Source organism: Streptomyces sp. SCUT-3 (genome assembly GCF_014083985.1).
Taxonomy (GTDB): domain Bacteria; phylum Actinomycetota; class Actinomycetes; order Streptomycetales; family Streptomycetaceae; genus Streptomyces_H; species Streptomyces_H thermolineatus.
In genome coordinates, this window is record NZ_CP046907.1 from 670,302 (window position 1) to 727,972 (window position 57,671).

Sequence of the window (57,671 nt, forward strand, 5' to 3'; positions counted from 1 at the left end):
GGCGGGGTGCTCGTCCGCTCCCCCCTTGGAGGCGACGATCAGGTAGTCCTCGCCGTCGCGGCCGTAGATCAGCACCGTGCGGCGCCAGACGCCGCTGCGCCGCCCCTTGTAGTCCAGCAGCAGGCAGGGCGAGCCGTTCATGTCGGTGGCCTCGGTGCCCCCGACTCCTCGTAGCGCCGCGCCTGCTCGGCCACCCAGCCCTCCGGGCTGAGCACCACGTCCGCCTCGTCCGGTCCGTTCGTTCGCGTCATCTCGTGCAGCCTCCGCTTCGACGGTTCGTCGGCCGTTCCGACAGGAAACACTCTAAGGCGACGAAGCGTCCGAAAAACGGCATGCCGCGAGAGGTCCGGCTCGGGGGGGGTTTGCCGGACCTCTCGCGGTGGAGCGGGTGTGCGGGGCTGGTGGGGGAAGGGGGAGCCCGCGGGTCACACCCGGGAAATGCGGTTCTCGGGTCGGGTCGTGCCGTGTTACCAGATGAGGTCGTCCGGGGAGGCCGCAGCGGTGACGGCCGTGCCGGCGCCGGAGGACTCGGCGGAGGCCGAGGGCGCTCCGACGAACACTGCGGAGCCTGCGGCGAGCAGTACGACGAGGAGTGCGCGGGTGGCAGCGCGGGTCGTGAAACGCATGGCGGACCTGTCCGGTTGCGATAATTGACGGGGTGGGATGGAGAGTTCGGCGGGAGGCCGTTCGGAACCTCCTGCCACGAACATTCTGGCCGCCCGGACCCCCGGGAACACCGGTCTTCCGCCTTCCGGAAACGGACATGGCCCTTTGCGGACAGCACCGTCCGGATCTTGGGCACCTTGCAGCGGACGATCTGCGGTGACCGTACGCTGATCAGGGGTGGGGTAAACAACCGGTTGTCTGGTGGGGGTGTGCGCATGACCGAGGAACGCGTGCGGGTGAGGGCTCGTGAGCTCTACCGAATGGCTCTGGCCGACGCGGCCTGGACGCCGTCCAGGATCCGCGTCCGCACCGGCTGGAGCGCCGAGGAGCTGGAGCAGGCCCTGCAACGGCTGGCCCGCCTGGGCCTGGTGACGCCGTTCGACGAGGCGCCCAGCGGGTGGTCGGTCCTCTCCCCCGCGACCGCCATGGCACACCTGGTGGAGAGCAGCGAGCGGCGCACCGAGGAGCTGGTGGAGGCGGTCAGCCGCTCGCGGGCCGCCCTCGCCGAGGTCGCCGGCGACTACCAGGCCGTGCACACCGAGCAGTTCGCCGCCCAGCAGGTCGAAGTGGCCGTCCATCCGGCACAGGTGGCCGCGATCCTGGAGGAGGCGGCGCAGCGGGCGGGGTCGGAGATCCTCTCCCTGCACCCCGGACGGCCCTTCTCCCCGGCCCAGTTGCTGGCCGGCGACGAGCGCAACCGCGAGGCGATCAACCGCGGGGTCACCATGCGGTCCATACACCTGGCGGCCTCGGCCGCCGCCCCCCACATGCGCACCCACCTGCGGGAGCTCGTGCAGAGCGGGGCCGAGGTGCGCACCGCGGCCACCCTGCCGATGCGGCTGATCATCGTGGACCGGTCGCTGGCGATCGTCCCGGCGGAGGAGCCGGAGGACGAGAACGCCGCCATGGTGATCCGCAACGCCGCCCTGGTGTCCGTGCTGCGCAGGGTCTTCGACCACTGCTGGGCGTCGGCCGCCGACCTGCTGGTCGGCGACGGCGAGGGCGACGCGGGCTGGGCGGTGGCCGGCACCCGCAACCACGAGGTGGTCCGGATGCTGGCCGCCGGCCTCACCGACGAGGCCATCGGCCGCAAACTGGGCCTGTCCGACCGCACCGTCCGCCGGATCGTGGCCGAGCTGATGAGCCAGGTCGGCGCGGAGAGCCGCTTCCAGGCCGGCGTGAACATGGTGCGGCTCGGCTGGCTCGACGACGCTCCCCCGCCGCCCCTGTCGGGCGCACTGCCCGCCATCGGCTGAGCCCGGGGACCGGGCCCGGCCGGGCGGGCGGGCACGCCGCCCCGGGTCCTGCGGCTCCGGCATCGGAACCGGAAACCGGGGGACGCTCCGGGGCGGAGGTGGTCGCCGTGGAGGGTCCGGAGTACGACGTGGTGGTGGTCGGAGGGGGCCCGGCCGGGCTGAGCGCGGCCCTGGTGCTCTCCCGGGCCCGCCGCCGCGTGGCGGTGGTGGACGCGGGCAGTCCGCGCAACGCCCTGGCCACGCACATGCAGGGCTTCCTGTCGCGGGACGGGACGCCGCCGGGGGAACTGGCCGCGGCGGGCCGGTCCGAGATCACCGGTTACGGCGGCGAGGTGGTCGAGGACCGCGTGGAGGGCGCCGAACGGGCGGGGGGCGACGGGTCCGGTTTCCTCGTGCGCCTGGCCGGCGGCCGGGTACTGCGGGCCCGCCGCCTGCTCGTGGCCACCGGGCTGCGCGACGAGCTCCCGGACCTGCCCGGGCTGTCCGAGCGGTGGGGCGAGGACGTGCTGCACTGCCCGTACTGCCACGGCTACGAGGTGCGCGACACCCCGCTGGGCGTGCTGGGCACCATGGACGGCTCGGTCCACCAGGCGCTGCTGATCCGGAACTGGTCCCAGGACGTGGTGTTCTTCCCCCACACCCTCGGTCTCGCCGGGCACGAGCGGGAGGAACTGGACGCCCGCGGGGTGCGCGTCGTCGAGGGCGAGGTGGAGCGGCTGGTGGTGGACGGCGGCCGGCTGCGGGGGGTGCGGCTGGCCGACGGGACCGTGGTGCCCCGGGACACGCTGTTCGTCTCCCCGCGCTTCGTCGCCAACGACGAACTGCTGGTCGCCCTCGGCTGCGGGAGCGACGAGGACGGCTCGGCGGAGGCCGACTCCTTCGGCTGCACGAGCATGCCGGACGTGTGGGTGGCCGGGAACGTGGTGGATCCGGCGGCCCAGGTGGTCGACGCCGTCTCCCAGGGGTCGCGTGCCGCGGTGGCGATCAACGGCGACCTGGTGGACGAGGAGGTCCGGCGGGCGGTCGGGGAGCGCCGCGCCGCCCAAAGCGGGAACGGGAGCGGAACGGCCCGCGCGGGCCGGCGGGAGGGGTGACCTGCCGGGCAGGTCACCCCTCCCGCCGTGCCGCGCGCGGGCCGGCGCGGTGCTGATTCGCCGCTCCGGTGCCGCTTCGCAGGTGCGGTGCTACTCCGCCGGCGCGGCGGCCGGGCCGAGCAGGACCGGCAGCCGGAGGTGGCCGTTGGAGATGAACGACGCCACGGGCTTCAGCCCGCCCTCCGGCTCCACGAGCGTCAGCTCGGGGAAGCGCTCGAACAGGGCCGGCAGCGCGATCTGCGCCTCCAGCCGGGCGAGCGGGGCGCCCATGCAGTAGTGCACGCCGTGGCCGAAGGCGAGGTGCTCCTTGTCGGCCCGGGTGACGTCGAAGAGGTCCGCGTCCTCGCCGTGGTGCTGCGGATCGCGGTTGGCCGCAGCGTAGGCGGCGACGATGGCCTCGCCCTTGGCGATGCGGACCCCGTCGATCTCGATGTCCTCGACCGCGTAGCGCAGCGGCAGGTTGGCCACCGGCGACTGCTGGCGCAGGGCCTCGTCGATGACGTCGTCCCAGCTCGCCGCGCCGGAGCGGACGAGGGCCAGCTGCTCGGGGTGGGTGAGCAGGGCGTGGACGGCGTTGTCGATGAGGTTGACCGTGGTCTCGTGGCCGGCGCCGAGCACGAGGAGGAGGGTGTCGACCAGCTCGGTCTCGCTCAGGCGCTCGCCGTCCTCCTCCCGGGCGGCGATCAGGCCGCTGGTCAGGTCGTCGGTGGGCTCGGCGCGCTTCTCGGCGACCAGCTGGGTGAGGATGGAGTAGATGCGGTGCTGGTTCGCCACGGCCTCCTCGGGGGTGATGGAGGTGTTGAACAGCGTGTCGACCGCCGTCTTGAGGTCTTCGCGCACCGCGTCGGGGACGCCGAAGAGGGTGCAGATGACCTCGATCGGGATCGGATAGGCGTAGGTCTCGCGCAGGTCCACCGTCCGGCCGGGCTCGCGGGCCGCCAGGTCGTCGAGCAGCCCCTCGACGATCTTCTCTATGCCGGGGCGCAGGGCCGCGGTGCGGCGCGCGGTGAACGCCTTGGAGACCAGCGAGCGCAGCCGCCGGTGCTCGGTGCCGTAGGCGGTGAACATGTTCCGCACCGACACCCAGATGTGCAGCGGCCAGTCCTCGGGGACCTCACCGGCCGCGAAGGCGGGCCAGTGCTGCCGCGGGTCCTTGGAGACCCGCGGGTCGACCAGGAGCTTCTTCAGCAGGTCGAGGCTGGTCACCGACCATGCCACCACCTGGCCAGGGAGTTCGACCAGAGTCGCAGGCCCCTGCTTGCGGAGGTGCGCTCCCTCCCCGTGGATGTCGCTGCCGAGGGGGTCGAGGACGTAGGGGCAGGAGCGGGGTTCCATCGGCTCTCTCCACGTGTCGCGTCGTACTGGGCGTAGGCGGGTGCTGCGGCGGAACGGGCGGCCGCGGGGGCGGCCACCGGCGGGAAGACCACCGGCATGGTGGCGAGCGCCCGGTGGAAGGGGCCGGGCCGCCAGGCCAGCTCCTCGGGCGGGACGGCGAGTTCGAGGTCGGGCAGCCGGTCGAGGACGCGCTCGACGGCGACGGAGGCGATCACCCGGGCCGGCTCCTTGGCCGGGCAGTGGTGCGGCCCGGCGCTCCAGGCCAGGTGGGCGCGGTTGCCCTCGCGCCGGGAGGCGGCCAGGGCGGGGTCGTTGTTGGCCGCGGTGAAGCTGATCACCACGGGTTCGCCCGCGTACAGCGGCACCCCTTCGAGGAAGGTGTCCTCGTAGGGGAAGTGCACCGCGTAGTTGGCCATGGGCGGGTCGGTCCACAAAACCTCGTTGAAGGCGTCCTCGATGAGGAGCCTGCCCTCGCCCACGTCGCCGGCGAAGCGCTCGTCGGTGAGGAGCAGCCGCAGCGTGTTGGCGATCAGGTTCTGCTCCGGCTCGGTGCCGGCGCCCATGAGGAGGATGAGCTGGTGGATCATCTCCTCGTCGGTGAGCCGCACCGGGTGCTCGAGGAGCCAGGAGGTGATGTCCGCGCCGGGCTCCCTGCGCTTCATGGCGACCAGGTCGGCCATGCAGGCGGTCAGTTCGGCGTTGGCCCTCTCGGCGTCCACCCCGTCGAAGATGCCGGCCATGGCCACGACCAGCCGGTCGCCGTACTCGGGCGGGCAGCCGAACAGCTCGTTGAAGACGTACAGCGGCAGGAGCGCGGCGTACTCGGCGAGCAGGTCGGCCTCGCCGCGGGGGGCGAAGCGGTCGATGAGCATGTCGGCCGCGGACTCGACGTACCCGCGCACGAGGTGCATGTCCAGGCGGTCGAAGGCGCCGGTCACCGCGGCGCGGTACCGGGCGTGCACGGCCCCTTCGGTGAGCAGGCAGTTGGGGCGCGGGTGCATCATCGGCAGGACCGGGCTGTCGGCGGGGATGCGGCCCTCGACCAGGGCCCGCCAGCGGCGCGGGTCCTTGCCGTACTTGTCGGTGGTGCGCAGGACCTCCAGCGCGGCCCGGTAGCCGGTGACGAGCATGGCGTCGACGCCGGGCGCGAGCTCCACGGGTGCGGCCGCGCCCTGGCGGCGCAGGCGCTCGTAGAACATCGTCGGGCCGGCCGCGAACTCCGGTCCGTACAGCGGCATCCCGCCCCTGTTGTGCGCCGGACAGCCGGGGGGCGGCGCGGCGGCCGGTTCCGGTCGGTGGTTCACACGGCCTCCTGGACGGTGGTGCGGGTCAGCAGGTACTGGACGAGGGCGATCAGCGCCCGGAAGGCCGACGCCCGGTCCCGCGCGTCGCAGACCACCAGGGGGGTCTCGGGCAGGAGGTCGAGGGCCTCGCGGATCTCCTCCTCCGGGACGTCCGGGGAGTCGGCGAAGTGGTTGACGGCGACCGCGTAGGCCAGGCCGCGCTCCTCGAGCAGGTCCATGACGGGGAAGGAGCGGTCGAGCCACCGGGTGTCGGCGAGCACGAGGGCGCCCAGGGCGCCCTGGGTCATGTCCTTCCACAGCGGCATGAACCGCTCCTGGCCGGGCGCGCCGAACAGGTAGAGGACGAGGCTGTCGCTGACGGTCAGGCGGCCGAAGTCCATGGCCACGGTGGTGGTGGTCTTGCCCTGCGTGCCCGTGAGGTCGTCGATGCCCTCCCCCGCCTGGGTCATGACCTCCTCGGTGTGCAGCGGCCGGATCTCCGAGAGCGTGTTGACGAGGGTGGTCTTGCCCACCCCGAAGTGGCCGGTGATGACGATCTTCACGGCCCTGGTGACGGTGTCGCTGAGGTAGACGGGGTCAGGAGAGGGAACGGAGTCCATCGAGCAGCTCTTCCAGGATCCGGGCGTCGTGGCGCTGTGCCGGGGGGATGGGGGCGCGGGTGGTGACGTGGCCGCTGTCGACCAGGTCGGCGAGGAGGACCTTGGTGACGCTGACCGGCAGGGCGAGGTGCCCCGCGATCTCGGCGACCGAGAGCGCGCCGCCCCGGCACAGCTCCATCAGGCGCCGCTTCTCGGGGTTGAGGCCGGTCAGCGGCAGGTCCGTCGAGGCGATCACGAGGGTGACCAGGTCGAAGGTGTTGCGGGTGGGGTGGGCGCGGCCCTCGGTGACCACGTAGGGCCGCACCAGCCCCTTCCCCCGCTTGCGCGGGCTCATGCGACGCTGCCCGTGCCGTACCGCGGCGGACTGGTGAGTTCCTTGCCGAGGCGGTCCACCAGCTTCTGCATCCGGTAGGTCACCGCCTCCATGTCCACCGTGGTGTCGGCGGAGACCGCCAGGTAGGCGCCGGGGCCCGCCGCGACGACGAAGACGTACCCGGAGTCGAACTCGATGAGCGTCTGGCGCCACGGGTCGCCGGCGTGGCTGCAGAACTCGGCGGTGCTGCGGCTGATGGACTGCAGGCCCGACAGGCCGGCCGCCTGCCGCTCGGCCTCGTCCCGGTCGATGTTGGCCGAGTGGGCGCGCAGCATCCCGTCGGCGGAGAGCAGGATCGCGTGGAGGGCGCCCGGCACCTCCAGCGCGTCTTCGAGCATCCAGTTCAGGTTGCTGTTCATGCCTGGTTCCTTCGTCGGCCGACGCGGTCCCGGAGCGGCCCGAGCGGGTACCGCGCTGCCAGGCGCCCATGACGGAGGCGGTGTTCTCGGCAGGTCGGCGGGCCGGAACGGCGTCCGGTGCGGGTTGTGCGGGTTGTGCGGGGGACGCCGCCGCGGGTGCGGCGGCCCGGCGGCGGCGCTTGGGCAGGCCGCCGGCGGTGGTGGAGGGTCGTTCGGGGTGGCCGGCCGGCGGTGCGGTGCCGGCGGCCGGGGCGGGCGCCGGGCCTGGGCCGGGGCGGGCGCCGGGGCCTGGGCCGGGGCGGGCGCCGGGGCGGGGGCGGCCCGGTGCCGTCCCGCGGCGGGCCCGGGGCCGGCGCCGGTGCCGCGGGGGGCATCGCGGCGGCGGGACGGGTCCGCTCCGGGACGGCGGCGTCGTCGCCGATGCGGGTGAGCAGGTTGGTGGGCAGGAAGACCACGGCGCGAACACCTCCGTAGGGGGACTGGGTGTCCACCGAGACGCGGAAGCCGTACCGGGCGGCGAGCACGCCGGCCACGGGGAGGCCGAACTGCGGCGGGTCGCCGAGCCGGGTGACGTCCACGGCCCGTGCGCCGGACAGGACGGCGGTGGCCTGCCGGATCTCCTCGTCGTTCATGCCGACGCCGGCGTCGTCGATCACGATGGCGGTGCCGTTGTGCGTCGGCTGGACCTGCACCTCGACGGTGGTGTTGGGCTCGGAGTGGCGGGCCGCGTTGTCCAGCAGCTCGGCGACGGCCAGGACGACGGGTTCGACGGCCTGGCTGACCACGGCGGCGTCGGTGTGCCCGTGGACCACGACGCGGCGGTAGTCGCGGATGCGGGAGGTGGCGCCGCGCACGACGTCGCTGAGCGAGGAGGCGGCGCGCTGGCGGCCGGGCCACGAACCGCACAGCACGGCGATGGCCTGGGCGCGCCTGCCGAACTGGGAGTTGGTGTGGTCGATCTGCAGCAGGTCGCGCAGCACCTCGGGGTCGTCGTGCCGCTCCTGCATCTCGGAGATGGTCACCTGCTGCTCGTTGGCCAGGCTCTGGAGCGCGCGCATGGCGCCCTTGAGCGCTCCCTGCGCGGACTGGTCGGCGCGGGCCTGCGCCGTGCGCATCGCCTCGGAGAACTGCTGGACGACGCCCTCCAGCGAGTGCCCGAAGCCGGTGTCCGCGAGGCGCCCGTCGAGGGGGCCAGGCACGGTGGCCGGCTTGTGCCGCAGCACGTCCGCCAGCGCGGGCAGCCGCACGGCGTTCAGGTGGTGGGCCTCGGCGTCACGGGCGCGGACCGCGCCCTCCAGGGACAGGACCTGCCTGCGCAGGTTTCCCGTGACGTTCCGCTGACGGGCGAGCAGGACCAGGACGGCGAGGAGGCCTGCGGACAGGCACCAGAACACCGCCTCCGGTATGTGTTCAGTCATCAGTTCCGGACAGGGGTGGGAGAGGGCCGGCTGCGGCTCGCCAGCCGTGGTCGCGGCGCCCGGCCGGAACCGGCGGCGCCCGGCCGGTGCCTACGGCACCCGGGGGCGGGAGGCGCGGGCCCCGCGGAAGAGGGGGGCGGCGGCCGGTCCGGGCCGTCGGCAGCCCCCTCCGGCCGGGCCTTCCGCCCGCACTCGGGGACGGCCAGGGGGCGCGGGGTGCTGCGTGCCATGGGTCGTCCTCGCTCGGGTGGGGTGCGGGCGCCTCGCGGCGCGCCCCACACTGTACGCGTACGCCCGTTCACGCAAAAGCCGCCGGAGCGCGGCGTTCCGCGCCCCCCGCCCGCCGAATCCGGTACTTCGCACGATTCCCGACACCCCTTGCCGGCAACGGTCGTGACGCCGCGTCCGGCCCTTTCCGGCCGTCCCCGCGGCGGGCCGCGCGGGCGGCCGGCCCACCGCCCGGACGGGCGAATCCGCAGGTCACCGGGGCGGCCTCGGCGCCCTCCTGGCCCGCTCGCCCGACCTGTGGTGGGGTGGGGACGACGGCCGCCCGCACCGCCGCCGCCCGGCTGCGGGACGGCGGCCGGCGAGGAGGTGGAGTTCCTTGGGCAGGACGCACCCGGGAAGGGCGTCCTCGGGCAGGACGTCCTCGGGCAGGGCGCACCGGCCGGCCGGGCCCGGCCCGGCGGACCCCGCCGTGCTCGCGGCCGGGCTGAGGCGCGCCGGCGCGGCCGAGGTCGACGTCTCCACGAGGCGGCGGGCCGAGTACTCCACCGACGCCTCCCTCTACCGGGTCGTGCCCGCCGCCGTGGTGTTCCCCGGCACCCCGAGGAGGTCGCGGCGGTGCTGTCGTTCTGCCGGGAGGCCGGGGTGCCGCTCACCGCACGCGGCGCGGGGACCTCCGTCGCGGGCAACGCGGTCGGCACCGGGGTGGTCCTGGACTTCTCCCGCCACATGGGCCGGGTCCGGTCGGTCGACCCGGACGCCCGGACCGCGGTCGTCGAACCGGGCGCGCTGCTGTCCGCCCTGCAGCGCGCGGCGGCGCCGCACGGCCTGCGCTTCGGCCCCGACCCGTCGACCCGCAACCGCTGCACCCTCGGCGGCATGATCGGCAACAACGCCTGCGGTCCGCGCGCCCTCGCCCACGGCCGCACCGCCGACAACGTCGAGCGGCTGACGGTGCTGGCCGGCACCGGAGAGCTGCTGACCGCACGGCGCGGCGCCGGACACGGCACCGGCTCCCCCGCCCTGACCGCGCTGCGTCAGGTTGTGCGGGACAACCTGGAGGTCGTCCGCACCGAGCTGGGCACGTTCGCCAGGCAGGCCTCCGGATACTCGCTGGAGCACCTGCTGCCCGAACGCGGCTTCGACACGGCGCGGATGCTGGTGGGCACCGAGGGGACCTGCGCGGTCACCCTCGACGCCACCGTGCGTCTGACCGGTCCCCGCCGCCACGGCCCTGGCCGTGCTCGGCTACCCGGACATGGCGACCGCCGCCGACGACGTGCCCGCCCTCCTGCCGCACCGCCCGGTCGCGCTCGAGGGCATCGACGCCCGGATCGTGCGGGTCGTCCGCGACCGCCGGGGGCCGGACGCGGTGCCGCCGATGCCGGCCGGCGGCGGCTGGCTGTTCGCCGAACTCGCCGGCGACACCACCGCGCAGGCACGGGCCGCGGCCGCGGGGCTGCTGTCCGACGCGTCCGCCGTCGACTCCACCGTCGTCACCGACCCGGCCCGGGCCGCGGCCCTGTGGCGCATCCGCGAGGACGGGGCAGGCCTGGCCGGACGCGCCCCGTCCGGGGCCCCGGCGCACTCCGGCTGGGAGGACGCCGCGGTGCCGCCCGGACACCTGGGCGCCTACCTGCGCGACTTCGACGCCCTGATGGCCGAGCGCGGGCTGACCGGCGTGCCGTACGGGCACTTCGGCGACGGGTGCCTGCACGTGCGCATCGACTTCCCCCTGGACCACCCGGCGGCACCGGGGTGCTCCGCTCCTTCCTCACCGACGCCGCCCGCCTGGTCGCCTCCTACGGCGGCTCGCTCTCCGGCGAGCACGGCGACGGCCGGGCCCGCGGCGAACTGCTCCCGCTGATGTACTCGGAGCGGGCCCTGGCCGCCTTCGCCGCCGTCAAGGACGTCTTCGACCCCGACGACCTGCTCAACCCCGGCGTGCTCGTGCGCCCCCGCCCGCTCGACGCCGACCTGCGGGTGCCCGCCGCCCCGCCGCTCCGCCACGGCCTGGCCTTCTCCTACTCCGGGGACGGCGGCGACTTCTCCACCGCCGTGCACCGGTGCACCGGCGTGGGCAAGTGCCGGGCCGACACCACCGCCGCCGGCGGGGTGATGTGCCCGTCCTACCTGGCCACCGGGGACGAGAAGGACTCCACCCGCGGCCGGGCCCGGGTCCTGCAGGAGATGGTCAACGGCTCACTTGTCACGGACGGCTGGCGCTCCCGCGAGGTCCTCGACGTGCTCGACCTGTGCCTGGCCTGCAAGGGCTGCTCCTCCGACTGCCCGGCCGGGGTGGACATGGCCCTGTACAAGGCCGAGGTGCTCCACCACGCCTACCGCCGCAGACCGCGCCCGCTGTCCCACTACTCGCTCGGCGCGCTGCCGCGCTGGGCCCGGGCGGCGGCCTTGGCGCCCGGCGCGGTCAACCGGCTGCTGGCCCTGCGGCCCGCGGCCTCCCTCGTGCGGCTGCTCGGCGGCATCGACCGGCGGCGGGAGCTGCCGCGCTTCGCACCGCGCACCTTCCGCCGGTGGTTCGCGGACCACGACCCGGCCCCCGGCACCCCGGTGCTGCTGTGGGTCGACACCTTCACCGACCACTTCGCGCCCGAGGTGGGCGTCGCCGCCGTGCGCGTCCTGGAGGAGGCCGGGTTCGAGGTCCGCGTCACGGACCGGCCGGTGTGCTGCGGCCTGACCCGGATCAGCACCGGTCAGCTGGACGCCGCCCGCCGCGTCCTGCGCCGCGGGCTGGACGCGCTGGCCCCCCACGTCGGGGCCGGCGTCCCGGTCGTCGCCCTTGAACCGTCGTGCGCCGCCGTGCTGCGCTCCGACGCGCTCGAACTGCTCGGACCGGACGACCCGGCCGCCTCCCGGGTCGCGGAAGCCACCCACACCCTGGCCGAACTCCTCGCCCGCCACCGGCCGCAGTGGTCCCCTCCCCCGCTCGACGGTGTCGAGGCCGTCGCCCAGCCGCACTGCCACCACCGCGCCGTCATGGGCTGGCAGGCCGACGAGCGGCTGCTGCGGGAAGCGGGCGCCACCGTCCGCGCCGTCGGCGGCTGCTGCGGCCTGGCCGGCAACTTCGGTGCCGAACGCGGCCACCACGACGTCTCCGTGGCGGTGGCCGAGACCGCCCTGCTGCCCGCCGTGCGCGGCCTGGCCGGGGGCGGGACGGTGCTGGCCGACGGCTTCTCCTGCCGCACCCAGCTGGACCAGCTCGCCGGGCGCCGGGCCCTGCACCTCGCCCAGCTCCTGGCGTCACGGCTGCCCCGCAGGGAACCGTGACCGCCCGGCCGGCGTGCGAACGGCCTACGGACTGCCCACGGCCGGCGCCCGGCCGATGTACGGCCGATGTACGGCCGGTCAGTGCTCCGCGTCGTCGGGGCCGGTGGTGAACCAGACCTCCTTGCCGCCGGGCAGGCGGACCGTACCCCAGTCGTGGACGGAGTGCACAAGCAGGAACAGGCCGCGCCCGTCCTCGCTGTCCCACTCCGGCTGCCGCACCACGGGCATCCTCGGGTCGCCGTCCCGCACGGCCACCCGCACCCCGCCCGGGGTGCGCCGGACGTCGAGGACGCACCGGCCGCCGGGCACGTGCTTGTGCACGTTGGCGAGCAACTCGCCGACCCCGAAGACCGCTTCGCGGACGTGGTCGGCACGTTCCCACTCCACGAGGCGGTCGCGGACCAGTCGCCTCACCGGTGGATCGTGGCCGGGTCGACCCGGAGCGACATCTCGAAACGGGCCGCCCGCTGTGCGGCGGCGCTGTGGGAGGGGGAGAGGGAGGGCATCGGCGGTCCTGACATCGTCCCCAGCAGTCCGCCCGCCCTCGGGGTTCCGCCGCGGGGGCGGGTGCTGGGGTGGGATCGGATGGCCGTCGAGGGAGGCACGCGCGGCAGCCGCCCGCCGTCGGGAACGCGTCCTGTCGGGCAGCGGTGCACACGTCCGGATTATGGCGCACACTCCGGCAAGTAAGGTTAACCTTACTTGCCGGGTTCCTGGGAAGGCGGAACCCCGGGGGCGGCACCCGACCACCAGTCAAGTCCCTTTCAGGACAAGCAGGTTGAGGCGGACGGCTCCGTCCCCCGTGTCACGGCCCACCACAGCCCCTTCGCCCCCGCGGCACCCGCGGGCCCCGGCGGCCCCTTCAGCCCCTTCGGCCCCCTCGGCCTCGCAGCCCCTTCGGCCCCGCAGCCTCCTCGGCCCGGCCCGGGGGGCGTTCAGGACGCCGGCGTTCGGCCGCCGCCCTCCGCCCGCAGGGCGGGCGGCGCCGTCAGGTCTGCGTCGACGGCCCCGCCCCGGGGGCCTGCGCTCCCCAACTCCTCCAGCAGCCGCTGCGACCACCGGGTCAGGCCGGCCACGTCGATCCCGTGCGGCGGACGCTCCTGATAGGGCGCCACGTTCTCGACAGCGCGCCTCAGCAGCGCCCCCGCCCCCGCGCGGTTGCCCCGCAGCGCGTGGGTCAGGCCGACGGCGAACTGGGCCAGCCCCCGCCACAACGCCCGCTCCGGCTCCGGGGAGGACTTCCAGGCGTCCTCGAGCACCTCGTGCGCGTGGAACGGCATCCCGTCGTCGAGGAGCCGCTGCGCCTCGGCCAGCGCCTCCTGCGGCGACCTCACCACACCCTCCGGCAGGCGCGGCACCCCGGGGACCCGTACGGGAGCGGGCGGCCCAGGCCGTCGCGGGGCCGTGCGTTGCGGGCCCGCCCGGACGGGTCCCGGTCCCGCTCCCGGCCCCGGTCCGCAGCGGGCGGCCGCTCCGCAGCGCCCCGCCCCGGGCCCCCGGCCCCGGCAGCGCCGCCGTCGGCCGTGCCGCCGTGGGCAGCGCCGTCGCCGTCGGCGCCGACCGTCCCCGGCCCGCCGTCCTCCGGCAGCGCCCCGCAGTTCCCGCAGGCGCGCCCCGGTGGCTCCTCGCGCACCCGGCCGCACTCGGGGCAGACCCGGTCCAGCCAGCAGGCCGGGTCGCCGCCCCTCCTGCCCTCGCTCGTCGCTCATCCCCCGATTGTCCCCCGCACACCCCTCCCCCGGCAGGCCCTCCCGCGGACCGCCCGGACGTACAGTGGGCGGGCGGGGAGAACGGGGCGGAGAACCACCGGAGGGCTGCGCGATGAACGGTCCTGCACCCGGCGCCGACCGCCCGGTGCCGCTCGCCCGGGCCCTGGCCGCCGGCCCCCTGGTGCTCGACGGCGGGCTGTCCAACCAGTTGGAGGCGGCCGGCCACGACCTGTCGGGCGCCCTGTGGTCCGCCCGCCTGCTGCGCGACCGGCCGCAGGCCCTGGTCGACGCGCACCTGGCATACCTGCGGGCGGGCGCGGACGTCGTGACCACCGCCGGGTACCAGGCCACCTTCGAGGGCTTCGCCGCGCAGGGCGTCGGGCGGGCCGAGGCCGAGGAACTGCTGCGCCGCAGCGTGGAACTGGTGCGTCGGGCCGTCGCGCTGGCCCGGGCCGAGGGGATGCGGCGCCCGGTGTGGACCGCGGCATCGGCGGGCCCTACGGGGCGATGCTCGCCGACGGCTCGGAGTACCGCGGCCGGTACGGGACGGGCGTCCGCGCGCTGGAGCGCTTCCACCGTCCCCGGCTGGAGGCACTGGCCGCCGCCGGCCCGGACGTGCTGGCCCTGGAGACCGTCCCGGACGCCGACGAGGGCCGGGCTCTGGTGCGAGCGGTGCGCGGACTGGGCGTTCCGGCCTGGCTGTCCTACAGCGTCCGCGGCGACCGCACCTGCGCCGGGCAGTCGCTGGAGGAGGCGTTCGCGGTCGCGGCGGACGCCGAGGAGATCGTCGCGGTGGGCGTCAACTGCTGCGCCCCCGAGGACGTCGGCCAGGCGGCGCGGACCGCTCTCCGGGTGACAGGCAAACCGGTGGTGGTCTACCCGAACAGCGGAGAGCGGTGGGACGAACGGGCCCGCACCTGGCGCGGCGGGGCCACGTTCACCACCGACCGGGTGTCCGGCTGGACACGGGCGGGCGCGCGCCTGGTCGGCGGCTGCTGCCGGGTCGGACCGCGCACCGTCGCCGAACTGGCCCTACTCCTCGGCCGGACCCCGGAACCGGGCCCGCTCGGGCGCACCTGACCGCGGGGAACCGGACCGGGACAGGGCCCGCCGCACGCCCCCGAACCGGATCACGCGGGGACACGCGGCAACCGGCCGACGGAACGCACCGGCACGGCACGCCGGACCGTCAGCACCAGTGGGGGCCTTGCCGATGTTCTTGATGTACCGGGCGGAGGCGAAGGCCCACTTGCCGTCGGCCAACTTGTACCAGCGGGGGTTGCCCTTGACGTTCTGGCTGTTGACCTTGCACTTGATGGAGACCACGGTGCCGTGCTTCAGGTGGCCGACCACCTTGCCCCCGGTGTCGGGACGGTTGCGGACCAGCAGCCCGGTGCGGGCGATCACCTTGCCCTTGTAGAGCTTCTTCCCGGAGTGCTCCCCCTCACCACGGTCCTTGTCCTTGTCCTTGCCGTGGTCCTTGTCCTTGCCGTGGTCCTTGTCCTTCCCGTGGTCCTTCCCGTGGTCCTTGTCCTTCCCGTGGTCCTTGTCCTTCCCGTGGTCCTTGTCCTTCCCGTGGTCCTTCCCGTGGTCCTTGTCCTTCCCGTGGTCCCAGTCGTCGCCCTCGTCGTGGCAACCGCCGTCGCCCCAGTCGCGATCGTCCTCGTCGTGCCTGTCCTGGTCGTTCCGGTCGCCCCGGCCCTCGTCGTCCCGGTCGTACCGGTCGTGCCTGCCTTCGTCGTCCCGGTCGTCCCGGTCGTGCCTGCCCTCGTCGTCCCGGTCGTCCCGGTCGCCCCGGCCCTCGTCGTCCCGGTCGTACCGGTCGCCCCGGCCCTCGTCGTCCCGGTCGTACCGGCCCTCGTCGTCCCGGTCGTACCGGCCCTCGTCGTCCCGGTCGCCCCGGCCCGGGTCGCCGTCGTCGTTCCCGGCCCGGGACCTGCGGTCCTCCTCGTAGTCCCTGTCGTGTTCCTCGCTCCGGCATCCGCCGTGGGAGTCGTCGGCGCGGGCCGACGATCCCGAGCCGACAGCATCCGTCGCCTGGCCGGTGGCCTGGGCCGGTCCGATCGTGCCCGCGGCCGCGAACGCGGCGGCCGCGGCTGCGATTCCGAGCTTGGCGGTTGCCGACTGGAACTTCACTGTGTCCTCCGGAAAGGTGAAGACCTCGGGGAGAGGCATGCGGACTGCCGCAGGCGCGGTGCGGGCCGGCTGTTGAGCCATCGACAGTCCGGCGTGCGGTTCCGAACCCGCAATCAGAAGCCCTGTATGGGCCATATGTCCCGTTTGAGACTCCTGCGGGTCTGACAGTAGGTCGATTACCGAGCGGGTGCAATCCATGACTTTCCGAACTCACCCGACTGCCCGTCACACCGCGGCCCGATTCGCCCCGGACGGGAATCCTCTGCCCGGGAGGAAGTTCCCCGGCAGTTGGACGGGGTTCTCCGGCATTTGAGAACGTTGACCGGTCCGTGCCGCCATGGATACGTTGTGGTTCGCACGCCGCGGGCGTCCGCGTCCGCGACAGCGAGGAACCATGGATTCGCGGCGCCGGCCCGGGCGCCCCGCGAAGGGAGCGCCGCCCGTGGAGCGAGAATTCGACGCCGCCCCTCCGACCGCCTCGTCGGCCGCGCCGCCGTCCTCGACCGGGCGCGCGCTCAGTTGTCCTCGGGCGGCAGCGTGCTGCTGTCGGGGCCGGCGGGCATCGGGAAGTCGGCGGTCCTGCGCGCCCTCACCGAGGAGTTCGGCGGCGGCGCGGTGGCCGTCCTGCGCTGCTCGCCCACCGAGTCGGAGTCCCACCTCCCCTTCCTCTCCCTCATAGACCTGCTGGAGTTCGCCGCGGGAGAGGTGTCGGACTCCCTCCCCGCCCCGCAGCGGGCGGCTCTCGAGGCCGCGCTGACCGGACGGGCCGACTCGAGCGACCAGCCCGAGGGCCTGGCGCTGCGCCTGGCCGTGCTCTCCGTACTGAGGACCCTCGCCGGGCGGGCGCCCGTGCTGGTCGTGGCCGACGACCTGCAGTGGATGGATCCGGTCAGCACGGAGCTGCTGGCCTTCGCAGCCCGCCGCCTGGGCGGGCTGCCGGTGCGGTTCCTGGCCGCCGTGCGCACGGGCACTGACCGGAGGGCTGCGAGGAGGTGCAGTTGGGCTGCCTGGCCTCGCTTCCCCGGCAGCCCCTGGTCCTGCGGGTCCCGCCGCTGTCCACGCACCAGTTGTCGGAGCTGCTGGCCGACCGCGAGGAGCACCCGGCCCTGCACTCCTCGGTCCTCCAGGACATCCACCGCACGAGCGGCGGGAACCCCTTCTACGCGCTGGAGCTCGCCCGCGCGCTGGCGGAGCGTCCCGTACCGCCGCGCCCGGGGAGCCCTGCCGGTGCCGACCGGGCTGCGCACCCTGGTGCTCAACCGGCTCGGCGCGCTCTCCCCCGAGGCGCGCACCACCCTGCTCATCGCCGGCGCCGGGGCGCGTCCCACCCTCGCCCTGCTGCGCGAGTGCGGCCGTCCCGCCGCGGAGGCCGAGATCGCCGAGGCGGCGGAGCTGGGCATCGCCCGCCTGGACCCGGACGGCGTGGTCCGGTTCACCCATCCCCTCATCTCCGCGGCCCTCTACTCCGAGGCCCCGTCGGGGGCGCGGCGCGAAGCGCACACCGCGCTGGCCGGGGCGACCTCCGACCCGATCGAACGGGCCCGGCACCTGGCGCTGGCCACCTCCGGCGAGGACGAGCACGTCGCCCGCACCCTGGAGGGGGCGGCGTCGGTGGCCCGGGAGCGGGGGGCTCCGGCGGCCGCCGCCCGGCTGGGGCTGCTGGCGGCCGACCGCACTCCTCCCGAGAACCTGCCGGAGGTGCTGCGGCGCAGGCTGTGCGCCGCCGAGGACGCCCTGGTGGCGGGTGACACGGCGCTGGCGCGCGGTACCGCGCGCGAGGTGCTGGCGCAGGCCGTGCTCCCGGCGGACCGGGTGCGGGCCTGGATCGTGGTGATCGACTCCGCCGGGCAGGCCATGGCCGACGTGGACGACGCCTTCCCGCAGGCCCTGGCCGACGCGGGCGAGGACCCCCGCCTGCTCGCACCCCTGCTGTACCAGGTCTCCTGGCGGGCGGCGCTGGTGGAGGGGTCGCTGACCCGGGCCCGCGAGGTGGCCGCCCGGTCCGCCTCCCTCGCTGCCCGGGTGGGCGACCGCAGGACCGAGCTGCTGGCGCTGGCCTTCCAGGCCCTGACCGAGACCCTCTCCGGGCATCCGGACGCCGAGCAGACCCTGGAGCGGGCGCTGCAGGAGCCCCAGGACCCCCGGGTGGCCTGCGACCACAACGGTCCCGGATACCTGCGGTTCAGCTGCCTGCTGATGGGGGACCGCCTCGACGAGGCCCGGGCCGCCCTGGCCCCTGGTCCCGATCGCCCGGCGGCGCGGTGCGGTGGAGAGCGAGATCCTGTTCCTGCGCGGACTCGCCGACACCGAGCTGCGGGCCGGCCGGTGCGAGACGGCACTGGAGCTGGCGCACGAGAGCCTGCGGCTGGCGGAGGACGTGGGGGTCGGCGTGGGGCCGGCACTGCACCTGGCGGCCCTGGCCGAGGCCGCGGGCGGTTCCGTGCAGCGGGCGCTGTCCCTGGCGCACAGCGGCATCCGCAGGTCCGAGGAGGACGGCGACCGGGTGTTCCTGACCCGCTCCCTGACCGCGCTGGGCCACGCCAGGCTCATGGGATCGGACGCGCACGGGGCGGTCGTCGCGCTGCGCCGGGTCCGCGAACTGGAGGAGGACCAGGGCGTCGCGGAGCCCGCCCGGGGCCGTTGGCAGGGCGACCTGGCCGAGGCCCTGGTGCGGGTCGGCGCGCTGGCGGAGGCGCAGGAGGTCATCGACATCACGCGCGACGCCGCCGTGCGGCTGGGGCGCGGGAGCGTGCTGGGCGTGCTGGAGCGCGCCCAGGCGCTGCTGACCGCCGAACGCGGCGACCTGGACGGGGCGGCGGCCGGGCTGCGGGCGGCCGGCGAGAGGCTGGGCCGGCTCGGCTACCGGCTGGAGGAGGGGCGCACCCGCCTGGCGCTGTACGGGGTGGAGGCGCAGCGGTGCGGGCCGGGTGCGGCGCGGGCCGTGCTGGAGGAGAGCGCGCGGATCTTCCGGCGGGCCAAGGCGCTTCCCTGGCTGGAACTGGTGGCCGCAGCGCGCGAGCGCGCCGGCCACCGCTCCCCCCACCTGTCGCGGGGGTCCGCCGCGATCTCCCTGGTGACGCCCCCGGCCGCCGACGGGGCGGCCTCCTCGGAGCCGTCCGCGTCCTCCTCTTCCTCCCTGTCCTCCCAGGACTCCGCGGTCGCGGTCCTCGCGGGCGGCAGGCTCGACTCCCTGGCCGAGATGGAGCGCAGGGTGGCCGCGCTCGTCCTGGAGGGCTCCACCAACCGCGAGATCGCGGCGCAGCTGTTCGTGAGCGTGAAGACCGTCGAGGCCACCCTGACCCGGGTGTACCGGAAGCTGGGAATCCGATCCCGCGTGGACATCGTCCGGCTCGCCGCCCTCAGGACCGGCTGACCGGCCGGCGGGCTCCTGAAGGGCGCCGCCCGCAGGTCCGGCCTGCGGGCCCGGCCTGCGGACCGCGTCCCTCGCCCGACCCGGAGCACTAAGGGGAAGGGCGGGGGACGGTCAGGCGGTGCGCCGGCCGACACCGGGGAGAAAACGTCCGGTGCGGGCGGCGTAGGCCTCGTACGCGGCGCCGTGCACGGCCTTGAGGTACGGCTCCTCGACGACGCGGACCTGGAGCCGGACGGCGACGACCAGGCAGGCCAGGGCGAGGAGGGAGACCGGGTTCGGGACCATCAGGGCCAGGCCGACCGCCGTGAGGACCATGGCGGTGAAGACGGGGTTGCGGACGTGCGCGAACAGCCCGCCGGTGACCAGCGTGGTGCGTTCGCCCGCGTCCACGCCCACGCGCCACGAGGCCCCCATGTTCGTCTGCGCGGCCGAGGTGGCCGCCACCCCGCCAGCGTGACCACCAGTCCGGCCCACCGGACGGCGGGGGCGGCGGCGGTGGGCAGTCCGGCGAGTTCGGCCACCGGGGCGGCGGCCCCGCCGAGCAGAGCGGCCGCGAACAGCACCCCGGCCCACCAGGAGGCTTCGCCGGGACGGCCGGAGATGCCGCGGAAGCCGGCGTCCCCGGCGCGCCGCCGCTGCAGGACGGCGCGGACGCCGAAGGCGAACCCCGCCCATCCCAGGTAGAGGGCGAGTGCCGCCCAGGCCCAGCCGTTCATCAGCAGCACCCCTCGGCGTCGGCGTCGACGCACGTCCTGTCGGTCTCCACCGCCACCACCGCGGTGCGCAGGTCGTCCAGCGCGTGGCCGAGCCGCTCGTCGGCGAGCTCGTAGCGGGTGCGGCGGCCGTCGGGCACGGCCACGACCAGGCCGCAGTCGCGCAGGCATGCCAGATGGTTCGACAGCCGGGTGCGGGAGACCCCGAGCGCGTCGGCGAGGTCGGACGGGTGGGCGGGGGCGTCGCGCAGGGCGAGCAGGATGCGACAGCGGATCGGGTCGGCGAGCGCGCGGCCGAACCGGGCCAGCACCTCGATGTCGGGGGCAGCAATCAGCACGCCACGACAGTACAAGGAATCCTGAATTCAGGAAATCCTGTATCCAGGCTGCCGGGGCGCGGCCCACCCCCGGCGCGGACTGCCGGCACGGACGGCCGGGGCGGCGGCGCGGAAGGAGAAGCCGCTCGCGGTGGGGCACCGGCACGCTCGCCCGCCCCGCGGGGCGGGCACCGAGGGTTTTCCCCGCGTCGCCCGCGCAGGGAGTTCCCTCATTGGGCCGAGGCATCCCGGACCGTAGCGTAAAGCGGTGACGGAGGTCGGAACACCAGGTCAACGCAGCACCACGACCCGGGGGTTCCCCGCCCCCTCCGTCCTCGGCCGGCCGGCATCGTCCCCTGGGGCGAGGGCTGCGCCCGGGCGGGCCGCCCCGGCGTCCGCACCGGGCCGACCACGCTCTCCTCGCAGGTGACGGACCAGGGCGACTCCTGACCGGACGGCCGTCCACGGACGGCGGAGCCCGGGTGCGGTGACAGTGCTCCCGCACCCGGGCACCGCGCATTCTCCGGGGCCGCGCCCCGGAACGGCCCGTTCGAACCGTCCGAATCGTCCGAACCCCGACGCGCCGTCAGAGCCCTGAGCACCCCGCCGGGCCCTGCCCGCCGTGCGTCCTCCGCCCGGCGGGCAGGACCCGGCCGGCTTTCAGGCCCCCGGGCGGCGCGGGCCCCGGGCGAGGGTGTGGCCGGCCACGCCGGCGAGCGCGGCGAGCACTCCGCCGGCCGCGGTCCAGGCCCAGCGGTCCGACCACCAGCCGCCGTACCAGCCGCCGTCCGGTTCCGCCAGTGCGGCCGGCTGCGACGGGGCACGCCCGTCCCCGGCCGCGTCCTCCGCCTCGTCCCCGTCGGCCGCCTCGTCCGCGTCCTCCGCCTCGTCGGCGTCCGGTGCGGAGGCCCCCGTGCCCGAGGGGTCTACGATGCCGCCGGCCCGGGTGACGGGCAGCAGCGGGGCGGTGAGCTCCCCGCCGTGCGCCTGGGCCCCGCCCGCGTCCCGCGCGGTGGCCTCCACCTCGGCGCCCACGGGCAGCCCGAGGTCGCGCTCGGGCAGGTCCACCGCGGTCAGCCGCAGGTAGTAGGCGCCCGGCAGGGGGTCGTTGGACCACGCCTCGGACCACGGCCGCACGGTGCGCAGCGTGCAGCTGAGCGTCACCGACTCCGCGTCGGCGGACGCCCGCTTCGTGGAATCCCCGGAAGCGCAGGCCTGACGGCGGCGCAGGCCGTCGAAGAGGTCGAGCTGCCAGGTGGAGGAGCCGTGCCGGGAGGCCGCCGGGGGCAGGGTGACCGTCGCCCGCACGGTGGGCCTCTGCCCCGCCCCGGCGGGGAAGGTCCAGTAGAGGTAGTCGCCGAGGGAGGCCGCTGCCGTGGCCCTCTGCTCCTGCCGGATCGCGGTGGCGGTGCGGAAGGTGGTGCCCGCCTCGGTGGGCGCGGCCTCCTCCTCCGCGCCCGCCGAGGGGCCGGGGCTTCCGTCCGCCGCGGCGGGGGACGCGCCCAGCAGGACCGTCCCGGCCAGTGCGGCGGCGGCCAGCCCGGCGGCCGCCGCAGCGCGTGCGGCGCGTGCGGCGCTCGCGGTGTGTGCGGTACGCATCAGTTGGTCCTCCGGACGGTGATCCGCCAGCGGGACACCCAGCCCCACAGCAGGCCGGCGAGCAGGCCGACGAGGGTGAGCACGCCGAGCAGCACCCAGCCGCGGCCGAGGCCGAAGGCCGCGGTGTCGTACGCCCGGTCGGGCGACTTCACGACGTCGACGGACAGTTCGACGGGCATGCCGGGGGTGCGCTTGACGGAGGCGGGCGCGGAGAAGGAGTTGGAGACCTCCAGGCAGACGGCCGTCGTGGCGGGCTTGAGCTCCTCGTCGTCGAGGTCGACGTCGTCGCGTGCGGCCAGGGGGTACCGCAGGCCGGCCGAGACCGCGTCGGTGCGTCCGCCGCCGGCGTCGGTGCCGCGCACCAGTTCCCGGCCCCGGGCGTCCACGGCCCGCAGCAGCACGCCGTAGTCGCGGTTCACCGCGCGGTCCGCGGCCACGCTCACCGAGGCCCGCACCTCCTGGCCGGGCAGGAGCTCCAGCCGGTACCAGCGGTGCTGCCCGAACTCCTGGCGGTCGGTGTAGACGCCGGGGGTCAGCACGGGGGCGGCCGCGCACCTGTCCGCGCCCTCGACCGCCGCCGGCTCCTCCGGCGGGGCGTCGGCGGCGCGCCGCACCAGCTGCTTGATGCGGGAGGCGAGCTGGTCGGTGTTCTGCACGGCCGTGTAGGTGCCGCCGGTGGCCTCGGCGATGCAGCTGAGCTGCTCGCGCACCTTGGCGTCCAGGGTCAGGCCGAGGGTGTCGACGACCAGGTGGGTCCCCTTGGCGGCGAGCTCGCGGGCGACGTCGCACGGGTCGGGCAGCCCGCAGGAGTCCTCGCCGTCGGTGATGAGCACGATCCTGCGCGTGCCCTCGCCCGTGCCGAGGTCGGCGTCCGCGCCACGCAGTGCGTAGCCGATGGGGGTCCAGCCGGTGGGGGCCAGGGTGGCGACGGCGGTCTTGGCCTCGGTGCGGTCCACCGGGCCGACGGGGTAGAGCTGCTCGCTGTCGCGGCAGCCGGTCCTCTTGTCCTCGCCGGGGTAGGTGGCCCCCAGGGTGCGTATGCCGAGGTGGACCTCCTCCGGCACCGCGTCGATGACCTCGTTGAAGGCCTTCTTGGCCGCGGCCATGCGGGATCCGCCGTCGATGTCGCGGGCCCGCATCGAGCCGCTGACGTCCAGGACGAGCTCGACCCTGGGCGGGGCCTGCTCCGGTCCGTCGGCCGCGCTCGCCGGGGGCGCTGATGTGGAGAGACAGGCGAGCAGGACGCACAGGCCCGCCGCCAACCGTCTGGTGGTAGTCACGCGCGGATCCTACGGAGGGTCACACGGCATCCCCAAAAGGCAGTTCGACTCCGGACGCGGCCGCCCGGCCGGTCGCGGCGGGGCGGCCGGCGGGGGCCGGCGCGGGGCGGGCGCGGGGCGGGTCAGAGCGGTGACGGCCACCGGGAGGGCGGCAGCAGCGTCCGGGCCCGCAGCACCAGGCCGAGTTCGAAGCGGGCGTCGGGGTCGCGCAGGTCCGCGCCGAAGAGCTCCTCGATCTGCCGCAGCCGGTAGCGCACGGTCTGCGGGTGCACGTTGATCGCCCGGGCCACTTCGGGAGCGCTCCCGCCGCACTGCAGCCAGGCCAGCAGGGTTTCGGCCAGTCGCTCCCGCTGCTTGGGCCGCACCTGCTCCAGCGGTGCCAGGCGCCGCCCGGCGAGCAGGTCCAGCAGCCGTTCGTCCTCCAGCAGGACCAGGGAGGCGAGGTGGTCGGTGCACCGTGCGACGCGGCGGTGCTCATCCAGTCCCCGGCCGATCAGTTCCATCAGGCGGCGGGCGGTGTGCAGGGAGGCCGCGGCGTCGGCGGGTTCCACGCGGGGGCCGAGTGCGGCCCGGGCTCCGCGCAGGTCCCGCTCCAGCAGGTCCACGTGCTCGGGGGCGGGGTCGGGCAGCAGGACGACGGGGTCGGCCCGGTCGAAGTCGGCGAGCACCACGGTTCCGGGCAGCCGGGGGAAGTGCGGCCTCTCCCCCGGTGGCTGCTCGCGGCGCAGGACGAGGGCCGCGACGGTGCGCGGCAGGGGCCAGCGGGCGGCCCGGGCGGCCTCGCTCAGCTCCTCGGGCTCCGGGGGCCGCTCGGACAGCAGCGCCTCCAGCAGGCGCTGGCGGCGGCGGTGCAGTTCGCCGGCGGTGTCGGCCTGCGCCTGCGCGTAGCCCTCGACCGCGTGCGAGGCGAGTTCGTCGATGTAGGCGAAGACCGCCTCGGCCAGGCCGTACATCCGCGCCGGGGCGATCTCGGCCTCCTGGCCGACCTTGACCCAGCGGCGCCAGGCGAGCCTGGCTCCGATCCGGTAGGCGGCCTGGAGCGCGTCCAGGCTGCGCCCCTCGCGCATCTCGATGCGGCCCAGCGAGCGGCTGAGTTCGGCGATCTCCTCGCGTTCCCCGGCCGGCGGCGGGTCGGAGACGCGGGTGACGAACCCGGCGAGGGAGCGCTCCACGCCCACCCGGATGGTCCGGGCGAACGGCCCCTCCAGGGGCTGGGCGAACTCCGGGACCTGACGGCGGATCTCCCGGATGGTCTCCTGCGCCAGGTCGCCCAGTTCCGAGCGCATCCGCTCGACGATCTCGTGCGGTAACAGCCGCCGGCCGTGCTCGGACACCCCCGACACCGGTTCCACTCCTCTCGGTAGCGGTACCGCGCACCGCGCGGCCCGTGCGGACGGGGAGGCCCGTTCCGCGCGGCGCCCCCGTCCGCGCGCCGTCGTCCACTGGAGCAATGCACGGTAGGGCACGCCACCGCGGCGCCGTAAGCCTCGTGCGGCGCCGTGGCCGAAACCCTGCTGCCGCGAACGCCAGGGACGCCGGGGGACGGCGGGGGACGGCGGAACGCCCGGGGCGGCGGCCCCGGGCGCCCGGTCGGGCACGGCGGCGGGCTCCCGCGGGGGCCCGCCGCCGCACGGTCACGCGCCGACGGTGATGCCGGGCACGTCGTAGGTGGCGTTGAACGTGGAGGTGGTGGCGCTGGTCGGGCAGCCGAAGCCGCCGACCACGGTCACCGGCACGCTCTCATTGACGAACGCCAGCTTCGAGGGCGAGCCGTTGGTCCAGTCGCCCTCCACCGAGACCGGGCCGGACGGCGCGGAGGTGACCGTGCAGGTCGCCAGGCCGCTGGTCTGGACGACGACGCCGCCGGCCGGCATGCCCAGGGTGCCGGTGCTGGGCGCGCCGTTCTGCATGGACACCGTCCAGCTGCCGTAGGTGGTCACGGTCGCGCTGACGCCGGGCATGCTGGTGGTGCAGTTGCTGTAGGTCGGGCGCGCGGACAGCGGGTTGGTGACCGGCCCGGTGGCGTTGTGGTTGCCGGGGGCCGCGGGAACGGTGCCGCCCGCGGTGGAGGCGCTGCAGGTGACCGTCACGGTGCCGGCCTTGAACGTCGCCTTCCCGTTCAGCGTCGCGGTGTAGGACGCGCCGGCCGGGCTGACGGTGGTCGAGCCGGCGGTCACGGCCTCGGGGGCTGCGCCCGCCGCACCCGCGGTACCCATGACGAGGCAGGCGGCGCCCGCCGCGGCGGCCGCGCCGCGCAGGACGCGGCGCCCGGTTCCGGTGGTCGGGGAGGTTTCCACGCGCTTCGAGGATCGGTTCACGAACTGACTCCTTCGGTGGGGAACTCGACCTCGGCCGGGCGGCGGCCCGGCCGGCTTGGGGGGTGGGCGCGGCGGCGCACTTCTCCTTGCGCCGCCGCGCCGGACGGCCCTCTCACGCCGCGGCCCGGGGCTGGGGGGCTCCCGGGCCCGGGGGTTCAGGCGGTGAGCGGTTCGCCGTCGTGGTGCGTCCCGGCGGGAGGTGCGCCGTCCGGCGCCTCCTCGTCCGCGGGGCGGGTGCGGGGCTGCCAGGCGAAGCAGATGCTGCCGCCGACGACGCCCATGATCGTGCCGATGAAGAAACCGCCGAGGTTGGACAGCACCAGGGCCGCCATGGCCAGCAGGACGGTCACCACGCCGGCGAGGGAGCGGTGCTCCGGCGAGAACCACACGGACAGCCCCATCACCACCATGAACACGCCCATGAGCACCGACGGGATGCCCGCCACGCCCTGGTGCAGCATCACCTCGAGCGGGGCGAGGGGGATCGCGCAGATCTCCGCGCCCGCCACGACGGTCAGGAGCCCGCCCCAGAAGGGCCGTGCCCTGCGCCACGTCCGCCAGCGGGCCCGCAGCCCGGGCGCGCGCTCCCCGTCACCGTCCGCCCGGGTGCGTCCTCCGGCCCTGGTCGTCCTGGTCACTGCGGCCTCCTCAGAAGCACTCGTGCTTGCCCTTGAGGACCTTCATGTTCAGCCCGGACAGCTTGAAGGTCCCGGCGTTGGTGGCCCAGGCGACCTGCTTGAGGTTCTTGATCGACATGCGGTCGGCCTGCTGGGAGAACATGTCCTGCATGCCCTGCGCGTCCTTCGGCCCCTTGTCCAGGGTCGAGGCGTCCCGGCCGATCTCGATGTTCTCGAACGAGGCGTCGCCGGAGAGCTGGGTCGCGTCGACGAACAGCTCGTTGGCCTGGACCGGGGTTCCCTTGTTGCCGGCGGACAGCTTCAGCGAGATGTCCCCGACGACCGGCAGTGTGGTGAGCACCGACTGGCAGAGGTTGTTCATCTCCGCCTTCTTGATGCCGGTGACGGCGACGGGCAGCAGGTCGCCGCGCGCGTTGGTGTCGATGCTGCCGTACTGCGCGAACCCCTCACCCGTGAGGCTGTCCGCGGAGACCTTGAACTGCTGGCCGGACACGGCGAAGGAGGCGGCGAGCGCCCCGTTGGCCATGGCGACGGCGAGCACCGCGGTCCCGGCCACGGCCGGCACGGACAGTGCGGCGAACCGCTTCCATCTGATCGCCCCGGTGACCGGTCTGCCCTGTGCGTCCTTCATGCGGAATCCCCTTGTTCTCAGTGGAACGGCGGTCCGCGGAAAGCCCTCCCGCGCCCCGCCGTGACGTGCCCTCGTCACGTATGGGCGATGGTGGGGCGTGTTACATCAGCTTTGCAAGAGATTCACACGGAGAATTGCCGCAGGTCCCGCAGTAACCGCCGAATACGCACCCGGGAAAGGAACCCGCCGGCGCTCTTGTCATCCGGATGACAAAAAATCCTTGTCATGCGGAACACATCCCTTTCCCTTTCTCCGCTCACTCCGGTGACAACCCGGCGGGAAAAGGGCCGGAATTCGCCGGGCGCGGAACGCACGCCCGTCCGCCGGCTGCCGTAGGTTGGCCGCCGTGGACCTCTCCGACCGGCCGGACTCCCCCGGCGCCGCACCCCGGCTGCGCCGGGCCCGCCTCGCCGTGGTGCTGCTCTTCCTGGCCAACGCCCTCGTCTACGCCAACCTCGTCCCCCGGTTCCCGGAGATCCGCGACTCCATGGGCCTGTCCAACACGGCCATGGGCGCGGCGATCGCCGCCGCACCGGCCGGGGCCCTGCTGGTCGGGCTGTCCGCCGGCGCCCTGGGGGCGCTGGTCGGCAGCGGGCGGCTCGCCGTCCTGTGCGGGTTCGGGTTCGCCGTCGTCGTCCCCCTGCTGGGGCTGGCCGACCGGTGGTGGACGCTGGCGGGCCTGCTCTTCCTGACGGGGGCCCTCGACGCGGTCATGGACTCGGCCATGAACACCCACGGGCTGCGGGTGCAGCGGGGCTACGGACGGTCGATCCTCAGCGGCTTCCACGGCGTGTGGTCCGTGGGCGCGGTGGCCGGCGGGCTGGCCGGCACCGCGGCGGCCGGCCTCGGCGTCCCGCTGCCGGCGCAGACGGCCGCGGCCGGCGTCGTGCTGGCGCTGCTGGCCGCGGCGGCGCGGCCCCTGCTTCTGCCCGGGTCCGACGACGCCGACCACGGGCCCGCGCCCGCGGCGGCCGGCGCGGACACCGGCGACGGCGCGGACACCGGCACCGGCGGGCGCGCGGGCTCGGGGCTGCGGACGGCACTGCCCGTGCTGCTCCTGCTCGGGCTGGTCCTGGTGATGGCCTCCGTCGTCGAGGACACCCCCGCCTCATGGGGCGCGGCGCTCCTGCGGGACGACTACGCGGCCCCTGCCGCCGCGGCCGGCCTGGCCTACGTCGCCTTCCAGTGCGCCATGACGGTGGGGCGGTTCACCGGGGACCGGGTCACCGACCGGTACGGCCCGGTGGCCGTGGCGCGGGTCGGCGGACTGCTCGTCGCCGTGCCCGTCGGGCTGGCCCTGCTCTCCGGCTCCGGCGCCGCGGTCGTCGCCGCCTTCGCCCTGGCGGGGCTGGGCGCGGCCACCCTCTTCCCCGCCGCCCTGCACGCGGCGGGCAGCATCCCCGGGGTGGGCAGCGGGCACGGCGTCGCGGTGGTGAGCTGGCTGGCCCGGGTCGGCTTCCTGGCCGCCCCGCCGCTGGTGGGCCTGGTCGGCGACCGGGTCGGGCTGCGGGCCGGCGTCTCGGTCGTGGTCGTCGCGGGCGTCCTCGTGGTGCTCCTCGCCCGCGTCCTGTCCCCCGCCCCCGTACGGCCGGGTGCCGGCGCCCCGTCCGCCTGAGGTACGCCGCCTCCTGCCACCGGACGGCCGGGCGGGCCGCGGGACCGGGCGGGCCGGGGACCGTGCGGGGTTCCGGACGACGCGGCGGCCGGGGAACCGGCGGTCGTGCCGGTTCCCCGGCCGGGGAGGAGGAGCGGGGCCGCGGAGGGGTTGCGGAGGGGGTCAGGGGAGCGCGGAGCGGATCCACACCTCCACCAGGACGCACAGCACGAGCATGCCCAGGACCGTCGCCGCGGTGGCGCACAGCAGGCGCCGCCGCAGTTCCTCGTAGCGCTCGGTGTACTCCTGGCGCAGTTCGCGGCACCGGTCCGCCACGGCGCGGATGGCGGTCCGGGAGACGGCCATACGCCGTTCCGCGTACAGGGCGACGACCTCCTCGCGCCGGGCGCCGGTCAGCCACGGCATGAGACGGGCGAACTCCTCGGCCTCCCTGACCGCGTTGGTGTTCTCGGCCTGCAGCAGGAGGTACCCCTCCAGCTGGTTGATGCCCCGGGCGGCCGTCTCGTGCTCGCTCACGGCAGCCGCCTCAACCGCGGTCGTCTTCGTGGAGCGGGGACGCCACGCCCCTGCCCGGTTCGACGACGTCGCGGCGCCCGGCGTTCTCCAGCTCGTCCCGCAGGGAGATGTCGGGGTGGTGCAGGTCGAACGCCGGGGACTCGGAGCGGATCCGCGGCAGGGTGACGAAGTTGTGCCGCGGCGGCGGGCAGGAGGTGGCCCACTCCAGCGAGCGCCCGTAGCCCCAGGGGTCGTCGACCTCGATCTTCGGCGCGTACTTGGCGGTCTTCCACACGTTGTAGAAGAACGGCAGCATCGACAGGCCCAGCAGGAAGGCGCCGATGCTGGAGATGGTGTTGAGCAGGGTGAAGCCGTCCGCGGCCAGGTAGTCGGCGTAGCGGCGCGGCATGCCCTCGACGCCCAGCCAGTGCTGGACGAGGAAGGTGGTGTGGAAGCCGACGAACAGCGTCCAGAAGGTGATCTTGCCCAGGCGCTCGTCGAGCATCTTGCCGGTGAACTTCGGCCACCAGAAGTGGAAGCCGGAGAACATCGCGAAGACGACAGTGCCGAAGATCACGTAGTGGAAGTGGGCGACCACGAAATACGTGTCGTGGACGTGGAAGTCCAGGGGCGGGGAGGCGAGCAGCACGCCGGTCAGGCCGCCGAAGAGGAACGTGGCCATGAAGCCGACCGCCCACAGCATCGGGGTCTCGAAGCTGAGCGACCCCTTCCACATCGTGCCGATCCAGTTGAAGAACTTCACTCCCGTCGGCACCGCGATCAGGAACGACAGGAAGGAGAAGAACGGCAGCAGCACCGCACCGGTGGCGAACATGTGGTGCGCCCACACCGACATCGACAGGCCCGTGATGGCCAGGGTGGCGCCGACCAGCCCGAGGTAGCCGAAGATCGGCTTGCGGGAGAAGACGGGCACGACCTCGGTGATGATGCCGAAGAACGGCAGCGCGATGATGTAGACCTCCGGATGGCCGAAGAACCAGAACAGGTGCTGCCACAGGATGGGCCCGCCGTTGGCCGCGTCGTAGATGTGGCCGCCGAACTTGCGGTCGTACTCGAGGGCGAACAGGGCGGCTGCGAAGACGGGGAAGACCAGCAGGACGAGCACGCTGGTCAGCAGGGTGTTCCAGGTGAAGATCGGCATCCGGAACATGGTCATTCCCGGGGCCCGCATGCAGATGATCGTCGCGATGAAGTTGACCGAGCCGAGGATGGTGCCGAAGCCGGACATGCCGAGGCCCATGATCCACAGGTCGGCGCCCAGGGTCGGGGTGTGGACCTGGCCGGACAGCGGGGTGTAGCTGGTCCAGCCGAAGTCCGGCGGGCCCTGCGGGGTGAGGAAGCTGCCCGCCACGATGAGCGAGCCGAACAGGAACAGCCAGTAGGAGAACATGTTCAGCCGCGGGAACGCCACGTCCGGGGCGCCGATCTGCAGCGGCACGATGCTGTTGGCGAAGCCGACGAACAGGGGGTGGCGAACATCAGCAGCATGATGCCGCCGTGCGTGGTGAACGCCTGGTTGTACTGCTCGTTCGACAGGATCTGCGTGCCCGGGCGGGCCAGCTCCGCCCGCACCAGCAGCGCCAGCACACCCCCGACGCAGAAGAACACGAACGAGGTGACCAGGTACATCGCCCCGATCTTCTTGTGGTCGGTGGTGGTGATCCAGTTCACCACCGCCTTCCCCCGGGCCGGGGCTCTGCGCCGGCGTTCGCGCTCGGACGCCTCCGCCCGGCCGAGTTGAACCGCCATGATCCTCGTCCTCCTGTAGCACCGAATTGTCACGGACAGTGATGACCCGTCGGGTTTCCACCCGCGGCTCCTGCCACCCGCTCGGGGGAACGGAGCCGTCGGAGGGTGAAATGCGGCTTCTGCGAAGTCAAGCACCGGTCGCGGGGAGCCGCACCCCGGACCGGCGGCCGCACGGCCCGCGCCGGGCGGTGCGCGCCGGGTGACCCGGGGTCACGGGCGGCGCGGGGTCACGGCCTGCCCGGGGTCACGGGCGGCGCCAGGAGTCGTCGGCCAGGTGGGGCCCCGCCTGCGGCCCCATGCGCAGCATTCCGCCGTCGACCGCCCAGGAGGCCCCGGTGACGTAGGAGCTCTCCGGGCCGGCGAGGAACGCCACGACGGAGGCGACCTCGCGGGCGTCCCCGGGACGGCCGACCGGGATCCCGGGACGGCGCTCGGTGCGCACGTCGACGTCCTCCTGCCCGGTCATCGGCGTGGCGATCTCCCCGGGGGCCACCGCGTTGACGGTGATGCCGTGCTCGGCCAGTTCCAGGGCCATCACCTGGGTGAGCAGGCCGAGGCCGCCCTTGGCCGCGCAGTAGGGGGCGGCCCCCACCCGGGGCTGGTGCTCGTGGACGCTGGTGATGTTGACGATCCGCCCGCCGTTCCCGCGGGCGATCATCACCCGGGCCGCGCGCTGGCTGCACAGGAAGGGGCCGACCAGGTCCGTGTCCACCACCTCGCGCACGGTGGCGTGGTCGATGTCGAGGAAGGGCGTGGCGGTGCCGGTGCCCGCGCAGTTGACCAGCACGTCCAGGCCGCCGAGGTCGTCGGCCAGGGCGTCGATCACGTCGGCCGCGCCCGGGAGTTCAGTGAGGTCGAGGCGCCGCACGGCGGCCTTGCGCCCGTGGCCGCGGACCTCCTCGGCCGTCGCCTCGGCACCTTCCCGATCGCGGAGGTAGGTGATGCCGACGTCCATGCCGTCGGCGGCCGGCCGTACCGCGGTGGCCCGTCCGATGCCGGAGTCGGCCCCGGTCACGACGGCGCGGCGCGGCCGGAAGTCCTGCACGGGTGCTGCCTGCTGTGCGGTCTGCTCGTGTGCCACCGGCTCTGTCTCCTCGGTGTCGGTGCGGTTCGTGCGGCTCGTGGGGTTTCTGCGGTTCCTGTGGTCCCTACGGTTCATGGGGGTAATGGGGTCCGTGCGGGCACCGCGGGGGCCGGTCCCGGTCCCGCTCCGGGGCGGGGCGCTGGCGGGCCCGGGTCAGGGGCCGCTCCGCAGGACCGCCCGGGTCTCGGCGTCCACCTGCCCGGTCTCCCCGGTGGGGACCACCACCACCGGTACCGGGGAGCCGGGGGCTCCGACGTGCGTCGCGGGGCCCGCCAGGTCGGCCGCCCCGGGAACGGTGAGCCCCTCGCGCAGCCCGAGCAGGCCGAGCCCGGCGCACACCTCCTCCCGCACCTCCGGCTGGTCCTCGCCGATCTCGCCGGTGAAGACCAGGGCGTCCAGCCGTTCCAGGGACGCGGCCACGCCGGCCACGGCCCGCCGGCAGCTGTGGGTGAAGACGTCCAGCGCCGCCGCGGCACGCCCGTCGCCGCGTGCACGGGCGTACACCAGGTCGCGGGTGTCGTCGGAGGTGCCGGACAGGCCGAGGAGCCCGGAGCGGTGGTTGAGCGCGTCCTCGACCTCCTGCGGGGACAGGCCGTACCGGGTCTGCAGCCAGGTGATCGCGCCGGGGTCGACGCTGCCGCTGCGGCGGCTCATCGCCATGCCCTCCAGCGGGGTGAAACCCATGGTGGTGTCGACGCTTCGCCCCTCCCGGACCGCGGTGGCCGAGCAGCCCCCGCCCAGGTGCACCAGGACCACCTGCAGCTCCCGCGCGGAGCGGCCCAGCAGTTCGGCGGTGCGGTCCAGCGCCCAGGCGCAGGACAGCCCGTGGAACCCGTAGCGGCGGATGCCGTACTCCTCGCGCCAGTGCGCCGGGACCGCGTACTCGCGCGCGGCCAGGGGCAGGCCGTTGTGGAAGACCGTGTCGAAGCAGGCCACGTGCGGCACGTCGGGCAGTTCCCCGCGGGCGGCGTCCAGCGCGGCCAGGGCCGGAGGCACGTGCAGCGGGGCGAGGGCGGCCGCCTCCTCGAGTTCGCGGCGGACCGCGTCGTCGACCCGGGTGTGGGCCCTCAGGCGCGGGCCGGAGTGGACGACGCGGTGCCCCGCAGCGCCGGGCCGCGGGGCGTCTGCCAGGAGGGCGCGCAGCTCGTCCGCGGTGCCCGGGCCGGGCGCCCGGTCGCTGTCGCGCCGGGCGGCGACCGTCCCGTCGGGGGCCAGGACGGCCAGGTGCAGGCTGGACGATCCCGCGTCCACCACCAGGACGTGTCCCTCGGCGGGGGCGGGACGGCTCACGGGAGGGTCCTCTCGGCCGGCGGGCGGACGGCACGGGGCGCGGGTGCGCGCCACGGAGAGCGCGTAGCCGCCGTGCGCGATCTCAAACCGGACGGTGCTCCGGCAGGGGTACGGGGATGTTCCCGGCCGGACCGGGAAGGCGCCGCTGCGACGTGACCGCCGACAACGCGAGGAAGTGGTCCGGATGACCGAGTACGAGCGCTCCCGCACCCTGCCGGCCCTGCCGGAACTGGTCTTCGACCAGGTCGCCGACCCCGGGCTGGCCGACCGGTGGCTGCCGCACGAGCTGCACCTGCGGCCGGAGAGCCCGCCCGCCGTCACCGTCCACGAGGACGACGACCGCGGCGGGCACGACGTGGCGGCCCTGTTCCGGGCCGAGCCGGACCAGATGCGGGTGGAGTGGGGGACCCGTGCGGACGGCCACTACGCGGGCTGGCTCCAGGTGGCCGGCCTCGGCAGCGGCGCGAGCGAGGTGACCGTGCACCTGTCCTTCTTCGACGAGGAGCACGCGCCCGACCGCGAGGCCGTCTCCAGGGCCCTGGACGAGAGCCTGGACCGGCTGGGCGAGCAGGTCGGCATGCGCACCCAGGACACCGGCTGAGCCGGGACGGGGCGGAGGCCCGGGCCGGATCCGGAACCCCGGGGCGGGGCCGCCCCTTCCTCCCCCTCTCCCCCTCTCTCCGCCCCTTCCCTCTGACCCGGGCCCGGGCCCGGGCCCCGGAGGCCACCGCCCGTGTTCTTCTTCCTCTCCAACCGCACGGGCTGCCTCGGTTCGCTGCTGATCGGCCCGGTCGGCACCGCGGTGCTGTTCCTCCTGCTGGTACGGCTGCCGAGGCCGCCGAGCGACCGCCGCCGAGTGACCGCGGCCGGTGATCCCGGTCACTCCTCCCGCCGCTGAACAGGGCCGCAGGGCCGCCCGCCGTCCTGCGGGTTTTGGCGCCGCGTGTCCGCATACGTAGAGTTCCGCCGACACCTCCACGGGCACCACACGGTAGAGAGCGGCAGCGAGCATGGCGGCGAGCACGAACGAGCAGGACGCGGCGGCGCTGCCGCAGGAGCACCCGGGCATCGATCCCGCACGTCTGGAGATGTTCCTGAGCGTGCTCGCCGAGCTCGACGACCTCCCCCTGGACCACCCCGACGCCGTGGAGGTGCGCAGGGCCACCTCCGGCCTGTACCGGACGGTCAAGCAGCGCCGCCGCCAGGAGCGGCGGGCGGCCAAGACCGCCCACGACCGGGCCGTCACCGAGGCCACCGCGACCGGCGCCCCGGACCGGATCGACGACGAGACCCGGGGCGTGCCCCTGGCCGCGACCGCGTCCACGCAGATCGTCGGCGTCCTCAGGCGGCCCAGGTCCTGCTACATCTGCAAGGGCCGGTACACCGAGGTGGACGCCTTCTACCACCAGCTGTGCCCGCCCTGCGCCGCGGAGAACCGCAGCCGCCGCGACGCCCGCACCGACCTGACGGGCCGGCGCGCGCTGCTCACCGGCGGCCGGGCGAAGATCGGCATGTACATCGCGCTGCGCCTGCTGCGCGACGGCGCGCACACCACGATCACCACCCGCTTCCCCAACGACGCGATCCGCCGCTTCACCGCGATGCCCGACAGCTCCGAGTGGCTGCACCGGCTGAAGATCGTCGGCATCGACCTGCGCGACCCGGCCCAGGTGATCGCCCTGGCCGACTCGGTCGCCGCCGCGGGCCCGCTGGACATCCTGATCAACAACGCCGCGCAGACCGTCCGCCGCTCCGCCGGTTCCTACCAGGAGCTGATCGCGGCCGAGTCCGCGCCGCTGCCGGCCGGCGAGCTCCCCGAGTCCCTCGTCCTGGGCAGCTTCGGCAGCGGCTCGCAGCCCGCGCTGCCCGGCCCGGCGCGCCCGGAGGGCACCACGCTCACTCCGCAGGACCTCACCTCCCTCGCACTGGCCACCGGCTCCGCCTCGCCCGCCCGGATCGAGGCGGGCACGGCCGTGGACGCGGGCGGGCTGGTGCCCGACCTCGCCCCGGAGAACAGCTGGAGCCAGAAGGTGGACGAGGTCGACCCGGTCGAGCTGCTCGAGGTGCAGCTGTGCAACGTGACCGCGCCGTTCATCCTGGTCAGCCGGCTGCGCCCGGCGATGGCCGCCTCGCCCGCCCGCCGCACCTACGTGGTCAACGTCTCCGCCATGGAGGGGAAGTTCAACCGCGGCTACAAGGGTGCCGGCCACCCGCACACCAACATGGCCAAGGCCGCGCTGAACATGCTGACCCGCACCAGCGCCGAGGACATGTTCACCGACGGCATCCTCATGACCAGCGTCGACACCGGCTGGATCACCGACGAGCGGCCGCACCCGGACAAGATGCGGCTGGCCGAGTCCGGCTTCCACGCCCCGCTGGACCTGGTCGACGGCGCCGCCCGCGTCTACGACCCCGTCGTCCGCGGCGAGCGCGGCGAGGACCTCTACGGCTGCTTCCTCAAGGACTACGCCCCCTGCTCCTGGTGAGGCGCGGGACGGCGGGCGGCCGCCGCCGGTGACGGCCGCCGCCCGCCGTCCGGCGCCCGCTACCGCGGGGGCGCGGCGGGGGTGCGGTCGGCGCCGGGGCCACGGGTCCCGGGCAGGCCGGCCTTCGCCGCGGCGGCGTGCAGGTGACGGAGCGCCAGCAGCAGGACGCCGACGTCGTCGAGGTAGACCGGGTCGGGGACCAGGTCCAGCGGGGAGAGGGTGTAGAGGAGCGCGCCCCAGAACACGAGCCGGTCGGAGGTCGTCATCCCCTTGGCCCGCAGGTCGCGGTAGACCCCGACCAGCTTCACCGCGAAGCGGATCCCCACGGCCAGCACGGCGATCCCCGCCAGTGCCAGCACCACGACCAGTACCGTCTCACCGGTGCTCATGCGCCCTCCCTCTCGCGCCCCGCCCGGAGGATCCGGCGGGGGGCTCGCCACAAGTGTGACGCCCGCCGGGCCCGGCGGGGACGAAGCGCCGCGGAAAGCGGGTAGCCGCCCGCCATGGCACGCATCCTCACCGGCACCTGTTCGTGGACCGATCCCGCTCTCGTGGCCTCCGGCTGGTACCCGCCGGGCACCGCCTCGGACGCGGAGGCGCGGCTGCGGTACTACGCCTCCCGCTTCTCCGTCGTCGAGGTCGACTCCACGTACTACGCGCTCCCCGGCGAGCGCAGCGGCCGGCTGTGGGCCGAGCGCACCCCGGACGGGTTCGTCTTCGACGTCAAGGCGTTCTCCCTGCTCACCGGCCACCCCACCAGGGCGTCGGCCCTCCCTCGCGACCTGCGCCCCGAACCTGCGGGGAACCGTTTCCTGCGCCCGGGGTCGGCGCCGGCGGAGGTGGTGGACGAGCTGTGGAGGCGGTTCGCCGGGGCCCTGGCACCCCTGCGGGAGGCGGGACGGCTGGGGGCGGTGCTGCTGCAGTTCCCGCCCTCGCTCGCGCCGGGGCCGGCGGGCGAGGCGGCCGTGGCCGCGGCCCGGGGGCGGTGCGCCGGGATGCGCGCCGCCGTCGAGTTCCGTCACCCGGGGTGGTTCGCCCCGGACCTGTTCGGGCGCACGCTGGACCTGCTGCGGGGGATCGACGCGGCGTTCGTGGCGGTGGACGTGGCGCAGGGGCTGCCGAGTTCCCTGCCGCCGGTGGCCGCGGCGACCTCGCCGGAGCTGTCGGTGGTGCGCCTGCACGGCCGCAGCCCCCACTGGGGCACCGGCAGCAAGGAGGACCGCTTCCGGCACCGCTACACCGACGGCGAGTTGGCCGAGTGGCTGCCGCGCGTCCGGGCCCTGGCGGACGGCAGCGCCGAGGTGCACGTGCTGTTCAACAACTGCTGCGGGGACGCGGCCGTCGCCGCGGCCGGGGCCGCGCAGCGCCTGCTGTCCGGGGAGGTCCCGAACTCCCCTTGAGGGAAGGGGAGTCGGGGGGAGCCGCGCGGCTTGCGGAATCCCTTCCTTCACTTCACCGTTCCACGTCCTTCACCCGGTGATGATCCGGTCATGACAAAATGTTCGACCGGACAACACCCCGCTCCGCCCGCCGCCCCACCTCCTGCGGCGGGCGACCGCTCCCCGGGAGAGGACACCGCCCGTGCACGTCACCCGCCCGAACCGCACCGCCCTGCGGAAACCGCTGACCCTGCTGATAGGCGTCGCGGCGCTGGCCACCTCCCTGACCGGGACGGCCGGCGCCGCGCAGGCCCCGGCCCCGGCCCCGGCCCCGGCGCAGTCCGTCACGACCGCCGCGGCCGTCACCGCCTACGACGACACCTACTACAGCCCCGCGATCGGCAAGACCGGCACCGCGCTGAAGGCCTCGCTGAACGACATCATCAGCAAGCAGACCAAGATCTCCTACAGCGCGGTCTGGGACGCCCTGAAGAAGACCGACGAGGACCCCAACAACTCCTCCAACGTGATCCTGATCTACACCGGCCGCTCCCAGAGCAAGGCGGACAACGGCGGAAACGTCGGCGACTGGAACCGCGAGCACGTCTGGGCCAAGTCCCACGGCGACTTCGGCACCACCACCGGACCGGGCACCGACATCCACCACCTGCGCCCGGCCGACGTGCAGGTCAACAGCATCCGCGGCAACAAGGACTTCGACAACGGCGGCTCCGCGGTCAGCGGCGCCCCCGGCAACTACACCGACAGCGACTCCTTCGAGCCGCGCGACGCCGTCAAGGGCGACGTGGCCCGGATGATCCTGTACATGGCCGTCCGCTACGAGGGCGAGGACGGCTGGCCCGACCTGGAGCCGAACAACAACGTCAACAACGGCACCAACCCCTACATGGGCCGCCTGTCGGTGCTCAAGCAGTGGCACCAGCAGGACCCGCCGGACGCCTTCGAGAAGCGCCGCAACCAGGTCATCTACGACACCTACCAGCACAACCGCAACCCGTTCATCGACCACCCCGAGTGGGTCGCCTCCATCTGGGGCTGACCCCCGCCCGGCTGCCGGCCCCGGTACCCGCTTCGCGGGGCCGGCAGCCAGGTCGAGCAGGGCGGCGGCGCATCCGGGGCTCGAGGAGGAGCCGGGGGCGACACTCTCGGCCCGGTGCCGCGAAGAGGAACCCCGCCCTGCGGTGTGCGGCGTCCCTTCCCGTACGGCGCGCCTGTCGTCAGACCGATTCCAGCAGCGCCGTGCAGGCGCCCTCGGCACTCCGCCCCTCAACGGTCCCCGGAGGCGTGTGGGCAAGGAAGTCCGCAGTCGACCCGTTCAGCACGAGACGCCCCTCGGCCAGGACGGACACAAGACCTTCACCGGTCCCGACGAGGGGCAGGTGACCTTCCGGAACTCCTGTGCGCGCCGGGCACTGTTCCCGTTGATCGCGTCCGCCGTCCTCGCCTTCACCGCCGCCGCGACGGCCGCGGCCGGCCCTGCGGGCCCGGCCCGCCCCATCCCGTCGGCCTGCCCCGAACCCGTCCGACTCCTCCGGGCCTTCGCCCTCACCCCACCGGTCCGGGACACGGCACACGTCCTGCACCGGACGGCCCGGCGCCGCCGCCATCGGGCCGCCGCCATCGGGCCGCCGCCATCGGGCCGCCGCCATCGGGCCGCCGCCCGAGCCTGCCACCAACACCGACACGCGTTCCACGACCAGCCGTGACCGGAACTACGGCTGCCGTGTCATTGCAACCTCAAACACGCTTTGACGCATAGCGCGCGTCACCGGAGTGAATCATTCGCCGTCGCCCGAGTGACGCAAGTTCACATGGAACGGCGACACGGACGCGAAAGGCCCGACGCCTCCCCCGGGGAAGGCGTCGGGCCCAGCGCGAACACGCCGACGGAAATCACCGGCGCGGGCTGGCCGTCATGCCGGACGGACACCCGCTTCGCCCCCGGCGGGGGCGGGGATCACGGGCTGAGCTTGATCGAGTTGTAGGGGGTCAGGTCCACGTCCACATAGGTCCAGGGCTTGATCTTCGAGCCGCAGTCAACGCCGTTGTACCCCCGGCAGAGCTGCACGGTCGCATCACCGGTCTGGTTGTTGAAGACGCGGTGCGTCCCGTACTCGTTCACCAGGTTGTGAGCGCCGTAGGTGTAGTACTTGTGCTCGGTTACGCCGTTGTTCCAGGAAGCGCCCTGGTAGATGCACACGTAGCCCGAGGGGCACCCTGCGTAGGTGCCCTGCGCTCCGAGGGTGCCGGCCTGGGCGGTGGCCCCCGTTGCCGTCACGACCCCGGCGACGAACGTGAGCGTCGCTGCGATACGTCCCAGCTTGTTCATGTATTCCCCCTTTTGTTGCAGCGATGGTTGTTCGAGCCCGGCCCGCTGCGCGCGCCGGGTCTGTCGGGGCGTCGGTCCAGTCGGCCCGCCGAACAGCGTGCCGGAGGGCCGCAGTCGACATCGGGGCCGTCGTCCTGCCCCGACAGGCTGCGGCGACCGGACCGGCGAGGTGGATTCTTTTCGGCTCGGACCCGCACCTCGAGCGAGGCAGGTGCCGGAAACGGCCGTACCGAACCCACTGCCCGCTTGCCGGACAAGCCGCGTCGCGGGTGAACGTGCGCCCCGCTCCCGCGCCCGGCCGTCGGGCATGCCTCACACGAGGCGCGTCAGAACTTTCGTTCTCATTCCCCCTTTCGCTCTGCCTCGGGGCAGAGACGGGTCCGATTCCGCGGCGGTCGGTTCGACCGGCCGGGCACTTCTAGAGATTCGCACTGCGAGGCGGCCGATGTCATGCGATGGCCGATGAGAACTGCAGCGTTTTCGATAAGCTTCTGTCCATGGTTGCAGGTGAGGCGGCGGAAGAGTCCGGTGGCGCGGTCGCAATGTCGTCGGCGGAACCCAGCATTCACCAGTTGCGATTGTTTCTGGTGTTGAGCGAGGAGTTGCATTTCGGCCGGGCTGCGACCCGGTTGTTTATTACGCAGTCCGCTCTCAGCCAGCAGATTCGCAATCTTGAGAAGCGTCTTGGGGTGGCGCTTTTCGAGCGTTCCAGCCGGGCGGTCGCCCTCACTGAGGCCGGCCGGGCGCTGCTGCCCGAGGTCCGGGCGGCTGTCGAGGCGATGGTGCGGCTGCGGCGGTCCGCGGATGTGCAGGGGCGCCATCTGTCCGGTCGGGTGAGGGTGGGCACCGTCGGTGCGGAGGCGGCCATGCCGCACACCCGTGCCGTGCTCCGGGCACTGCTTCACCGTCATCCCCGCCTGGAGGTGGAGGTCTTCGGCCTGAACTTCGCCGACCAGTGGGGTGCCCTGTACCGGCGGGAAGTCGATGTGGTCTTCCTGCGACCGCCGGTGCCGGGTGACATTGAGGTGCACCACCTGGCGAACGAGTCCCGCGTGGCCTGCCTGCCCGGCGACGACCCCTTGGCGGCCCGGCCCCGGATCCGTCTCGAGCAGCTCGCCGGGTACCCGGTGGTGAACGTCCCCCCGCAGGTGCCGCGTGTGTGGTGGGACTTCTGGGCCGTGGATCCGCGCCCCGACAGCAGCCCGGTGCGGTACGGTCCCGTCGCCGCGGATCTGGAAGCGCTGCTGCACACTGTGGCACAGGGCGAGGCCATGGCCTTCCTCCCCGCCGCTGCCCGCGACCTCTTCCACCGCCCCGGCGTCGGCTACGTCGACGTCGACGGCCTGCCGCCGTGCACTTCGGCTCTGGCCTGGACGTCCGAACACCGTGACAGCCCCGCCGTCGCGGCCGTACGCCAGGCCGCGCGATCGGTTTCGCACGGACGCGCCCGCCCATGACCGTCCGCCATCCGCGTCGGCTGCCACGGTCGCTCGTCATTAACCCCAACCGCCCTCGTTGCACCGCTCGATCGGCTCTGCCTCACATGCGGTGGCGACGGAGCGTGGCCGAAGTCGTTGGACTGGCTGAACCGCCCCGGGTTGTGGAGTGGTCCGCGTGCCCGTCCGGGGTGTCGTCCGCGCGGACGTCCGCCCGGGCCCAGTCGTGTTCCCGGGTGCCCTTGGCGCCGTGCCCGGACACCCCGCTCGAGCGCGTTCTTCACCATGGTGACGGCCTGCTCGGACTTGGTCGCGAACACGACCTCCTCCGGGACACCGGCCACCGTGCGGCGTTCCTCGTCCGCGACCCGGCCCTTCGGCAGGTACAGGGTCCGGTCGATCACCCCCCATGCCGGCTCGGCCACCGCGGCCAGGTGTACCGCGACCTGGCACAGCCCGACGCCTTTGATCGCTCCGAAGTACCGGCGTCCGGCGCCCACGCAGCCGGTCGAGGACTTCGCGTCCCCGGTCTCGTCCGCGACCAGCGCCACGTCCCGACCGGCGAGTTCCCGCACCACCGGGCGACCTCCTCCCCGGCCCGCTCGTGGTCGAACCTCGCCCGGGAGAGCAGGTGCTGCAGCCGGTGCGGGCCCCGACGGCCCAGCGCCTGAGCCGTGGCCTCCACGGCCACCTGGTCTTGATACGTCGTCGCAAATGTTCATGACCACGGTGGCCGTGTCCATGCCCGCACCCACCCCCGCAAGCCGCTGACCGGCACGGACACCGGAACTACAGCTGCCGTGTCCGAGCAGGGCGCCCGTCCTTCCGGGTTGCACCCTGTTACCGGCCGACGCGGGCGATCCCCGAGGGCACGGCACAACGCCCGGGCCCGGGCCGGAGGAATCCGGCCCGGGCCCGGGCGTTGTGCCGCGGTCGCGGTTCCCTACTTGACGGAGGGGCCGACCTTGACCTTGATGACGCTCCCGTCACGCGCTTCGTCGACGATGCGGATGCGGGTGTTGGTGTCGGTCAGCTTCACGCCGCCGGTCGGGTTCGACTCGTACCAGTAGGTGCCCCGGTGGTCGTCGAAGACCGGGACGCCGCGCTTGCCCTCGACCTTGGCGGCGACACCGTTCTTGTGCAGGACGAAGCCGTCGGTCGGGTACGTGGAGAACGGCGAGTCGTAGGCCTGGATGCGGTTGCGCATCAGCGTGCCGTCCGACCACTTCTCCGGAGCGGCGTGCGCGTCGACCGGGAGGAGCCGGCCGGTGCCCGGGTGGGAGCCGACGTTGTTGTCCGTCTGCGAGGTGTCCCACAGCCAGACCAGCAGGCCGTTCTGGTACGGGAAGTGCTCGACCCGGTTCTCCTCGGTGTCGAGGAAGCCGAAGTTGTACGGGCCGGTGCGCAGCACGGCGTCGTAGGAGACGTACTGGCGGTTCTCCGCGATGTAGTACTGGGCGTAGTCGTCGCTGAAGGACGCGCCGATCCGGGAGAAGCCGCCGGCCGTCCAGCCGTTGTCGCCGTTCTCGGCGCCGTCGGCGAGCAGCTCCCGGCCGTCGGCGGTCAGGGTGATCGCGTCGGCCGCGAAGCCCTTCTGCGCCACGCCGCCGTCGGTGGAGTAGCGGAAGCGCAGCTGGAACTTGCTGCCCGCGTAGGCGTCCAGCGGGTAGACCAGGTCCTGGTAGCTGTCGACGGTGCCGGTCAGGGCGGGCTTGTCGCCGCCGTCGCGCGGGATGGCGTTGCCGCCGGTGGTGCCGTCCAGCGGCGTCCAGTTCGCCCCGCCGTCGGTGGACACCTCGGTGTAGAGGTAGTCGTAGCCCTCCTCGATGTCGTACCAGCCCTTCAGGGACAGGCTCGCCGATCCCTTTCCGGTCAGGTCGACCTCGCGGGTGAGGGTGTTGCGCAGGTCGTCGCCGCTGCCGCTCCACCACTGGTACGAGCCCTCGGCGGGCGCGGTGATCTCGGTGCGGACCGTCTTCTTCGGCAGTTCGACGACGAGCGCCTGCTTGTTCGCCGTGTTGTACTCGGCGACGCCCAGGGTGTGGGAGGAGGCCGTGGCGGCCTTGGCGGTGTCGTGGTCGAGCCAGCCCAGCTGCAGCTTGTCCCAGGCGGTCATGTCGCCGGGCATGTCGCCGATGGAGTCCTCGCCGGTACCCAGCCAGGAACCGGACGACATCAGGGTCCAGAAGCCGGTGGAGTTCTCGCCGGCGTAGCTGGTGTCGTAGTGGTCCGGCAGGCCCAGGTCGTGGCCGTACTCGTGGGCGAAGACGCCCAGCCCGCCGTTCTCCGGCTGGATGGTGTAGTCGCCGACCCAGATGCCGGTGTCGCCGATCTGGGTGCCGCCGAGCCGGTTGTTGTCCGGGCCGGTGGAGCCGGCGTCGGTGCCGTAGGCGTACCAGCGGTGCGCCCAGATGGCGTCCTCGCCCTGCGCGCCGCCGCCGGCCGACTCGTCCTCGCCGGCGTGCACGATCTGGAAGTGGTCGATGTAGCCGTCGGGCTCGTTGAACTCGCCGTCGCCGTCGTGGTCGTAGCGGTCCCACTGGTCGTGCGCGGCCAGGTCCGCCTTGATCTCGGCCGCGGTGCGGCCGGCGGCCTTCTGGTCGGCGACCCACTGGTTGACCGCGTCGCGGACCAGGTCCCAGACGGTGGAGCAGGTGCTCTGACCGCAGAAGTTGCTGCCGTAGCGGGCCTCGTTGTGGTCGACCTTGACCCAGTCGGTGACCGTGCCCTCGATCGAGTACCGCCCGGAGGACTGCTTCTCGTAGTACTTCGCCATCGACTCCTTGTCGGGGTCGTGCGAGAAGTACAGGTCCTCGAAGTGCTCCCGGCTGAAGTCCTTCTGCCAGATGGTGCTGTTGTCGGTGGAGCGGTCGGGCTCGGCTATCTCGTTGTGGGCCGGGCCGGGCGTGCCGCCGTACTTGGGGTCGACCGTGTCGCCGAACTCGGCGAGGATCGTGAAGATCCTGTCGGTCTTCTCCCGGGCCAGCTCGACGTACTTGCCGTCGTCGAGCTTGACCACGCGCGAGTCACCGCGGTCCTTCGGCTTGGACTTCCCCGACAGCACCTGCTCGATCGCCTGCCGGCGCTGCGCCTCCTGGCGCTCGCTCAGCGGGCCCTTCAGGTCGTGCTCGACGTGGGCGGCCCCCGGGTCGTGGCCGACGACCGGCTCGGGCCTGGGGACGGCGGACGCGGCCGACGCGACCGTCAGGGGCAGCGCCGTGGCGCCCAGCGCGACGACGGCCGCGGCCACAGCGGCGGACCTGACGGCCTTCCGTTGAATCTTCACAGTGTTCGGGCCTCCTTGGGGAGAGGCCATTGCACCGGAGCGTCGAACAAAAATATAGACCTTGAATTGAACATGATCAGAACGTACGATGACCGGTCAACCTGCTTCGGTTAACGGACACTTGACCCGCCGCCATCGCCGGCCGTCCACGTCCGCCGGGCCCGTACTCGCCGGTCCCCGTACTCTCCGGACCGATCACCCCACCACGCCCCGCCCATGCGTCAGTCATACGATACGTCGATCCGCTTGGCACATTATTTTTGACGGGGTTCCCGTGGCCCGCCCCTCGGGGAGCACCGGAACGGAGACCACCCGCAAGTGGTGGCAGGATCGGGAGCATGGCAACCGTTTCCGGCGATTTCGAGCTGACCATGGACGAACTGCGGGTCGTCGCACGCTATGCGGCGGAAAGCGCCCAGGACGTCCTGCCCGCGTTCGAGGAGGCCGTTCCCGGTGATCCCCGCCCGCGCGCAGCACTTGACGCCGCGTGGGAGTTCGTCAACGGCGCGAGAAGGACCAATCTGCAGCGCGCCGCCTCGCTGGACGCGCACCGGGCCGCGAAGGAGGCGGGCACCGAAGTGGCCCGCCTTGCCGCGCGGTCCGCCGGTGATGCCGCTTCCGCCGCCTATCTGCACCCGATATCGCGAGCCAACCAGGTCGGGCACATCCTGCGTGCCGCAGCGAGCGCCGCCCGCATCGGCGAGCTGAACGCAAACGGCGACCCCGCCGTCGGAAGCATGCTCGTCGAACAGGCTCGGCGGCGCGCCACGCCGGAATTGATCTCCGTTCTCTCCCGGTACCCCCTCGCACCGACCGCGAGGAACCGCGTCGCGCAGCTCATGAGCACCCTGGACGCCGCCCTGCGCGCGAGCGCCTGAACATCGCGGACCGCGTCGGCCGGCGATCCGCACGCGTCCGCATCGGCCCTCTCCGACGGGTCCGCCGGAGGACGGTCCCCGCGGGCCACCGCCTGGGCCGGCCACTGTTGCGGCCCGGCTCCGGGGGCGTCCGTCCCGGGGACGGCAAGGGCCCGCCCGGACGTCGAGTCCGGACGGGCCCTGCACGCTCCCCGGCCGCGCCGGGGACGGTCGGTCAGACCCTGGCGCGGAAGACGGGCAGGTAGCCGCCGGCCTGGCCCGACTTGTTGGGGTGGTAGGAGTTCTCGACCGGGACGGTCAGGCTGTGCAGCCAGGAGCTGCCGGAGCAGATCTCGTGGCCGCTGAAGGTGCCGCGCACGTCGCCGAAGCTGTAGCCGTAGGCCGCGGCGCGGGCGGAGACGACCCTGTTGAGGTGGTCGGAGGCGTCGTTGAGCGCGGCGCGCTCGCTCTCGCGCAGGCCGGCGATGCAGGTGCCGTTGAGCATGTACAGGCGCGGGTAGCCCATCACCACGACCTTGGCGTTGGGGGCCTTGCTGCGGATCGCCGAGTACATGGTGTTCAGCCGGCCCGGCAGGATGCTGTCCATCTGCGAGCGGGCGGTGGCCACGGCCGACAGGCAGGCGCTCTCGTTCTGCAGGACGCAGGTGGTCATGACGTCGGCGAAGCCGACGTCATTGCCGCCGGCGCTGACGCTGACCAGGCCGGTGGAGGAGTTCAGCGGCGCCAGCTGCCCGCTGGTGACGGTGCTGGTCGTCGCACCCGAGCAGGCGGTGAAGGAGAACGAGGAGGGCGCGTTGGCGGCGGCCCACAGCGCCGGGTAGGAGTTGGCGCTGCGCTTGCAGCTGCCGCTGTCGCCGTAGTCCCCGGCACCGGTGCCGGAGGAGTAGCTGTCGCCGAGGGCGACGTAGGCGGGGCCCGCGGCGGACGCCGACGAGGCGCCGGCCAGGACGCCGACGGAGGCGAGGATCACGGCGGCGAGCGCCGAGGCGGTACGGCGGAACAGTTTCATGGACCCTCCTGGGCCGACGGGGACTCGAGATGTCCGGTACGGCTCTCAAGTCCCGTGCGGGCGCGAGGTTCCGTCCCGTCCGATGCCCGATCGCCGTCTCATGCCGCACACGCTGACAGGTACCCGTCATTCAATGACGAGTACCTGTCAACGTGTGATCGTCGTACCGGACGGTAGCGGAGCCCCCAGGTGCTGTCCATGCTCCGCGCACACTGTTCTTCCGCCGTTTCCCCGTCGCTCCCGCACGTCGTCCACCTGCGAACACGTACGCACCGGACACTGTCCGGTCATCCGCCGAGTTACCCGGAACACCCCGTTCCGGCACGACTCGCGCACCATCGCCCCTACGGAACAAGGGGCCCGGTGGACGCAAGCGCACCGCGCACCTCCGGGGGCCGGACGACGGCGGCCCCGCCCGATCCGGGCGGACTCACGGTGGAGGTGCGGCCGGAGCGCGGCGTCAGGACGGGGGCTCGGTGGGGAACGCGCCGGTCCGAACGGGGACGGCCTGCTGCGGTCCGCGCTGCTGAAGGAGCGTCACGGCGTCCTCGACGCGGCCGAGGTCGATCAGGTGGCCGGCCAAAAGGCCTCGGACGGCAGAGGCGTGCGGCCGGAGGACGGTGACGGCCTCCTCCGTCCGGCCGGCCTCGGCGAGCAGGTCGGAGATCGCCCAGGCCGCGTACCAGGTGTCGCTCTCGGGATGCGCCCGCGCCAGCTCGACCGCTTCGTCGAGCAGGCCGCAGCCGGCCATGAGCCGGAGCCGCATCCTGAAGAAGTCCCACTCCCCCTCTCCGTCGCGGCGCGCCCTGAGGGCGTCGAGGTGGGCCAGGCCGTCGCGGGCGCGGCCGTGGTCGGCATACAGGGTGCACAGCGTGTCGACGAGCCAGTCCTCCGCACCGCCGGGCGAGTCCACGAGTGCGCGCATCACCTCGATCGCCTCGTCGCCCCGGCCGTGCCGGGCCAGGAGCTGCGCCAGCTGCACCGCACCGTGGCTCTGGGGGGCCGGCGAGTCGCCCGGCTGCCGGTACACGGTGATCGCGCCTTCCACGTCACCCCGCTCCTCCAGCACCTCGGCGAGGCGTTGCGAGGCGTGCCCGTGGTACTCGGACGCCGCGTACGCGCGCAGCTCCTCGATCCGGTCGTGCCTCGCCAGCAGATCGGCCAGCTGGTCGCGGCCGTTGAGGGAGGTGACGCGCCGGGTGTGCAGCAGGGCGACCGCATCGTCGATGCGGTCCTGGCGTTCGCGGACCGCGGCGAGCAGGCCGATTGCCGTGTCGGGGTCGAGGCCCCGGCAGCGCCAGGGGGCGTCGCACCGGTGCCGGGCCGGGATCCGGGCGGCCAGCAGCGCGGCGACGTCCTCGTCCCGGCCCGCCTCTTCGGCGATGTCGACCAGAGCGACGGCAAGGATCCGGTCGTCGATTCCGGCGCTCAACAACACGACCGCCTCGTCGTCGTGTCCGTGCCGGGCCAGCAGGCGGGCGAAGAACTCCAGCGCGAGCCCCCCGGCCTCTGCGTACGACCGGGTCGACGCGATCGCCTCCTCCGCCCGCCCCCAGCCCTCCAGGAGTTCGGCCCGGGCCCGGGCAGCCGGCCACCAACCCGTGGCGAAGTACGGAGCAAGCACCTCCAACGCCTGCTCCTGCAGCCCCTGATCACCGAGCAGCCGCGCCCACTCCCGCGCACAGAACCATTCCCCGCGACCGGCCTGGAACTCGACCTCCTCGCCGTGGCCGAGCTCGAGGAGCCGGGAGACCAGGAGCGGGGGGATGCAGCCGGACAACGTCCGAACCTGGCGGTCGAGATCAGCAGCGTCCATGGCAGCGCACCCTAGCCGCCGCTTCCGACGGAGCCCGTCCGTGCGCGGCCCGGGGCGGGCTTCGGGGTCAGCTCTCGCCGGTGTCCCCGGCGAGGCCCTCGGCGAACTCCCACCAGGACAGCGGCACCCAGTCGCCGCCGATGAAGCCGTCGACCGACGAGCCGCGGCCGCGGACGGCCACCGGGGTGCCCGGGGGGTAGACCGTGCCGGACAGGCCGGGGACGGCGACGAGGAGGGTTCCGAGACGCTGTGGCACCGGTTCGTGCCCCTTTTCGAGGTTGGTTGCCGGACGGGAAACGGGTCAAATCGCACGTTAGTCGATTTGTCGACTCATCCCTAGAGGGGGAGCATGAGATACGGGTCACGCGGGACGGACGGCTGTCTCCGCCCCGTGCTCCCCGGCCGCACGAGGCCGTTTCGGCCGGTGGCGGCACGCCGCCTCCGGCACCATGCACGCATCGTCCATCAGGAGGTGGTCGAGGTGAAGGCCGTCGTCTACAAGAGGCCGTTCGAGGTAGCGGTCGAGGACGTGGAAAAGCCCGGGATCAAGCACCCGAACGACGTGATCGTGCGCGTGACGTCCACTGCGATCTGCGGCTCGGACCTGCACATGTACGAGGGCCGCACCGCTGCCGAGCCGGGAATCGTGTTCGGCCACGAGAACATGGGGATCATCGAGGAGACCGGCGACGGGGTCACCTCGCTCAAGCAGGGCGACCGCGTGGTCATGCCCTTCAACGTCGCCTGCGGCTTCTGCAAGAACTGCACCGCGGGGTTCACGGGTTATTGCCTCACCGTGAACCCCGGCTTCGCCGGCGGCGCCTACGGCTACGTGGCCATGGGGCCGTGGGCGGGCGGCCAGGCCGAGTACGTGCGGGTCCCCTACGCCGACTTCAACTGCCTGAAGCTGCCCGAGGGCAACGAGCACGAGACCGACTTCATCCTGCTCGCCGACATCTTCCCCACCGGCTACCACGGCTGCGAGCTCGCGGGCGTCTCCCCCGGTGAGAGCGTCGTGGTGTACGGCGCGGGCCCGGTCGGCCTGATGGCCGCCTACTCCGCCATGCTGCGCGGCGCCTCGAAGGTCTTCGTCGTCGACCGGGTCCCCGAGCGGCTCGACAAGGCCCGCGAGATCGGCGCGATCCCGGTGAACTTCGCCGAGGGCGACCCGGTGGAGCAGGTCAAGGAGCACACGAACGGCGAGGGCGCCGACAAGGGCGTGGACGCGGTCGGCTACCAGGCGCAGGCACGCTCCGAGAAGCAGGGCGAGGAGCCCGCGGCCGTCCTGAACTCGATCATCGAGAGCGTGCGCCCGACCGGTGCGCTCGGCATCCCGGGCCTGTACGTCCCCTCCGACCCCGGCGCCCCGAACGAGCACGCCAAGCACGGCATGCTGCTGGTCTCGATCGGCAGGCTCTTCGAGAAGGGCCTGCGGCTGGGCACCGGCCAGTGCAACGTCAAGCGCTACAACCGGCAGCTGCGCGACATGATCATCGAGGGCCGCGCGAAGCCGAGCTTCGTGGTCTCCCACGAGCTGCCCCTGTCGGAGGCGGCCAGCGCCTACGACAAGTTCGACAAGCGCATCGAGGGCTACACCAAGGTGGTCCTGCACCCGCACCAGTGACCCTTCCCCTGGACCCCGGGCCACCGGGGCGCCGGAGGGGGCGCGGCCCGTGCACCGCCCGGCGGTGCGCGGGCCGCGCCGTGCCGCACCGCGCCGTGCCGCACCGCGCGATCGTGACCGAACAGCAGCGAAAAACGGTGCCGCCCCGTTCCACGCCTGCGGCATGATGATCGTTTCTTGGGGGGGCAGTGAGAGCACGGCCCTGTCCGGACACACCGACGAGGGGCCGTCGCATGGCATTGAGAACCGACCGTTCCGAGAACCGCGGAGGCGGGGCGCGCACGCGCGCGGGCGCGGGGAGCGCCCTGCGGGGGCGGCTGGGGTCGCTGTGGCCCCGGGTCGACCCCGATCAGGGCGACCCGGACCTGGCCCGGCTCCGCGTGGCGGCCGGGGCCGCCGACTGGCCCGCCCTGCTCGACGGCCTGTCCGCCGTCGAGGACGGCCCGGACCGGACCTGGCTGATCGCCGTGGTGACCGACCGGCGGGGCATGCAGGAGTGGCTGCCCGCAGCCGTCGTGGCCAGGCCCGAGTCGGCCCTGCCCCTGCTGGTCTCCGGCGCCCGGCTCGTCTCCTGGGCGTGGGAGGCGCGCACCGGCGCCCGCGCCCGCGACGTCTCCGCCGAGCAGTTCAAGGTCTTCCACCAGCGGCTGCGCGACGCCGAGGAGCAGCTGTACGAGGTCGCCGAGCGCGAGCCGGGCTGGCTCGCCCCCTGGTACTTCCTCCAGATCAGCGGACGCGGCCTCCAGATGGGTCCCGAGGCGGCCCTCGCCCGCTTCGAGGCCGCCGTGCGGCGCTGCCCCGACCACCTCGGCTCGCACCAGCAGCGCCTCCAGCAGCTGTGCCGCAAGTGGGGCGGGTCCCACGAGGAGATGCACGCCTTCGCCCGCTCCTCGATGCTGTCCTCCGCCCCGGGCAGCCCGCTGGGCACGCTCGTGGCCACCGCCCAACTCGAGGAGTGGCTCGACCGGTGCGACGGCGAGGGGGACGCCGCCGCCGGGCGGTACATGCACCGGCCCGACGTCGTCGCGCAGCTGCGCGAGGCGGCGGAGCACTCGGTCCTGCACCCCGACTACCCCTGGCCCCGCTCCTGGGCGGGCAACTTCAACACCTTCGCCATGGCGTTCGCCCTGGCCGGGGAGAAGGCCGCGGCCTCCCGCATGTTCAAGATCCTCGGCGGTACCGTCACCGAGTTCCCTTGGCAGTACGCGGGCGGCGTGCCGTCGATGGTCTTCCGCGCCTGGCGGGCGCGCTCGCGCACCTGGTCCCGGTCCTAGCCGCCGGCCCCGCACCGCACCGCCCCGCCGCACCGCCCCGCCCCGCCGCGGGGACCCGCCGCGGGGCCCGGGCCCGTCCCGTCCCGGCCGTGCGCCGCGGCCCCGCCGCGCGCCCCCGGGCACGCCAGTCCCAGCCGCACGCACCGATCGAAAGAGTCACTCCTGGTGTCACCCTCACCGTCGCCGTCGCCGTCGCCGTCCTCCGGCGCCCACACCTTCCAGGTCGACCTGCGCGGCCTGGTCGACCTGCTCTCCCACCACCTGTACTCCAGCCCCCGGGTCTACCTGCGCGAGCTGCTGCAGAACTCCGTCGACGCGATCACCGCGCGCCGGGCCGCCGACCCGCAGGCCCCCGCCCGGATCACCGTGCGCACGGGCGCGGAGCTGACCGTCAGCGACACCGGCAACGGCCTGACCGAGGCCGACGTGCACACCTTCCTGGCCACCATCGGCCGCAGCTCCAAGCGCGGCTCCGACGGCCGGATCGACGGCGCCGGGCTCGCCTCCGCGCGCGGCGACTTCATCGGGCAGTTCGGCATCGGCCTGCTGTCGTGCTTCGTGGTCGCCGACGAGATCACCGTGGTCACCAGGTCCGCCGCCTCCCCCGGCGCACCCGTCGTCGAGTGGCGCGGCACCTCCGACGGCCGCTACACCATCACCACCCTGCCGGACTCGGCCATGCCGCAACCGGGCACCACCGTGCGGCTGGTGCCGCGCGCCGGCAGCGAGCAGTGGACCGGCCCCGACCGGGTCGTCGCGCTCGCCCGCCACTACGGCAGCCTGCTGCCGTACGAGGTCACCGTCGCCGACCCTCGCGGGGGCTCCGTGCGGATCGACGAGACCCCGCCGGTGTGGGAGCGCCGCCACGCCTCCCCGCTGGCCCGCAAGGAGGCCCTGGCCGAGCACTGCCGCCGGGTGTTCGACTTCACCCCGCTGGACACGATCGAGCTGGACCTGCCCGCCGCGGGGCTGCGCGGCGTCGCCCACGTCCTGCCCACCGCGGTGCACCCGTCCAAGCGGTCCGGGCACCGGGTGCACCTGAAGGGCATGCTCGTCTCCGACCAGGCCGAGGAGCTGCTGCCCGAGTGGGCGTTCTTCGTCCGCTGCGTGGTCGACGCCGACAGCCTGCGCCCCACCGCCTCCCGGGAGGCGCTGTACGAGGACGAGACCCTCGCCGCGGTCCGCGACGCCCTCGGCGCGCGGATCCGCGACTGGCTCACCGGCCTGGCCGCGAGCGACCCCGCGCTGCTCCACCGGTTCCTGGGCATCCACCACCTCGCCGTCAAGGCCCTGGCCCGCCACGACGACGAGCTGCTGCGGATGCTGCTGCCCTGGCTGCCCTTCGAGACCACCGACGGCAACGTCACCCTCGACGAGTTCGCCCGCACCCACCCCACGATCCTGGTCACCTCCACCGTGGAGGAGTTCCGGCAGGTGGCGCCGATCGCCAGCGCGGCCGGGCTGGGCGTCGTCAACGGCGGCTACACCTACGACCGCGACCTGGTGCACCGCCTGCCGGAGATCCGCCCGGGGACGTCCGTGGCCGACCTCGACCCCGGCACCGTCACCGCGCACCTGGACGCCGCCGACCCGGCCGCCGAACTGTCAGCCGCGGCCTTCCTGGCCGTGGCCCGCGAGGTCGTCGGCCGGTTCGACTGCGACGTGGCCCTGCGCAGCTTCCACCCCGTCAGCTCCCCCGCCCTGCTGCTGGACAACAGGGAGGCCCGGCACGAGCGCACCCGCGCCGAACTGGCCGGGCAGAGCGACGGGGTGTGGGCCGGCATCCTCGGCTCCCTGCGGGCGGAGGCCCCCCGGGCCCAGCTGGTCCTCAACCACCTCAACCCCCTGGTGCGCCGGGCCGCGACCATCACCGAGCGCGGGCTCGCCACCTCCGCCGCCGAGGCGCTGTACGGGCAGGCGCTGCTGATGACCCGCCGGCCGCTGCGGGCCGAGGAGAGCGCCCTGCTCAACCGGGCCTTCGTCGGCCTGCTCACCCACGCCATGCACGGCGCGGGGACTCCCGCCGCCGGAGCCGCCGGCCCCGCCGCCCCCGAGGAGACGCCGTGACCCTGGAAACCCCCGAGGCCGTCTTCGAGGCGCTGCGCGAGAACGACCGGCGCCCCTACGGGCGGCAGCGCACCGTGGTCGCCGAGGAACTGGTCGAGGCCGCCGGGCAGTTCGAGGACCGCGGCCCGCTGGTCACCGCCCTGCTGGAGCTGATGGAGGCGTACGAGTACTCGGGCGAGAACCGCAAGTCGCCCGTGGTCTTCGCGCGCGTCCTCAAACTGTGGGAGGAGCAGCCGGACTCCTTCAGCGAGTGGGAGGCCCGCCAGGTCTTCTGGCGGTTCAAGTGGGTGGCCACGTCGCTGCTGCAGGTCCCCGAGGTTCCCCTGGAGTCGATCCTGGGGTGGACGCGGGAGATGCGGGACCGCTACCGCGCCGCCGGCCACGGCGTGCAGCCGGTGTACGCGATGCGGTACCACGTCGCCGCGCACACCGGCGTCGACGCCGACGACGCCTTCGACCTGTGGACGACCCGGCCCCGCACGGAGCTGAGCGACTGCGAGGCCTGCGAGATCCGGCTGCGCGCCCTGCACCACGTCGGCCGGGGCGACGACGGGCGCGCCCTGGAGGTGTGGCGGCCCGTCCTGGACGGCCGGGCCGGCTGCTCCGAGGAGCCGTACCTCAGCCACGGGCACTCCCTGCTGCCGCTGCTGCGCACCGGCCGCGCCGACGAGGCGCGCTCGGGCCACCTGACCGGCTACCGCTTCTGCCGCGGCAAGTCCAACATGGCCGAGCAGATCGGGCTCCACCTGGAGTTCTGCGTGCTGACCCGCAACGAGGGCCGCGCGCTGGAGGTCCTGGCCGAGAACCGCGCCCTCTTCGACGGCACCGGCGCCCCGCTGTCCCACCTGGACTTCCTCACCGGCGTCGAGCTGCTGCTGGCCCGCCTGGCCGCCGACGGGCACGCCGACCTGGCCGTCGGCGGCCCGGCCGGCACCAACTGGACGGCGCGCACCCTGCTGGAGAAGGTCCGCTCCGACGCCGACGCCCTGGCGGCGAGGTTCGACGCGCGCAACGGCACCACGGCGGTCGGCGACCGGCGCCGCGCCCGCCTGGCTCAGCAGCCGCTGACGGCCGAGCCCCTCGCCCTGGGCGTGCGCTCCGCGGCCGCCGCCCCGGCCCCCGCGCCCGCCGTCCCGGCCGTGCCGCCCGCGGCCGCGGACGCACCCGAGGACTTCGCGGAACTGGTTTCCCGGGCACGGGAGTTGTCGGCCGCCCTGCACCCGCACGCCGCCGCCCTGTGGGAGTTCGTCGCCGAGCGCGCCGCCGACGGGCACGTCCACGACCCGGCCCTCGGCCCCGTGGAGCAGCTGCGGGGGGAGCTCGCCCTGCAGCGCGGCCTCGCCGCCCGCGGCGCGGACGACGCCGCGGCGGCGCTCGCGGCCCTGACCGAGGCCGCGGAGCTGTTCGAGGAGGCAGGGCTGCCCGGGCACGCCGTGGCCGCCCGGGCCCGCGCCGCCACGGCCCTGCGCGAGCAGGCCCGGAAGGCCGCCGACGCGCAGGGCGCGGACGGCGCGCAGGCCGCGGACGGTGCGGGGGACGCCGGCGCGGGGGACGCCGGTGCGGGCCTCGCCGCCGCCCGGGAGCAGCTGGACGCGGCGCTGGCCCGCGCCGAGGAGCTGCTCGCCGGCCCGGACGGCCTCGAGCCCCGCCACTGGCTGACCGTCCTGCTCTGCCGGGCGTCGCTCGCCCACGACGAGCTGACCGGGCTCGGCGACGAGGCCCCGGACGGCGTCCGGGAGGCCTTCGGCGCGGCGGTGTCCGTTCTGCTGTCCGAGGCCGGGCGCCTGGGCGTGCCGCACCGGGCCGCCGACGCCCTGCAGTACCGGGCGGACGCGGCGTCGCGCGAGGGACGCCTCGACGAGGCCGTCGCGGACCTGGAGCGGTCGCTGGAGCTGCTGGAGGAGGCCGGGCAGCCCTGGCTCACCGCCCGGGCCCTGGGCCTGTTCGGGCAGGTCAGGCTCCGGCAGGGGATGCCGGAGGAGAGCATCCGGCTGGTGCACCGGGCGCTCGCGGAGGCCGCCCGCTGGGACGACGAGGACTTCCCCGTCGCCCCCTCCCACGTCCTGCTGGGGCACGCCGCCGCGCAGTCCGGGGACACCGCCGGGGCCGTCAGGCACCTGTCCGAGGCGGCCTCCTGCTTCGACCGCGAGGGCGAGGACGAGTCGGCGGCCGGGATCCGGCTGCAGCTCGCCGACGTGCTCACCGAGGCCGGGCGCGACGGCGACGCGGTCGCCGTCCTGGAGTCCGTACTGCTGGACGGCGGCGAGTCGCTGCACCCCCGGCTGGCCGCGCAGGTACGGCTCAACCTGGCGCGCGGACTGCGCGGGCTGGGCGAGCACCGGGCCTCGGCCGAGGAGTTCCTGCGGCTGGCCGACGCCGTCTCCGGCTGGGAGGAGCAGCACACCCACACCATGGTCGCCTGCGAGGCGGCCGTCGCCCTGGCCGAGGCGGGCCGCCCGGACGCCGCCCGCGCCGCCTACGACCGCGCGGTGCAGTCCCACCGCGCGGCCCCCGGCACCCCGCACGTCACCGGCATGATGCGCGAGTTCGCGCGGCTGGCCGTGGACGCCGCGGGGCCCGACGGGCTGGAGGAGGCCCTGGGGCACCTCTCGGCGGCCGAGGGGGTGTGCGCGGACGCCGACGCCGCGGCCGGCCCGGAGGCGGGGCGGCCGACTTCACGGCCTGGTACGAGACCGGGATGATCCGCCACCGCCGCGCCCTGTGCCTCGCCGACGCCGGGAGGCACGAGGACGCCGTGGCCGAACTGGACCGCGCCGTCACCGTGTTCGAGGCCGGCGGGGAGGAGGCGGAGGCGCCCCGCGCCGAGTCCGTCCGGATCGCCGCGCTGCTGGAGGGCAACGCCCTCGGCCGGACGGCGGCGGCCCTGTCCCGCCTCGACTCCACGATCGCCCGCTGCGAGCGGGCCGGCCTGCCGCACGCCGTGGAGATCCTGCGGGCCCTCCGCGCCCGCCTGGCCGCACAGCCCTCCGGCTGACCCGCCCCGGCCCGTCCCCGCGGCCCGTCCGGCGCACCCCCGCGCCGGGCGAGCCGCCGGGCCTCGGGCGGGACGCCGGGCCTCAGGCGGGGCGCCGGGCCTCAGGCGGGGCGCTCGGCCATGACGACCAGGCCCGGACCGCTCTGCTCGTCCGCGGGGAGCCGGAGTTCGGCGACCAGGCGCATCCCGGCCCGCTCGATCAGCTCCACGAGCTGCTCCGGCCGCCACTTGTGCGTCGTCCAGCGCACGGGCACACCTCCGTAGGCCTCGGTGCGCACCGCGTCCTCGTCGCCGACGTGCGTCGCGGTGATGAAGTGGCCGCCCGGCTTCAGGGCGCGCGCGAACAGGGCGAGGACCTGGGGAAGGACGTCGCGGGGGAGGTTGAACAGCGACCACCACCCGAGTACGCCGCCGAGGGACGCCTCCTCGAGGTCGAGCTCGGTGGCGGAGGCGACGTCGAAGCGGCACTGCGGATGGAGGCGGCGCGCGTTCTCGATCATGCGGGGCGAGAGGTCGACCCCGGACACGTCGAGTCCGCGTCCGGCGAGGTAGGCGGTCACCGTGCCGGGCCCGCAGCCGACGTCGAGGACGGGCCCGAGCCCGCTCACGGTGTCGGCGAAGGCGTCGACCGACGCCTTGAGCCACGGATGGCTGCGGATGTCGCCGATTCCCGTCGTCAGCACCATGTGGGCGTAGTTGTCGGCCACCCGGTCGTAGGAGTCACGGACCACGTCGAGATCGGCCGGACGGTCGATACGGTGTGCGCGCATCGGCCGAGCATAGGACGGCGGGTCCCGCGCAGCGCCGGAAACGGCCCGGAGGGGCCCGGTCGCGCGCAGGACCTCGCCCCGGGGCCCCGCGCGCCCTGCCTGTACGACGACCGCCGTGGTGACCAGGGGCGGCAGAATCCCGCGGGCCGAGCAGGTCGGCGCCACTCGGCAGCAGATCCTCACCGCCGCGGAGCGGCTGTTCGCCGAGCAGGGGCTCTACGCGGTGTCCAACCGCCGGATCAGCGCGGCCGCCGGGCAGGGCGACAGCACCGCCGTCGGCCACGGCTTCGGCACCAAGGCCGACCTCGGCTGGAGGTGCTGCTGCGCAGGCTCCCCGGGCTGGAACTCGCGGTGCCCGCGGAGGAACTGGAACGGGCGGACGGGCTCGTCGCGGGCGGGGTGCACACGCTGCCGGTGCGCCGGTAGCGGTGACCGGGGCGTTCCCCCTCCGCCGCTCCCCCGTGCCGCTCCCCCCCGCCCCGCCCTCCCGGACGGCCGTTGTCAGGGCGGCCCGTTACTGTGCAGCCGGCTGATCATCGGGACCGGCGAACACACAGGGAGAGAGCCGTGCGGCACTTGGAACGCGGGGAGAACGAGCACGAGGGCCGCCGGGAGGACGGCGCGGGCGGCACGGTCGGCGACCCTGCCGCGGAACCGGCCCCCGTCGCCCTCCCGGACGAGGACTCGTTCACCGTTCCCAGCGCATGGCGCCGCCACCTGCACCCGCGGCGCGGGGGGATCAGGCGGACGACCGCCCCGATCGCGAAGGACGCGGACGATCAGGTCCGGGACCGGCTCGGCGCGGTCGCGGACCGGATCGAGCGGATGCTCCGGAATCCGGCGAGCGAGAAGCACCTGGTGGAGGCGGCGCGGGCCCACCTGAACGGCAGCCCGGACCCGCGGGGCGCCGCGGTGCTCGCCGCGGCGACCCAGGACTGGCAGAGCGGCTTCGCGGTCTTCGCCGACGCCTGGGCCGCCTCGCACGGGCTTCCGTTCGCCGCCCGGGCCGTCGTCGAACTCTTCGAGACGTACCCCCGCTGGAACACCCACGGCGTGAACGGGGACGACTGGTGGATCGAGACCCTCCCCGAGGGCGACAGCGAGTGGCTGACCTCCACCCGCCGCTCGACCGCCGACCGCGTGCGCGCCCTGCTGGCGGCGGCCGACGAGCCGGCCTACCGGGAGACCGTCGCCGCGCTGGCCGGCTGCCGCGACGGTGCGCGGCGCCGGGTCGTCGTCTCCTACCTCGTGCCCACCGAGGCCGGCTGGGCGGCCGAGTGCGCGGAGCGGTCGGGTCCGAACAGCCCGCAGAACGCGGCCCTGCACTCCATGCTGCTCTGCTCGCTCGGGTCGCCGGAGCAGATCGCCCTGATCGGGGGAGGGATCGGTCTTCAGTGGCGCGGTGTGCCGATG

45 protein-coding genes and 7 pseudogenes (2 of these 52 cut by a window edge) are annotated in these 57,671 nt (G+C 74.3%); 22 read left to right on the forward strand and 30 right to left on the reverse strand.

Going from position 1 to position 57,671, the window contains the following annotated elements; translation table 11 throughout:
- Together GQS52_RS28180 and GQS52_RS03000 are read right to left on the reverse strand one after the other, a co-directional pair.
- Positions 1–251 (reverse strand): annotated as a pseudogene (locus tag GQS52_RS28180) (nitroreductase family deazaflavin-dependent oxidoreductase); it reaches 213 nt to the left of the window's first position.
- A gap of 216 nt (positions 252–467) precedes the next feature.
- A complete protein-coding gene (locus GQS52_RS03000; protein ID WP_182311539.1) occupies positions 468–626 on the reverse strand; it encodes a hypothetical protein in 159 nt (52 codons plus the stop codon).
- Positions 627–881: 255 nt separating this feature from the next.
- Between GQS52_RS03000 and GQS52_RS03005 the strand changes: the two genes are divergently transcribed.
- Both GQS52_RS03005 and GQS52_RS03010 read left to right on the forward strand, forming a co-directional pair.
- Entirely contained in the window at positions 882–1,922 is a 1,041-nt protein-coding gene (locus GQS52_RS03005; protein WP_182311540.1) for a LuxR C-terminal-related transcriptional regulator, read from the forward strand.
- Between the two features lie 107 nt (positions 1,923–2,029).
- Positions 2,030–3,016 (forward strand): NAD(P)/FAD-dependent oxidoreductase, encoded by a 987-nt coding sequence (locus tag GQS52_RS03010; RefSeq protein ID WP_259370534.1) that lies wholly within the window; start codon positions 2,030–2,032, stop codon positions 3,014–3,016.
- Between the two features lie 90 nt (positions 3,017–3,106).
- Here the strand turns inward: GQS52_RS03010 and GQS52_RS03015 are convergent, their stop codons facing one another.
- The 6 genes from GQS52_RS03015 to GQS52_RS03035 form a co-directional block, all read right to left on the reverse strand.
- Positions 3,107–4,222, reverse strand: coding sequence for a cytochrome P450 (locus tag GQS52_RS03015; RefSeq protein ID WP_346268219.1), 1,116 nt, complete (start codon positions 4,220–4,222; stop codon positions 3,107–3,109).
- Complete coding sequence (locus GQS52_RS27295; protein WP_259371024.1) at positions 4,219–5,589, reverse strand: cytochrome P450; 1,371 nt, start codon at positions 5,587–5,589, stop codon at positions 4,219–4,221. Before GQS52_RS27295 ends, GQS52_RS03015 begins: the two co-directional genes overlap by 4 nt.
- Before the next feature lie 62 nt (positions 5,590–5,651).
- Positions 5,652–6,254, reverse strand: a complete 603-nt coding sequence (locus GQS52_RS03020; RefSeq protein WP_182311543.1) for an ATP/GTP-binding protein — start codon at positions 6,252–6,254, stop codon at positions 5,652–5,654.
- Positions 6,232–6,588: a DUF742 domain-containing protein gene (locus GQS52_RS03025; protein ID WP_182311544.1), complete on the reverse strand. Its 357-nt coding sequence runs from the start codon at positions 6,586–6,588 to the stop codon at positions 6,232–6,234. The genes GQS52_RS03020 and GQS52_RS03025 overlap by 23 nt, the downstream gene beginning before the upstream one ends.
- A complete protein-coding gene (locus GQS52_RS03030; RefSeq protein WP_182311545.1) occupies positions 6,585–6,986 on the reverse strand; it encodes a roadblock/LC7 domain-containing protein in 402 nt (133 codons plus the stop codon). Before GQS52_RS03030 ends, GQS52_RS03025 begins: the two co-directional genes overlap by 4 nt.
- A complete protein-coding gene (locus tag GQS52_RS03035) occupies positions 6,983–8,404 on the reverse strand; it encodes an ATP-binding protein (RefSeq protein ID WP_182311546.1) in 1,422 nt (473 codons plus the stop codon). The genes GQS52_RS03030 and GQS52_RS03035 overlap by 4 nt, the downstream gene beginning before the upstream one ends.
- 228 nt (positions 8,405–8,632) lie before the next feature.
- Between GQS52_RS03035 and GQS52_RS27300 the strand changes: the two are divergent.
- From GQS52_RS27300 to GQS52_RS27310, 3 genes and pseudogenes are all read left to right on the forward strand, one after another.
- A pseudogene (locus GQS52_RS27300) lies at positions 8,633–9,556 on the forward strand (FAD-dependent oxidoreductase); the annotation flags it as partial.
- Between the two features lie 313 nt (positions 9,557–9,869).
- Complete coding sequence (locus GQS52_RS27305) at positions 9,870–10,496, forward strand: FAD-linked oxidase C-terminal domain-containing protein (RefSeq protein WP_259371025.1); 627 nt, start codon at positions 9,870–9,872, stop codon at positions 10,494–10,496.
- Complete coding sequence (locus tag GQS52_RS27310; RefSeq protein ID WP_259371026.1) at positions 10,388–11,917, forward strand: FAD-linked oxidase C-terminal domain-containing protein; 1,530 nt, start codon at positions 10,388–10,390, stop codon at positions 11,915–11,917. Before GQS52_RS27305 ends, GQS52_RS27310 begins: the two co-directional genes overlap by 109 nt.
- Before the next feature lie 78 nt (positions 11,918–11,995).
- Here the strand turns inward: GQS52_RS27310 and GQS52_RS03045 are convergent, their stop codons facing one another.
- A complete protein-coding gene (locus GQS52_RS03045; RefSeq protein ID WP_182311547.1) occupies positions 11,996–12,331 on the reverse strand; it encodes an ATP-binding protein in 336 nt (111 codons plus the stop codon).
- A 521-nt stretch (positions 12,332–12,852) separates the two neighbouring features.
- Positions 12,853–13,307 (reverse strand): annotated as a pseudogene (locus GQS52_RS03050) (DUF309 domain-containing protein).
- Positions 13,308–13,738: 431 nt separating this feature from the next.
- On the opposite strand from GQS52_RS03050, the pseudogene mmuM reads away from it, so the two are divergent.
- Positions 13,739–14,706 (forward strand): annotated as a pseudogene (gene mmuM / locus GQS52_RS03055) (homocysteine S-methyltransferase).
- On the opposite strand, the gene GQS52_RS27315 reads toward mmuM, so the two are convergent.
- Complete coding sequence (locus GQS52_RS27315) at positions 14,659–15,762, reverse strand: SH3 domain-containing protein (protein ID WP_259370536.1); 1,104 nt, start codon at positions 15,760–15,762, stop codon at positions 14,659–14,661. The pseudogene mmuM and the gene GQS52_RS27315 overlap by 48 nt on opposite strands.
- 453 nt (positions 15,763–16,215) lie before the next feature.
- Here GQS52_RS27315 and GQS52_RS03065 point away from each other — a divergent pair.
- Positions 16,216–19,135, forward strand: a pseudogene (locus tag GQS52_RS03065) (AAA family ATPase).
- Between the two features lie 111 nt (positions 19,136–19,246).
- On the opposite strand, the gene GQS52_RS27320 reads toward GQS52_RS03065, so the two are convergent.
- From GQS52_RS27320 to GQS52_RS03105, 8 genes are all read right to left on the reverse strand, one after another.
- Positions 19,247–19,579 (reverse strand): isoprenylcysteine carboxylmethyltransferase family protein, encoded by a 333-nt coding sequence (locus tag GQS52_RS27320; RefSeq protein ID WP_259370537.1) that lies wholly within the window; start codon positions 19,577–19,579, stop codon positions 19,247–19,249.
- 271 nt (positions 19,580–19,850) lie between these two features.
- Positions 19,851–20,186: a metalloregulator ArsR/SmtB family transcription factor gene (locus GQS52_RS03075; protein WP_182311548.1), complete on the reverse strand. Its 336-nt coding sequence runs from the start codon at positions 20,184–20,186 to the stop codon at positions 19,851–19,853.
- A 639-nt stretch (positions 20,187–20,825) separates the two neighbouring features.
- A complete protein-coding gene (locus GQS52_RS03080) occupies positions 20,826–21,764 on the reverse strand; it encodes a hypothetical protein (protein WP_182311549.1) in 939 nt (312 codons plus the stop codon).
- On the reverse strand, positions 21,764–23,044 hold the full coding sequence (locus GQS52_RS03085) for a VWA domain-containing protein (protein WP_182311550.1): 1,281 nt from the start codon (positions 23,042–23,044) through the stop codon (positions 21,764–21,766). The genes GQS52_RS03080 and GQS52_RS03085 overlap by 1 nt, the downstream gene beginning before the upstream one ends.
- Positions 23,045–23,166: 122 nt before the next feature.
- Complete coding sequence (locus tag GQS52_RS03090) at positions 23,167–24,387, reverse strand: helix-turn-helix domain-containing protein (protein ID WP_182311551.1); 1,221 nt, start codon at positions 24,385–24,387, stop codon at positions 23,167–23,169.
- Positions 24,388–24,678: 291 nt separating this feature from the next.
- Complete coding sequence (locus GQS52_RS03095; RefSeq protein WP_259371027.1) at positions 24,679–25,260, reverse strand: hypothetical protein; 582 nt, start codon at positions 25,258–25,260, stop codon at positions 24,679–24,681.
- 257 nt (positions 25,261–25,517) lie between these two features.
- Positions 25,518–26,000, reverse strand: a complete 483-nt coding sequence (locus tag GQS52_RS03100; RefSeq protein ID WP_259370538.1) for a DUF6114 domain-containing protein — start codon at positions 25,998–26,000, stop codon at positions 25,518–25,520.
- Positions 26,001–26,010: 10 nt separating this feature from the next.
- A complete protein-coding gene (locus GQS52_RS03105; RefSeq protein WP_182311552.1) occupies positions 26,011–26,631 on the reverse strand; it encodes a DUF6230 family protein in 621 nt (206 codons plus the stop codon).
- Between the two features lie 346 nt (positions 26,632–26,977).
- Between GQS52_RS03105 and GQS52_RS03110 the strand changes: the two genes are divergently transcribed.
- Positions 26,978–28,246 carry an MFS transporter gene (locus GQS52_RS03110; protein WP_182311553.1) on the forward strand — a complete coding sequence of 423 codons (1,269 nt, stop codon included), beginning with the start codon at positions 26,978–26,980 and terminating at the stop codon, positions 28,244–28,246.
- Between the two features lie 162 nt (positions 28,247–28,408).
- Here GQS52_RS03110 and GQS52_RS03115 read toward each other — a convergent pair whose 3' ends face one another.
- From GQS52_RS03115 to GQS52_RS03130, 4 genes and pseudogenes are all read right to left on the reverse strand, one after another.
- Positions 28,409–28,762, reverse strand: a complete 354-nt coding sequence (locus GQS52_RS03115) for a hypothetical protein (RefSeq protein ID WP_182311554.1) — start codon at positions 28,760–28,762, stop codon at positions 28,409–28,411.
- A 10-nt stretch (positions 28,763–28,772) separates the two neighbouring features.
- A pseudogene (gene ctaD, locus GQS52_RS03120) lies at positions 28,773–30,391 on the reverse strand (cytochrome c oxidase subunit I).
- Positions 30,392–30,755: 364 nt separating this feature from the next.
- Entirely contained in the window at positions 30,756–31,592 is an 837-nt protein-coding gene (locus tag GQS52_RS03125; protein WP_259370539.1) for an SDR family oxidoreductase, read from the reverse strand.
- A gap of 156 nt (positions 31,593–31,748) precedes the next feature.
- Positions 31,749–32,885 (reverse strand): acetate/propionate family kinase, encoded by a 1,137-nt coding sequence (locus tag GQS52_RS03130; protein WP_182311556.1) that lies wholly within the window; start codon positions 32,883–32,885, stop codon positions 31,749–31,751.
- A gap of 184 nt (positions 32,886–33,069) precedes the next feature.
- On the opposite strand from GQS52_RS03130, the gene GQS52_RS03135 reads away from it, so the two are divergent.
- The 3 genes from GQS52_RS03135 (at position 33,070) to GQS52_RS03145 (ending at position 35,374) form a co-directional block, all read left to right on the forward strand.
- Complete coding sequence (locus tag GQS52_RS03135; protein ID WP_182311557.1) at positions 33,070–33,486, forward strand: SRPBCC family protein; 417 nt, start codon at positions 33,070–33,072, stop codon at positions 33,484–33,486.
- Between the two features lie 132 nt (positions 33,487–33,618).
- Positions 33,619–33,783, forward strand: a complete 165-nt coding sequence (locus GQS52_RS03140) for a hypothetical protein (protein ID WP_182316763.1) — start codon at positions 33,619–33,621, stop codon at positions 33,781–33,783.
- Between the two features lie 112 nt (positions 33,784–33,895).
- Positions 33,896–35,374, forward strand: coding sequence for an SDR family oxidoreductase (locus tag GQS52_RS03145; protein WP_182311558.1), 1,479 nt, complete (start codon positions 33,896–33,898; stop codon positions 35,372–35,374).
- 59 nt (positions 35,375–35,433) lie between these two features.
- Here GQS52_RS03145 and GQS52_RS03150 read toward each other — a convergent pair whose 3' ends face one another.
- Complete coding sequence (locus tag GQS52_RS03150; protein ID WP_182311559.1) at positions 35,434–35,763, reverse strand: YkvA family protein; 330 nt, start codon at positions 35,761–35,763, stop codon at positions 35,434–35,436.
- A gap of 114 nt (positions 35,764–35,877) precedes the next feature.
- On the opposite strand from GQS52_RS03150, the gene GQS52_RS03155 reads away from it, so the two are divergent.
- Both GQS52_RS03155 and GQS52_RS03160 read left to right on the forward strand, forming a co-directional pair.
- Entirely contained in the window at positions 35,878–36,774 is an 897-nt protein-coding gene (locus tag GQS52_RS03155; RefSeq protein WP_182311560.1) for a DUF72 domain-containing protein, read from the forward strand.
- A 262-nt stretch (positions 36,775–37,036) separates the two neighbouring features.
- Positions 37,037–37,813, forward strand: coding sequence for an endonuclease (locus GQS52_RS03160; protein ID WP_259371028.1), 777 nt, complete (start codon positions 37,037–37,039; stop codon positions 37,811–37,813).
- Between the two features lie 918 nt (positions 37,814–38,731).
- Here GQS52_RS03160 and GQS52_RS03165 read toward each other — a convergent pair.
- Complete coding sequence (locus tag GQS52_RS03165) at positions 38,732–39,052, reverse strand: hypothetical protein (RefSeq protein ID WP_346268220.1); 321 nt, start codon at positions 39,050–39,052, stop codon at positions 38,732–38,734.
- Positions 39,053–39,645: 593 nt separating this feature from the next.
- Between GQS52_RS03165 and GQS52_RS03170 the strand changes: the two genes are divergently transcribed.
- Positions 39,646–40,560 carry a LysR substrate-binding domain-containing protein gene (locus GQS52_RS03170; protein WP_182316178.1) on the forward strand — a complete coding sequence of 305 codons (915 nt, stop codon included), beginning with the start codon at positions 39,646–39,648 and terminating at the stop codon, positions 40,558–40,560.
- 922 nt (positions 40,561–41,482) lie between these two features.
- Here the strand turns inward: GQS52_RS03170 and GQS52_RS03175 are convergent.
- Complete coding sequence (locus GQS52_RS03175) at positions 41,483–43,825, reverse strand: immune inhibitor A (RefSeq protein ID WP_259370540.1); 2,343 nt, start codon at positions 43,823–43,825, stop codon at positions 41,483–41,485.
- 338 nt (positions 43,826–44,163) lie between these two features.
- Between GQS52_RS03175 and GQS52_RS03180 the strand changes: the two genes are divergently transcribed.
- Positions 44,164–44,703, forward strand: a complete 540-nt coding sequence (locus tag GQS52_RS03180; protein WP_182311563.1) for a putative immunity protein — start codon at positions 44,164–44,166, stop codon at positions 44,701–44,703.
- Positions 44,704–44,917: 214 nt separating this feature from the next.
- On the opposite strand, the gene GQS52_RS03185 is transcribed toward GQS52_RS03180, so the two are convergent.
- The 3 genes from GQS52_RS03185 to GQS52_RS03195 all read right to left on the reverse strand — a co-directional run bounded on the left by GQS52_RS03185 (position 44,918) and on the right by GQS52_RS03195 (position 47,784).
- Positions 44,918–45,712 (reverse strand): SGNH/GDSL hydrolase family protein, encoded by a 795-nt coding sequence (locus GQS52_RS03185; protein ID WP_182311564.1) that lies wholly within the window; start codon positions 45,710–45,712, stop codon positions 44,918–44,920.
- Positions 45,713–46,172: 460 nt separating this feature from the next.
- Positions 46,173–47,528: a hypothetical protein gene (locus GQS52_RS03190; RefSeq protein ID WP_182311565.1), complete on the reverse strand. Its 1,356-nt coding sequence runs from the start codon at positions 47,526–47,528 to the stop codon at positions 46,173–46,175.
- A gap of 67 nt (positions 47,529–47,595) precedes the next feature.
- Positions 47,596–47,784, reverse strand: a complete 189-nt coding sequence (locus tag GQS52_RS03195) for a hypothetical protein (RefSeq protein ID WP_182311566.1) — start codon at positions 47,782–47,784, stop codon at positions 47,596–47,598.
- A 225-nt stretch (positions 47,785–48,009) separates the two neighbouring features.
- Between GQS52_RS03195 and GQS52_RS03200 the strand changes: the two genes are divergently transcribed.
- The 5 genes from GQS52_RS03200 (at position 48,010) to GQS52_RS27330 (ending at position 55,488) form a co-directional block, all read left to right on the forward strand.
- Positions 48,010–49,152 carry a glutathione-independent formaldehyde dehydrogenase gene (locus GQS52_RS03200; protein ID WP_182316179.1) on the forward strand — a complete coding sequence of 381 codons (1,143 nt, stop codon included), beginning with the start codon at positions 48,010–48,012 and terminating at the stop codon, positions 49,150–49,152.
- 233 nt (positions 49,153–49,385) lie between these two features.
- Positions 49,386–50,426 carry a hypothetical protein gene (locus tag GQS52_RS03205; protein ID WP_259370541.1) on the forward strand — a complete coding sequence of 347 codons (1,041 nt, stop codon included), beginning with the start codon at positions 49,386–49,388 and terminating at the stop codon, positions 50,424–50,426.
- Between the two features lie 165 nt (positions 50,427–50,591).
- Entirely contained in the window at positions 50,592–52,493 is a 1,902-nt protein-coding gene (locus tag GQS52_RS03210) for an HSP90 family protein (protein ID WP_182311567.1), read from the forward strand.
- Positions 52,490–55,195 carry a tetratricopeptide repeat protein gene (locus GQS52_RS03215; protein WP_259370542.1) on the forward strand — a complete coding sequence of 902 codons (2,706 nt, stop codon included), beginning with the start codon at positions 52,490–52,492 and terminating at the stop codon, positions 55,193–55,195. The genes GQS52_RS03210 and GQS52_RS03215 overlap by 4 nt, the downstream gene beginning before the upstream one ends.
- Positions 55,192–55,488 (forward strand): hypothetical protein, encoded by a 297-nt coding sequence (locus tag GQS52_RS27330; protein WP_259370543.1) that lies wholly within the window; start codon positions 55,192–55,194, stop codon positions 55,486–55,488. The genes GQS52_RS03215 and GQS52_RS27330 overlap by 4 nt, the downstream gene beginning before the upstream one ends.
- Before the next feature lie 101 nt (positions 55,489–55,589).
- On the opposite strand, the gene GQS52_RS03220 is transcribed toward GQS52_RS27330, so the two are convergent.
- Positions 55,590–56,258 carry a methyltransferase domain-containing protein gene (locus tag GQS52_RS03220; protein ID WP_182311568.1) on the reverse strand — a complete coding sequence of 223 codons (669 nt, stop codon included), beginning with the start codon at positions 56,256–56,258 and terminating at the stop codon, positions 55,590–55,592.
- 115 nt (positions 56,259–56,373) lie between these two features.
- Between GQS52_RS03220 and GQS52_RS26980 the strand changes: the two are divergent.
- Together GQS52_RS26980 and GQS52_RS03230 are read left to right on the forward strand one after the other, a co-directional pair.
- Positions 56,374–56,565: pseudogene (locus GQS52_RS26980) on the forward strand (TetR family transcriptional regulator); the annotation flags it as partial.
- A 260-nt stretch (positions 56,566–56,825) separates the two neighbouring features.
- A protein-coding gene (locus tag GQS52_RS03230; protein WP_259371214.1) for a DUF4132 domain-containing protein crosses the window boundary here: on the forward strand, positions 56,826–57,671 show its 5' end (the start). 1,854 nt of this gene lie beyond the right edge of the window; only the first 846 of its 2,700 coding nucleotides appear in the window; the start codon lies at positions 56,826–56,828; the stop codon falls past the right edge of the window.

What these genes read in the sequence shown, in the direction of transcription:
- GQS52_RS03000 (WP_182311539.1), bottom strand. Translation starts at nt 626, where the DNA reads ATGCGTTTCACGACCCGCGCTGCCACCCGCGCACTCCTCGTCGTACTG.
- GQS52_RS03005 (WP_182311540.1), top strand. Translation starts at nt 882, where the DNA reads ATGACCGAGGAACGCGTGCGGGTGAGGGCTCGTGAGCTCTACCGAATG.
- GQS52_RS27295 (WP_259371024.1), bottom strand. Translation starts at nt 5,589, where the DNA reads ATGCCGCTGTACGGACCGGAGTTCGCGGCCGGCCCGACGATGTTCTAC.
- GQS52_RS03020 (WP_182311543.1), bottom strand. Translation starts at nt 6,254, where the DNA reads ATGGACTCCGTTCCCTCTCCTGACCCCGTCTACCTCAGCGACACCGTC.
- GQS52_RS03025 (WP_182311544.1), bottom strand. Translation starts at nt 6,588, where the DNA reads ATGAGCCCGCGCAAGCGGGGGAAGGGGCTGGTGCGGCCCTACGTGGTC.
- GQS52_RS03030 (WP_182311545.1), bottom strand. Translation starts at nt 6,986, where the DNA reads ATGAACAGCAACCTGAACTGGATGCTCGAAGACGCGCTGGAGGTGCCG.
- GQS52_RS03035 (WP_182311546.1), bottom strand. Translation starts at nt 8,404, where the DNA reads ATGACTGAACACATACCGGAGGCGGTGTTCTGGTGCCTGTCCGCAGGC.
- GQS52_RS03080 (WP_182311549.1), bottom strand. Translation starts at nt 21,764, where the DNA reads ATGCGTACCGCACACACCGCGAGCGCCGCACGCGCCGCACGCGCTGCG.
- GQS52_RS03095 (WP_259371027.1), bottom strand. Translation starts at nt 25,260, where the DNA reads ATGGGTACCGCGGGTGCGGCGGGCGCAGCCCCCGAGGCCGTGACCGCC.
- GQS52_RS03105 (WP_182311552.1), bottom strand. Translation starts at nt 26,631, where the DNA reads ATGAAGGACGCACAGGGCAGACCGGTCACCGGGGCGATCAGATGGAAG.
- GQS52_RS03135 (WP_182311557.1), top strand. Translation starts at nt 33,070, where the DNA reads ATGACCGAGTACGAGCGCTCCCGCACCCTGCCGGCCCTGCCGGAACTG.
- GQS52_RS03145 (WP_182311558.1), top strand. Translation starts at nt 33,896, where the DNA reads ATGGCGGCGAGCACGAACGAGCAGGACGCGGCGGCGCTGCCGCAGGAG.
- GQS52_RS03150 (WP_182311559.1), bottom strand. Translation starts at nt 35,763, where the DNA reads ATGAGCACCGGTGAGACGGTACTGGTCGTGGTGCTGGCACTGGCGGGG.
- GQS52_RS03155 (WP_182311560.1), top strand. Translation starts at nt 35,878, where the DNA reads ATGGCACGCATCCTCACCGGCACCTGTTCGTGGACCGATCCCGCTCTC.
- GQS52_RS03170 (WP_182316178.1), top strand. Translation starts at nt 39,646, where the DNA reads ATGTCGTCGGCGGAACCCAGCATTCACCAGTTGCGATTGTTTCTGGTG.
- GQS52_RS03180 (WP_182311563.1), top strand. Translation starts at nt 44,164, where the DNA reads ATGGCAACCGTTTCCGGCGATTTCGAGCTGACCATGGACGAACTGCGG.
- GQS52_RS03185 (WP_182311564.1), bottom strand. Translation starts at nt 45,712, where the DNA reads ATGAAACTGTTCCGCCGTACCGCCTCGGCGCTCGCCGCCGTGATCCTC.
- GQS52_RS03190 (WP_182311565.1), bottom strand. Translation starts at nt 47,528, where the DNA reads ATGGACGCTGCTGATCTCGACCGCCAGGTTCGGACGTTGTCCGGCTGC.
- GQS52_RS03205 (WP_259370541.1), top strand. Translation starts at nt 49,386, where the DNA reads ATGGCATTGAGAACCGACCGTTCCGAGAACCGCGGAGGCGGGGCGCGC.
- GQS52_RS27330 (WP_259370543.1), top strand. Translation starts at nt 55,192, where the DNA reads ATGATCCGCCACCGCCGCGCCCTGTGCCTCGCCGACGCCGGGAGGCAC.
- GQS52_RS03220 (WP_182311568.1), bottom strand. Translation starts at nt 56,258, where the DNA reads ATGCGCGCACACCGTATCGACCGTCCGGCCGATCTCGACGTGGTCCGT.